Origin of the sequence: Sphingomonas sp. 67-41 (assembly GCF_001899725.1) — a bacterium.
Lineage (GTDB): Bacteria > Pseudomonadota > Alphaproteobacteria > Sphingomonadales > Sphingomonadaceae > Sphingomonas > Sphingomonas leidyi.
The window spans coordinates 1-55,221 of record NZ_MKWJ01000001.1; the positions used below are offsets into that span (position 1 = coordinate 1).

Here is a 55,221-nt window from a genome sequence, read left to right on the forward strand (position 1 = left end):
ACGCTGCACGTCACCCAGGCCGATGCCGCGGGCAATGTCTCGCCCGCCACTTCGGCGCTCGCGCCCGACTTCACGCCGCCCCTCGCGCCGCTTGCGACGGTGAGCGCCGACGGCGCGGCGGTGACCGGCACCGGCGAGCCCGGCGCGACCGTGCACGTGTTCAACGCCGCCGGCACCGAGATCGGCACTGCCACGGTCGCCGGCAATGGCAGCTACACCGCGCCCCTCACGACGCCCCAGGCCAATGGCGAGACGGTGACCGTCACCCAGAGCGATCCGGCAGGCAACCTCTCCCCCGCCACGACGGTGACCGCACCCGACATCACCCCACCCGCGCCGCCCGCCGGCGTGGCGATCAACGGCGAAGGCACCGTCGTCACCGGCACCGGCGAGGCAGGTGCCGCCGTCGAAGTGCGCAGCGCGGGCGGCACGCTGCTCGGCACCGGCACGGTCGCGGCGAACGGCAGCTTCTCCGTCTCGCTGAACGATCCCCAGACCCCGGGTGAAACGCTCAGCGTCGCGTTGCGCGATCCCGCCGGCAACCTCTCCGATGCGGTCCCGCTCATCGCGCCCTTCGACATCGAGGCGTTCAACAACACGGCCGACGCTTCGATCGATCTTGTGCCGGTCACCACCAACGAGAATCTGGGCAGCGCCAGCTATCTCGCCCTGGTCTCGCTGGGGCTGCTCAATCTCGATGCGCAGGTGCTGGCGACACCCAATGTCCAGTTCACCGTCGCAGCCGGCAATTCCCTTGCCGCGTCCTTCACCTATGACGCGACGCTCGCGATCGGCGTGCTGAGCGGCTACAGCGTGGTGGTCCAGCGCTTCGACGGCACCAACTGGGTCGCGGTGAGCGGCCCCGGCAACAGCTCGCTGCTCCAGCTCTCCCTGCTCAACGGCAATCTCGTCGCGACCGACACGCTCGGCCCGGGCGAGTATCGCGCCTTCGTCACCTTCGACGGCGCCGCCGGCGTGGGCCTGCTCGGGGGTCTCGCGGTCACGGGCGTCAACAGCGACTATACCCATGTCGGCGCCGTGCAACCGAGCGCGGCCGCGGGCAATGTGATCACCGATCCGGGCCCGGGCGGGGCGGTCGACGTCGTCAGCCCGCAAACGGTCGTCCAGAGCGTCACCGTCAACGGCGTGACCACCAATGTGACTGCAGGCGGCACCTCGATCCATGGCGACTGGGGAACGCTCGTCATCAACCCCAATGGCAGCTATACCTACACGCCCGATGCCAATGCCGCGGCGATCGGCCATGCCGACACGTTCACCTACACGCTGGTCAACCCGACCAGCGGCGAACTGGAGAGCGCGACGCTGACGGTCACGATCGGCAGCCCGGACATCACCGGTACGCCCCTGGCGGTCGACGACGCGGCGATCGCCACGGCGACCTTCGAGCACGTCGTCACCACCATTCCGGCGGCGATCGACTCGAGCTTCGCCACGCCCACCGCGCTGATCATCACCGGCGCGCAGACCGGCTCGGTCCATGACAGCTTCACCGTCGGCGCGAACAGCACCGCCGATGTCACGCTCTCCGCGATCCAGTCGAGCGGGCTCAGCGTGCTGCCCACCTATACGATCACCGTCACCAACGCGCAGGGCACGGTCGTCGGCACGGTCACCCAGACCTCGGTCGCCAATCTCGGGCTCGGCACCGGCGTCGCGCTGGTGCTCCACGACCTGCCCTCCGGCACCTACAACTACACCGTGTCGAGCACCAACCTGCTGGGCACCGGCTATGGCACCAACGTCTATGTCGGCGAGACGGTGACGCATCTCGACCAGTACAGCCTCACCGGCAGTACCGCCGTGTCGGGCGAACTGCTCGCCAACGATACGTTGGGCACCGACTTCCCGGTGGTGCGGGTCCAGATGGGCGGCAATTTCGTCCAGGTGGGCGATACGCCGCTGACCATCACCGGCGCCTATGGCACGCTGACCGTCACCGAGACCGGCCATTATACCTACCAGCCGAGCGCCTCGCTGACCTATTCGGGCACCGATCCGGTCGACAGCTTCACCTATCAGCTGGTCCAGCCCAACGGCACGGTCGCGACGGCGCATCTCGACGTGACGGTCGACATCAACAACGGCGTCGCGCCCACGGCGATGATCTTCGAGGCGCCTTCGCTGGCGGATACCGTGCCGCTCGCGATGTTCTCGGCCGAATCCGCGACGGCGCCGACGGCGGCGACAACGACCGATCACGCGCCGGTCGCATACAGCCTGAGCGACAACCAGGGCAGCGTCGAGGATCTGCTCGGCCAGTTCCTCCACGATCGCCAGGCCGCCTCCGACGCGTCCGCTCCGCCTGTCGCCGCGAGCGCCGCTCCCGCCGCGCCGGACATCGCCGCGGCGCCCATAGCCGACGATCCGCTACATTATCTCGTAACCGCGAACGACCTCGAACAGGATCGCCACCAGTTGAATCATGTGGTGTGAGATATCACTCCGAACTCGGAGTCGATTCTCGAAAATCATCCATGATTCCAAAAGGGTGATTAACTTACATCGTAAGACGACACGCAATGCGGACAGGGAGGCTGTCGCTTGGGAGAAAGGTTGCGACGAGGCCCGCTCGGCGGTGCGATCGGCATCATGGCGATCGGAACGCTGGCAGCCTCCCTGGCCGGCACGGTGTACGCGCAGGAAAGTGCCGGGCTCTCGCTCGAGGCGGCGGTCCGCCAGGCCGTGGCGTGGCATCCGAACATCGTCTCCGCAGCGGCCACGCTGGATGCGCGCGGCGCGGATGTGGACGTCGCGCGGGCCGGCTACCTGCCCCAGATAAGTGCGGGCGTCGGCACCGGCTACGACAATCGCCTCGGCTCGAGCTGGCGGCCGCGCCCCCAAGTCTCCGCCTCGCAGATGCTCTATGATTTCGGCAAGGTCCGCAGCGCGGTGGACTATGCGCAGGCGGGCACGCGCGTCGGCCGCGCCGATCTGCTCCTCGCGATCGACGGGCTCATCCACGATACCGGCTATGCGATCGTGGAACTGCAGCGCAACGCGGCGCTCCACGACATCGCCGAGGAACAGCTGGCGCGGATCCGCGAGATCAGCGGGCTGGTCGCCGATCGGGTCGCCAAGGGTGCGTCCACGCGGTCGGACGGGCTTCAGGCGGAATCGCGGGTTGCCGCCGCCAAGGCGACGCTGGCGCAGATCGATGCCGAGCAACGACGCTGGGGCAGCAATCTCGCCTTTCTTCTCGGCGACGAAAAGGCCCGGGCGCCGGTGAGCGCCGACATGCCCGACTGGCTGATGCGCAGTTGCGCCGCCGGGCTGGCCGATTGGAGCACGGTGCCGGCAGTGATGCGCGCCGACGCCCAGCGCGAACAGGCCGCCGCGCAGCTTCACCGCAGCCGCGCCGATCGCCTGCCCACCGTATCGCTCGCCGGGGACGCGGCCGCGGACATCGGGTCGCCCTTCTCCGATCGCAGCGCCTACAGCTTCGGGCTCAGCGTCTCGAGCAACATATTCGGCGGCAACGCCACCCGCGCCCGCGTCCGCAGCGCGGATTATTCGCTCGCCGCCGCCGACGCCGCCTCGCGCCAGGCGCGCAACGAAGCGAGCCAGCGGCTCGCCGAGGCCCGGCAGCAGATCGGCAGCCTTACCCGGCTGCTCGACACGCTCAACCTGCGCGAGGCAGACATGGCGGAAACCGGACAACTCTACCGCGCGCAATATCTCGAAATGGGCACGCGGACGCTGGTCGACCTGCTCAATGCGGAACAGGAACTGCACCAGGCGCGGTTCGACGCAGTCAATACCGAGCATGACCTGCGCCGGCTGCAGCTCGACTGCCTCTATTACTCCGGCCGCTCGCGCGATGCCTTCGGCCTGACGGGCACGCGCCTGCGGGGCGTGACGCTGTGAGCGGCGCGTCGGCCGAGACCTGGCTCGACATCCTTTGCCAGGCGGCGCGGCACTATCGCCTGCCCGTTTCCGAGCAGCGCGCCCGCCTGGCGGGGCTTTGGGACATCGCTTCCCCCGAGGAAAGTCGCGTGCGTGCCCTCGCCCGGCCCCTGGGCCTGGCTCTCCGCTTCGCCGATCCCGGTTCCGTGCGGCTGACGAGCTGGCGCCTGCCGGTGATCGCCTGCCTCGCCGATGGCGAGCTCGCCCTGATCACCGCCCTTGCCGGCGACGGAGAGGCGGTGTTCACCGTCGCCGGCGAGGCCGGCATGGCCGCGCGCCGCCCGCTCGCCGAGCTGCTCGCCGCCGCGACCCTGATCGTCGTGCCCCGCCCCGCCCGCTCCGCCGCCGACGCGCGGGTCGATACCTATATCCGGCCCTATGAGGAGCATTGGCTCCGCCGGATCCTGCTCCAGGACGCGCGCGCCTATGGCCATGTCGCGGTCGCCTCGGTGGTGACCAACCTGCTGGGGCTCGCGGGCATCCTGTTCTCGATGCAGGTCTATGACCGCGTCATTCCGGCCCAGTCGATGCCGACGCTCGTCATCCTCTTCCTGGGCGTGCTGCTGGCGATCGCCTTCGACTTCCTGCTGCGCAAGCTGCGCGTGGCCATCACCGACGTGCTGGGGAAGCGGGCCGACCTGCGGCTCTCCGATCTCGTCTTCGGCCATGCGCTGCGCGTCCGCAACCGGGAGCGGCCGACTTCGACCGGCACCTTCATCTCCCAGCTGCGCGATCTCGACCAGGTCCGCGACATGCTGACCTCCACCACCGTCTCCGCGGTGGCGGACCTGCCCTTCTTCCTGCTCTTCCTCGCGATCCTCGCCTTTATCGGCGGGACGCTCGCGCTCGTGCCCCTCGTCGCAGTGGCATTGCTGCTGGTGCCCAGCCTGCTCGCGCAGCGGCGCCTGCGCGTCCTTGCCACCGAATCGATGCGGGAAAGTTCGCTGCGCAACGCGCTGCTGGTCGAGGCAGTCCAAGGCATAGAGGACATCAAGGCGCTGCAGGCGGAGGAGCGCTTCCAGCGCCAGTGGAATCACTACAACAGCGTCGCGGGCGAGGCCCAGCTTCGCCTGCGCGGGCTGACCGCCAGCCTCTCGACCTGGTCGCAAAGCGTGCAGAACGGCGTCTACGCGGCAGTGATCTTCGTCGGCGCGCCCATGGTGATCGCCGGCGACATCACCACCGGCACGCTCGTCGCCACTTCGATGCTCGCCTCACGCATGATCGCGCCGATGGCCCAGATATCCGGCCTGCTCGGCCGCTGGCAGCATGCGAAGCTGGCAACCCAGAGCCTCAACCAGATAATGGGGTTGCCGACGGACAGCCCCGACGCCGAGCACCGCATTCCCCTCGCCGCGGTCACCGGCAGCTTCGCGCTGCGCTCGGCGGTATTCTCCTATGCCGATCCCAATGCCCCGCCCGCCCTGACCGTGCCCGGCCTCGACATCATGGCTGGCGAGAAGGTGGCGCTGCTGGGCCGCAACGGTGCCGGCAAGTCGACTCTGCTCCAGGGCCTGTCGGGCATGCTCCAGCCGGTCTCCGGCGAAGTCCTGCTCGACGATCTCGCGCTGCACCAGATCGATCCCGCCGATGTGCGCCGGGACGTCTGCCTGCTCACCCAGAACAGCCGGCTCTTCCACGGCACGCTGCGCGAGAACCTGACGATGGGAGCTCCACACGCAAGCAACGTGGAGATAATGGCGGCCCTCGAGATGGTCTGCGCACAGGATTTCGTGCGGCGGCTGCGCGACGGGCTCGAACATGTCGTGCTGGAAGGTGGGCTGGGCCTGTCCGGCGGGCAGGTCCAGTCGCTGCTTCTCGCCCGCCTGCTGCTCAGGCGCCCGGTGGTGGCGCTGCTCGACGAGCCCACCGCGGCGATGGACGAACTCGCCGAGCGTCACTTCATCGCGAGCTTCCGCGAATGGAGCCGGGATCGCACGATCGTCGTGGCGACGCACCGCATGCGGGTGCTCGAGCTCGTGGACCGGGTGATCGTCATCGACCATGGCAGAGTGGTGCTCGACCAGCCCAGGGAAGCCGCGCTCGACGCGATGCGCGGCGCCAGGACGCAGGCAGCATGAGCGCGGCATTCAGCGCCGACGACCGGCTGTTCGACGAGGAAGGGCGCGGCCGGCTGCGCGATGCGACGCGCATGTCGTGGGTATTGGCGGCGATGGTAGCCGCCTTTCTCGCCTGGGCCTGGTTCGCGAAGCTCGATGAAGTGGCGACCGGTACCGGCAAGGTGGTGCCGACCAGCCATGAACAGATACTCCAGTCGCTGGAAGGCGGCATCCTCGCCAAGCTGCACGTGCGCCAGGACGATATCGTCAAGCCCGGCCAGGTCCTCGCTCAGCTCGATCCCACCCAGGCCGGCTCGACTGTCGAGGAAAGCGCCGCGAAATATCGCGCCGCGCTTGCAGCCCAGGCACGGCTCCAGGCCGAAGTGGATGAGACTCCTCTCCGCTTCTCCAGGGAGCTGGACGGCTATCCCGCGCTCAAGGCCGAACAGCAGCGCCTCTACGAAACGCGCCGCCGCAGCCTGGCCGGCTCGACCGGCCTGATCGACGAATCGCTGGCGCTGATCAATCGCGAAGTCGGGATCGGGGAGTCGCTGATCGCCACCGGAGCGGCGAGCAATGTCGAGGTGCTGCGGCTCAAACGCCAGCGCGCCGACCTCGATCTCAAAAAGGCCGATCTGCGTTCGCAATATCTGGTCGAGGCACGGCAGGATCTCGCAAAGGTGAGCGAGGAAGTCGAAGCGCTCGCCCCCGTGGTGCGAGGCCGGTCGGACACGCTGCAACGGCTCACCCTGCGTTCGCCCGTGCGCGGCGTGGTCAAGAATATCGAAGTGTCGACGATCGGCGGCGTCGTACCGCCCAATGGCAAGGTGATGGAAATCGTCCCGCTCGACGACCGGCTGCTCATCGAGACGCGCATCTCGCCGCGCGATATCGCGTTCATTCGTCCGGGCCAGCGCGCCAGCGTTAAGATCACCGCCTATGACTATTCGATCTTCGGCGGACTCGAAGGCGAGGTCAGCAGCATCTCGCCGGACACGATCCGCGACGAAGTGAATCCCGACATCTATTATTATCGCGTATTCGTCCGCACCCGCTCGGACGCCCTGGTCAACAAGGCCGGTCGCCGTTTCCCGATCGTGCCCGGCATGATCGCCACCGCGGACATCCACACCGGAAGCAAGACAATACTTCAATACCTGCTGAAGCCGCTCAATCGCGCCCAGGAGGCGCTCAGAGAACGTTAAATCATATAATATGTGAATTACGATGTTGATTTGATTTACGATATTTTGACGATCTAATTTACTATGATGTATTTAGAATATGATGCTATACATTGCAGATACGATATCATTCCTTCTTGTATTTGGATGATAGTGTGACGAATAGCGTAAGCATTGGGGACGGATCCCTGCTCGACCTCGCGCGCCAGCTGCAACGCATGCGCGCCAAGGCAGCGAAACTCTTTCCGCGCGACGTCTTTCGCGATTCCGCATGGGACATGGTGTTGGAACTGTTCATCGCCGGACAGCAGCAGCGTGTCGTCTGCGTGAAGGAGCTCATTTTCGTCTCCGGCGAGACATCGACCAGTGCCCTGCGCCGGATCGATCGCCTAGAGGCGGCTGAATTGCTCCACCGGTCGCACGATCCCGACGACCATCGGCGCATGGCCGTGACACTGACGGACAAGGGCGATGCGGCGATGCGCGCCATGCTGCACAGCCTCTTCCCGGGCGATTCCTCCTCCATCACCGAGAAACGCGCGCACGGTGCCGACAGGCCGGCGCACGAGTTGCATTCCTCATCGGCCAGCCTCTTTTGACCGCGCCGGACCGAAGAAGATCGAGGTCCGTGCCGTCGCCGCCCCGGAGCGGGGACTCGCCGATCACCAGCCGGACCAGGTCCGGCACGGGCGAGCGCTAGGACGGATCGTCGAGGCTGAAGCGGTCCGCCGCTTCGTCATAGGCGAAGGCTTCGGCATAGCGCCCCCACTGGATCACCGACTTCAGCGTCTGCTCGGCATATTCCTCGGACATGAAATCCTCGATCTCGTCGCGGAAGCGGCTCGCCGGCGCCTCGTGGCTGGCCCGGTCGTCGAGGATGCGGCGGATATGTCCGGCAAGCGGCACATGGCGCAACAGATGCTGGGCGAAGAGCTGCTTGCGCGCATCCACCTCCGCATCGACATAGCGCCGCGCCGCCGGCAGCAGCCTCAGGTCGCCGCCGCCCAGCTCCGCAAAGCGCAGCAACTGCAGCACCTCCGCGATCGGGAACAGCTCATCCGCTTCATATTGCAGCTCGCCGGCGAGATCCGACAGCGGCGCGCTGCCGGAATAGGGCTCGGCCGCCACTGCCTCCATCAGGCCGGCGAGCGTGTTGGTGGAGACGCGCGGCAGCGCCATGCCGATGCCGGTGCCCGGGAACAGCCCCTCGCGCGGATGCCCCACCTCCGTCCGCGCGGTCATCCGGGCATAGATATCGTCGACCAGCGCCTGAAATGCCGGATCCTGCCGGTTCCGCGGCTGCGGCAACGTCACGCCGATCTCGGCGACCACCCGCCCCGGGTTCGACGAGAAGACGAGGATGCGGTCGCACATCAGCACGGCCTCCTCGATATTGTGCGTGACGATCAGGATCGACTTGATCGGCATCCGCCCTTCCGACCAGAGGTCGAGCAGGTCGGTGCGCAGCGTCTCGGCGGTAAGCACGTCGAGCGCCGAGAAGGGTTCGTCCATCAGCAGGATGTCCGGGTCGACCACCAGCGCGCGCGCCAGGCCGACGCGCTGGCGCATGCCGCCCGACAACTCCTTCGGATAGGCACTCTCGAAGCCGTCGAGGCCGATCAGATCGATCGCCTTGAGCGCGCGCCGGCGCCGCTCCTCGGCGGCGACGCCCTGGGCTTCGAGCCCCACCTCGACATTCTGGAGCACGGTGAGCCAGGGGAAGAGCGCGAAGGTCTGGAACACCATCGAGACGCGCGTATCGGCATGCGGGAAGCGGACCTCGCCCGATGTCGGCCGGATCAGCCCGGCGATCGACCGCAACAGCGTCGACTTGCCGGAGCCCGAGCGACCCAGCAGTCCGACGATCTCGCTGTCGCCGAGAGTCAGTTGGACATCGTCCAGCACGAGCAGGCCGGCTCCGCTCGACTTGCCATAGACATGGCGGACGTCGCGGACCTCGACCAGGGGCAGCGTTTCAGTGCGCGTGTTCATTGGGATACTCCCGATGCTCAATCGAGGCGGAGGCGGCGCTCGGCGTACCGGTACATCGGCCGCCACAGCATGCGATTGAAGGCGATGACGAAGATGCTCATCACCGCGATGCCCAGGGCGACGCGCGGATAATCGCCCGCTTGCGTGGCATTGGCGATGAACGACCCGAGCCCGGCGGCTTCGAGATGCTTGTCGCCCCAGCTCACGGACTCGGCGACGATGCTGGCGTTCCACGAGCCACCCGAGGCAGTGAGCGCGCCGGTCACGTAATAGGGGAAGATCGCCGGGATCGCGACACGCCGCCACCATTGCCAGCCGCGGATGCCGAACATCGCCGAGGCTTCCTTCATGTCCGTCGGGATCGCGCTCGCGCCCGCGATGACGTTGAACAGGATATACCATTGGGTGCCGAGCACCATCAGCGGCGACAGCCAGATATTCGGATCGAGGCGCAGGCCGAGAATGGCGATGACCGCGAAGGGGAACATCACGTTCGCCGGAAAGGCGGCCAGGAACTGCGCCACCGGTTGCAGCCGCTCGGCCCAGGCGGGCCGGAGGCCGATCCACACGCCGATCGGCACCCAGATCAGGCTGGCGATCGCGATCAGCAGCACCACGCGCAACAGCGTGAGCAGGCCCAGCCCGAAGACGGTCGCCCCATCCTCCCAGGTCAGGCTCTGGGCGATGTAGCGGGCAAGCGTCCAGAAGGCCGCCAGCACCACGATGGCGACCAGTGCCAGCCACAGGCCATCGAGCGCCCGGCGCGCCGCGGGTGCGATGCGCAGCGGCCGCATCGCCGGCGTGCGCGGCAAGGGGAAGCTGCACAGCCGGCGCAGCGGCGTGGCGATCGCCGCGCCGAGCCGGTTCAGCCAGCGGGTGCGGCGGACGAGGTCGTAGAGCCAGGAGCGCGGCTGCTGCTGCGAGGCGGTCTGTTCGAAGCGGAACTTGTCCGCCCAGGCGACGATGGGGCGGAAGACGAGCTGGTCGTAGAGCAGGATGACGACCGCCATTGCCCCCACCGCCATGCCGATCGCGCCGAAATCCTCGCGGTCGATCGCAAGGGCGAGCCAGGATCCGATGCCGGGCAGCGTGATGGTGGTGTTCCCCACGGTGATCGCCTCGGACGCGACCACGAAGAACCAGGCGCCCGACATCGACATCATCATGTTCCAGACGAGCGCCGGCAGCGCGAAGGGCAGCTCCAGCCGGACGAAACGCCGCCATGCCGAGAAGCCGAACTGCCGCGAGACCTCGTCCAGGTCCCCGGGCACGGTGCGCAGCGACTGATAGAAGCTGAACGCCATGTTCCAGGCCTGTGCCGTGAAAATCGCGAAGATCGCCGCGCATTCCGCACCCAGCTGGCTGCCGGGAAACAGCCCCAGGAAGAGCGTGACGGTAAAGGTGAGGAAGCCCAGCACCGGCACCGACTGCAGGATGTCGAGCGCAGGCACGATGACAAGCGCCGCCTTGCGGCTCTTGGCCGCAAGCGTGGCGACCGCGAAGGTGAACAACAAGGACGCGCCGAGCGCGGCGAACATGCGCAGCGTGGTGCGCAATGCATATTCGGGCAGCATCGCGGGATCGAGCACCACCGGCGTGCTGCGCAACTGCGCCAGCGGCGCACCCATCTCCCCGGCGCCGTGGAATACGAGCACCGCTCCCGCCGCAAGCAGGATGAAAACGATCAAATCCGCCCAGGATGGCGCTCCGCCCCCGCGCACCCAGCGCACCAGCGGGCGTCCACCTCTGGTATCCTCGAAAAAGAAGACCATGGCTCACCTTATGATCGGCCATCTCGGCCGCCACGGGCGAGCGCTAGAAACTAGGCCCGGCCGGGCGCCCTCGACGGCGCGTTAGATCGACTACTGTCGCTCGGCATTTGCTGGCGTTCCTCGAATGGCCTCGGCCCCGCGAAAGCGGGGTGAGGCGTGGCGGGCGGATACCAACGGGGGATCGGCCCCGCCAGTGGGGAATTCTGCGGCGCACCGAAGCAAATCGGATAGTCGGAATATACCATGGTATATCCAACCGCCCCACCCCTATTCCGAAGGCGGGAACAGGCGATCGTGGATGCGCACCAGATCGGGCAGCGATCGCGCGTTCATCTTGCGCATGACCTGGCCCCGGCGCACCTTGACGGTGACCTCGCTCACTTCGAGCCGCGCCGCGATCTGCTTGTTGAGCAATCCCTGCGCGACCAGTTCCATCACTTCCCGCTCTCCATTGGTGAGCATGTGGTGGAGCCCGCGCAGCTGCGCGAGGCCCGCCTCCTCGCGGCGCCGGGCCCGGTCCCTGGCGATTCCCGCGTTGATCGCGTCGAGCAGCGCCTGTTCGTCGAACGGCTTGGCCAGGAATTCGATCGCACCGGCCTTCATCGCGCGAGCGGCCATCGCGATGTCGCCATGGCCGGTAATGAAGATCACCGGCAACAGGATGCCGAGGCCCTTCATCTGGCGCTGGAAGTCGAGGCCGCTCTGCCCGGGCATGCGAACGTCGAGCACGAGGCAACCGGGCGCCTCGGGCAATGCGTGCGCGAGAAAGGCCTGCGTAGAGGCGAACGCCCGGCATCCGATGCCGACGGACGCCAGCAGATCCTCGAGACCCGCGCGGACCGAGGCATCGTCGTCGACGATATGGACGATCGGCGCCGGACCGTCCTCGGCAGGGGCAATTGCTTCGATCGTCATTGCCTCGCTCCCGAAATCGGCAGGCTCACGCGGAAAATGGCGCCGGAAGGGGCATTCGCGGCAGCCCAGATACGCCCGCCATGCGCTTCGACGATAGCCCGGCTGATCGTCAGGCCGATGCCCGTGCCGCCTTCCCTGGTCGTCCAGAACGCCTCGAACAGCTGTTCCCGGGCGCCGGCCGCGAAGCCCATGCCGGAGTCCGCGATCGTCATGACGACCGACGGATCCTCGGCCGTGGTGGCGATCGCGATCCGCCGCTCGGCCTCCGGCACGCGCGCCAGCGCCTCGATCGCGTTGAGCAGAAGATTGCCGACCACCTGGAGAAGCTGCACCCGGTCCGCCAGCACGACCGGCAATGTTTCCGCCAGCTCCAGCGTCAGGCTGATGCCGCCACGATCGAGCTCGCCCTGGGCGAACAGGATCGCTTCGCCGATCGTCTCGTTCAGATCGACGCGTTCGCGCTTGGGCGCTTCATGCCGGGCGAGGCTCCGCACGCGCTGGATCACCGCGGCCGCGCGGTTCGCGTCGCCCAGGATGCGTTCCGCCGAACCGCGCGCCCTTTCGACATTGGGCGGATCCTGGCCCAGCCATCGGAGGCAGGCGTTGCCGCTGCTGACGATGCCGGCCAATGGCTGGTTGACTTCGTGCGCGATCGAAGCGGTGAGTTCGCCGAGCCCGGTCACCCGCGCGATCCTGACGAGCTGTGCCCGCGCTTGGTGCGCCGCAGCCTCGGCCGCGACCACCCTGAGCGCAAGCCAGGTCGTGATGCCGATCGCGGACGTGCTGATCGCCATGTTGACGATCCCCGCCTCGCGAGAGCCGCCGGCGGTCAGCGTGGAACTCACCAGCGTGAGCAGAATGCACAGCCCGGCGAGCGCGATGACGTTGCGGCGGGGAAATCGCCCGATCGCCAGCAGGATGATGGCAATGTAGAATATGGCTGCGGCGATCTCGAGGTCGGTGACCGTGTCGGCGATGAAGATGCCGGCCATGAGCGCCGCGATCGCCACCGCCTGCAGCCATGATTTCCATTGCATTGGGGAATCTGCCCGTTTCGAATATGCCTGCATATATGCCCGATATGCCCGGGTATCGACATCGATGCCGCAAAACGCAGCCGAAGATCGCGGCAATGCTTTGACAAGCAATGGCCGATACTATCCGGGCCCGAGAGGTTTCGCATGCATTGGCCCGCGATCCGGAGTTTCGTCATTCGCCACCGTTTCGCCATTCGCGACCTGGGGCTGGTCCTGGCAGCGGTGGCGGCACTCGCCTATTGCGCATTCGCCTTCGACCTGTTCGAGAATGAAGGCGGCCTCACCGTTCACAAGGCCGAGATCGAGCTCGACGAGGCGCTGCTGCTGGGCGCGGTGCTGGCGCTGGGCCTGCTGCTTTTCGGCGCCCGCCAGTATCTGCGCCAGAAGCGCGAGATGGCCCGCCGGCTGTCGGCGGAAGGCGAAGTCCGCAGGCTCGCCTATCAGGACGTATTGACCGGCCTGCCCAACCGCCGGAAGTTCGACGATGCGCTTGCTGCGGCGGTGGGAGCGCCTCCGCGGGCAGGCGCTTCGCATGCCGTGCTCCTGCTCGACCTCAACGGCTTCAAATCCGTCAACGACGTGCACGGGCACGCGGCCGGCGACGAGCTTCTGATCGTCATTGCCCAGCGCCTGCTCGGCGCAATCCGCGATGGCGACATGGTCGCGCGCTTTGGCGGCGACGAATTCGCGATCCTGGCCACCCATCTCGCCGATCCCGAAGCCGCGACCAACATCGCGCTTCGCGTGATCGACGCGCTCGACACGCCCGTCCATGCGGCGGGCGCCACGCACCGCGTCGGCGCCGGCATCGGGATCGCGCTGGTTCCGGTCGACGCCACGAACGTCGAGGAAGCGATGCGCAAGGCGGACGTCGCGCTCTATCGCGCCAAGGCCGAACGACGCTCGGCGCTTCGCTTCTTCGAGCCCCAGATGGACGTGCGGATCCGCGAGCGCGCCGCAATGGAGGCGGCGTTGCGCCGGGCGCTCGACGAAGAGCGAATCGATATCGTCTATCGCCCTGCCTTCGATCTTCGCACGCACGCGGTGGTCGGCTTCGAAGCGGCGCCGCGCTGGATCGACCCCGAGCATGGCGAAATCCCGATCGAGCGGTTCCTGGCCATCGCCGACGAAGTCGGCCTGATCCACGCGCTGGGCGAGCGCGTGCTGCGCCTGGGCTGCGCCGCGGCGGGTTCCTGGCCCGCGAGCATCACCCTGTCGATCGACATTCATGCAAGCCAGCTCAGGGACAATCTCCTCGCCGCCCGGATCCTGCGCATCCTGGGCGAGGCAGGCATCGCGCCCGCCCGGCTTGAGGTCGACGTGACCGAAAGCGCGTTCGTCGCCGATCTGGACAATGCACGCGCCGTGCTAGGCAACCTCAGGGCCGCGGGGGTTCGCATCGCGCTCGACAATTTCGGCACCGGCTATTCGAGCCTCTATCATCTGCGCAGCTTCCGCCTCGACAAGGTGAAGATCGACCGCAGCTTCGTGCAGGCAATGACGCGCGAGCGCGAAAGCGCCGGGATCGTGCAGGCGCTGGTCGGCCTTGGCCATGGCCTCGGGCTCACCATCGCCGCGGAGGGCATCGAAGCCAGCGACCAGGAAGGCGCCCTGCTGGGCACCGGTTGCGAACAGGGCCAGGGAGACCTGCTCGGCGCGCCCCTGGACGCAGCGGCCGCTGCCGCATTGTTCGAGCACAGGATATCGGGAAGCACGACACAGGCGTGACGCATCGATCCGCAGGTCCACGCATCCGCGCCGGGGGATCGGGAAGGCCCCGGAATCAGGGCCGATTGGGATTTGCCACAGAGCGCAGCGGAGACGGTTCGCCCCCGTCAGGGCTCGCAAGCGCGAACCCGGGCTTGTGCAAGGCCCTGGAACAGGAACTGGCGGAGAGGGTGGGATTCGAACCCACGTTACGGTTACCCGTAAACCGCATTTCGAGTGCGGCGCATTCGACCACTCTGCCACCTCTCCGCGAGGCGATTGTGCGCGGAAGGGTTCCGCGTCGGTCGCTGTGAGCGGGGGCCCCTAGCGCAGCGTTTCGGATACTGCAAGCGCATCCTTGTACCTGCGCGAAGAGATATTAGATTGAAGGCATGACTCAGCTCCCCGGCGCCCCGATTCCCTATGAACCCGGACTTCCGATGCCGCCGGTCGCCACCGCCCGCTTCGCCATCGGCGAAGTGGTGCGCCACCGGCAGTTCGAGTTCCGCGGCGTGATCTTCGACGTCGATCCCGTCTTCGCCAACAGCGACGAATGGTACGAGGCGATTCCGGAGGACGTGCGCCCGCGCAAGGACCAGCCCTTCTACCACCTGCTCGCCGAGAACGACGAATCGAGCTACGTCGCCTATGTCAGCCAGCAGAACCTGGTGGCCGACGATAGCGAGGAACCGGTCGACCATCCGGCGATCAACGGGCTTTTCGAAGGCTATGCGGCCGGGCGCTACACGCTGAAGCGGACCCACCGTCACTAAACTGCCCAATATGGGTAGTTACCGGTTGACTTCTGATCCCGCCTCCCTTAGCTGCGCCCTTCCTCCTGCCGGGGTGCAACCTTGGCGGGCACAAGCATTTGAACCAGAGAAGAGACCGATGTTCGCTATCGTGCGCACGGGCGGCAAGCAGTATCGCGTTGCCGCGGGAGACAAGATCGTGGTCGAGAAGCTCGACGGCGAGGCCGGTTCGACGGTCACGCTGGGCGACGTGCTGCTCGCCGGCGAAGGTGGCGAGCTGAAGTCCACCGAGGGCCTCACCGTCTCGGCCGAGATCGTCGCGCAGGCGAAGGGCGAGAAGGTCATCGTCTTCAAGAAGCGCCGCCGGCACAACTATCGCCGCAAGAACGGCCACCGCCAGAACCACACCATCCTGAAGATCACCGCCATCGGTGCGCAGGAAGAGAAGAAGAAGGCCGCGCCGAAGGCGAAGAAGGCCGCCGCTGCCGAGGGCGAGACCCCGGCTGCGGAAGCGTAAGCCAGAGATACGAGGAGTATAGAGCATGGCACATAAGAAGGCAGGCGGCTCTTCGCGTAACGGTCGTGATTCGGCCGGCCGTCGTCTCGGCGTGAAGAAGTTCGGTGGCGAGCTCGCGGTTGCGGGCAACATCCTCGTGCGCCAGCGCGGCACCAAATTCTATCCGGGCGTGAACGTGGGCATGGGCAAGGACCATACTCTTTTCGCGCTCGTGGACGGCCGCGTGTCGTTCAAGGAAGGCAAGCTTGGCCGCAAGTTCTGTTCGGTAGACATGATTGCGGAGGCTGCCGAGTAACATCGGGCAACCGACCGGGTTGTCCACCAGGACGACCCGGGTTCGACGAACGAACCAGCTGAAAAGGGAGACGGGTCGCCCCGGCTCCCTTTTTTATTTCCTCCCTGACACCACGGCGCAACAACCTCGTCACAGTAGCGTGGCGTGGGGCGTCGCAGGACCAAGGAGATGGTCATGTTCGTGCGAACGCAAAGACTGACATTACGGCCCGGCTGGCCCGAGGATGCCAATGCCCTGGCGCAGGCGATCGGACATGAGAGCGTGGTGCGCAACCTCGCCATGCCGCCCTGGCCCTATCCGCTCGAAGCGGCCGAAACGTTTCTCGCCGGTTTCGGCAACCCGGTCGAACCCAAGTTCCTGGTGTTCGAGCATCGCTCTGGCGCGGTCCGCCTGATCGGCGGCATGGCGGTGGGCACGTGGAAGGATGAACCCAACGAGCTCGGCTATTGGCTGACCCCGGATGCCTGGGGCCATGGTTTCGCGACCGAGGCCGGGCGGGCCGTGCTGCGGGCCGCGCGGGCGCGGGGCGTTCGCCGCATCACCGCCGGCCATTTCATCGACAATCCCGCCTCGGGCCGGGTGCTGCGCAAGCTGGGTTTCCGCCCGACCGGCCAACTCGTCACCATGTATTCGCGCGGCCGCGGCTGCGATGTGGCGAGCGCGCGCTACGAAATCGACCTCTCGGAGGGCGATTGCGGCGGCGGCGATGCGGATGACCGAATGGCGGCATGATCGTCCTCCCCGGGCCCGCCCCGGGGAGGATCGCTTGATGTCTGTGCTTTCCCCCTTGGAAATCATGCCCTAAGCCGGGGGTTTCCGGGGACGACACAGCAGAAGATGACCGCCGCACCACGCAAACGCCTTTCTCCCGAAGAATCCCGCGACGCCGCGCTCGAAGCCGCGCGCGCGCTGCTGCTCGAGGCGGGACCGCAGGCCGTGACGCTGAAGGCGGTCGCCGCGCGGATCGGGCGAACCCATGCCAATCTGCTCCACCATTTCGGCTCGGCCGCGGGGCTGCAGAAAGCACTCGCCGCCAATATCGCCTGCGGCGTGACCAGCAAGATCAGCGCCGCGGTGATGCGCGCGCGCGCCGGCGACCATGACGACCACGAAGTGGTGAACCTCACCTTCGACGCGTTCGACAAGGGCGGCGCCGGCGCGCTCGCCAGCTGGATGATCCTGACCGGCAATCAGGATGCGCTGGACCCCATATTGGAAGCGATCCACGGACTGATGGACGAACTGGCCGAGGGCCATGACGACAAGACCCATTCGCTGCACGAGGAGACGCTCCAGCTCGTCCTCATGGCGGTGGGCGATGCGCTGCTCGGCGCCCCGATGGCCCGGGCGCTCGGCCTGCCGCGCGACAAGGCACGCCAGATGGCCGTCGCGCAGCTCTCGCGGACGATGGCCGAACATCATGGCGACATGGAGAAGCCGCAATGATCCTGTTCTCGCTGGCGCTGACCCTATCCGCCGTGCCGGACAAGACCTGCAACCTTTCGGCGCAATGGGGCACGAAGCTGCCCAGGAAGAGCGCCGATGCCTATGCGGTTCGCGACAATGGCGGTCAGGCGCTTTGGGGCTTCATCCGCGCCAGCGACACCGCGCTGGAGGATTTCGCCAGCGGCGCCGGCCGCGAGACTCCGCACCGGCCGATCATCCTCTATGCCGCGGACACCGATTGCGCGGTGGTCGAACGCTATGCCGCGATCATCGAAGCCGCCGCCAATTGCGCGCCGGACTGGTGCGTAGTGAGCTACAAGCCGGCCCCATCCACGCGGCAGAAATCCGACAGCTAGCGCGCCGGGCGGATCACTCCGCTGCCGCCCGCCCGCTCCTGCGCGCTTCCTGCGCCATCGCCTCGGCCACCGCAGCAGCAAGGCCGGCAATGGTGAAGGGCTTGCGGAGCACGGTGCGCCCCTTGAAGATCGCCGCATCCGCTTCGCCGGCAAAGCCGGTTACGAACAGCACCGCCACCCCCTCGATCTGCTCGCCCAGCGCGGCGATCATCTCGGGGCCGGTCCGGCCAGGCATCAGCACGTCGGACACGATCAGGTCGAGCGACGGCAAGGTCGCGATCGCCCCCGGCGCGGCCAGCGGATCGTCGCAACCGACGGCACGATGGCCAAGCTCGCCAAGCGCGCCCAGCGTCGCGGCGAGCACGCGCGGATCGTCTTCCACCACCAGGACATCGAGCGGCCGCGCGCCCTTCTCGGAGGCGTCTTCGGCGGCGGGAGCCGCCTCGGGAACCGCGCCCTCGCCGACATGGCGCGGCAGGTACAGCACCACCTGCGTGCCCTTGCCCGGCGCCGTATCGATGCCGATCTCCCCTCCCGACTGACGGACGAAGCCGAAGATCTGGCTGAGCCCCAAACCCGTGCCCTTGCCCACCGGCTTGGTGGTGAAGAAGGGCTCGAACACGCGTTCCAGCACCTCGGGCGTCATTCCCATGCCCGTATCGCCCACTTCGATCGTGACATAGTCGCCCGCCACACATTCGCCGACCTCGTTCTCGGCCAGGGTGATCCCCCCGGTGACGAAGCTGAGCGTCCCCTGCCCCTCCATCGCATCACGCGCATTGACGGCGAGATTGAGCAGCGCGTTCTCGAGCTGATGGCGGTCGACCCAGATCCGCCAGCCCTTGCCCGCATCCTCCGTCTCGACCGCGATGCCGTCGCCCAGGGTGCGGTCGAGCAGTTCGGTCATGCCGTCGATCAGCGCACCCGCCTCCACCGCTTCCGGCAACAGCGGCTCGGCCCGCGAGAAGGCCAGCAGGCGGCGGGTGAGCGCGGCGGCGCGGTTCGCGCCTTCCATCGCATTCTCGATATGCTTCTGTGCATCGGGCCCGCCCGTGTGCAGGTGGCGCTTGGCAAGCTCCAATCCGCCGAGAACCACGGCGAGCATATTGTTGAAATCATGCGCGATGCCGCCAGTAAGCTGGCCGACCGCCTCCATCTTCTGCGCCTGGCGAAGCTGTTCCTGCGCCGCCTCGCGTTCGCCCGCCTCGGCGCGCAGCTGCTCGGTCGCCTCGGCCACCGCCTCCTGCAGTTCGGCGGCTCGCTCGCGCTCGGCGTCGGCCATGGCATCGGCGACCGCGCGCTCGCCCTGGGCCTCGATCGCCATCCAGCCGAGCAGCACCGCGCCGAGCACGATCAGGATGCCGAAGCCGGTGAGGAGGCGCGAAGCAAAGCCCGAATTGGCAAGCAGGTCCGCGGCCGCCTTGCTGCGGCCGTGGAGCGTGACCCGCTCGGAATCGACCACTTCGTTGAGCACTTGCTCCAGCTCGCTGCGCGCCGGGCTGGAACGGACCTGGTAATAGCTGCCCCAGGCATCGCTGTGCCGCTTATAGGCCGAATAGAGTGCGGTGTTGGCCAGTTCCTTTCCGCGCGCGTCGAACGCCCGCTTCAGGCGGATCATCCGCGCGCGCTGATCGCCATTGTCGGCGGTGAGCTGCCGGAGCCGGGTGAGCTGCTCCGTCGCCCGTTCCCATTGCGCGCCATATTGCTGGCCGAGCTTGCGATCGGCGCTGACGACATAGCGGCCCAGCGCCGCCTCCGCCCCCGCAATCGCGCCGGAGAGCTGGTTGGCGCGCATGATGACGTCGAACGTGTGCTGCTGCCGCGCGATCGCCTGATCCCGCTCCGCATCGGTCCGCTGCTGGATCACCGCCACTGCCGCAAGCACAGCGATCCCGAGCAGCGCGAGCGCGCCGAGCAGCATGAACCGCCAATTCGTCGCCCGGACAGCACGCTCCAGGGCGTTGTTGACCTCACTCATTACGCGCTCGATTTTAGTCGAGCCTGCGGGCGCTGAAAAGCGCCCTCAGCCAATAACGCCCACCGCCTGGCCCGCAGCCCGGAACAAGCCCAGTACGCGTTCGATCTGCTCGGTCGAATGTTCGGCGCAAAGCGAGCAGCGCAGCAGATAGGTCCCCGCCGGCGTCGCAGGCGGACGAGCCATGTTGACGTAGACGCCGCCGTCCAGCAGCGCCTGCCACATCATCACCGCCTGTTCCTGGTCCTCCAGGATCACGGCGATGATCGCGCTGTCCGGCGCCTCGGTGCCGAGCCTGAAGCCCATCGCCTTGAGGCCGCCGTGCAGCGTGCGGGCATTTTCCCACAGATGCGCGCGCTTGTTGTGGGCGTGCATCAGCTTGCGGATCGAAGTCGCCGCGGTCGCCACTACCGAGGGGGGCAGCGAAGCGGTGAAGATATAGGGGCGGCAGGCCAGGCGGATCGCCTCGAACTTGGGATGGTCCGAGATGCAGAAGCCGCCGACGGTACCGACCGACTTGGAGAAGGTGCCGACGACGAAATCGACCTGGCCCTCGAGCCCCTGATCCTCATAGACGCCGCGGCCATTGGGGCCGAAAAAGCCCATCGAATGCGCCTCGTCCGACAGGACCATGCAGCCATGCTTCTTGGCGACGGCGACCATTTCCTTCAGCGGCGCGATGTCGCCGAGCATCGAATAGACGCCCTCCAGCACCACCAGCTTGCCGGCCTCCTTGGGCAGGCGGCCCAGGCGCTTGTCCAGATCCTCCACGTCATTGTGACGGAAGCGGACGATCTCGGCATTGCCCTGCTTGCAGCCGTCATAGATCGACGCGTGGCTGTCCGCGTCGAGGATGACATATTCGCCCTTCCCCACCAGGGTGGAGATCATGCCGAGATTGGCCATATAGCCGGTCGAGAAGACGATCGCGCCCGAGACGCCATAGAATTCGCGCAGCGCCTGCTCGACTTCCATGTGATCCCGGAAGGTGCCGTTGAGCATGCGGCTGCCATTGGTGCCGGAGCCGAACGTGTCGAGCGCGTCCTTGCCGGCCTGGATCACGTCCGGATCGAAGGTCATGCCCATATAGTTGTAGGTGCCGAGCAGGATCGTGTCCTTGCCCTTGATCACCGCCTCGGTGGGCGACTTCACCTGCTCCATCACGATCGCGAAGGGATCGGTGACGCCGCTGTCGAGCAGCGCCTGGCGCTCGGCGATCAGGCCGTCGAACTTCGACATCAGGTCGCGCTCGGGCGCGACCTCGGCCGGGTTGGCGGGAAGCGCGTCGGCGGTGTTCAGGCTGTCGGTCACGTGGATCAGCCCTTGAGCTTCTGGACCGCGTCGACCAGCTGGCCGACATTCTCGATCTCGGCCTGCATGTTCATCGTGATGATGATGTCGAACTCGTCCTCGATCGCCGCGACGAAATCCATCACGGTGAGGCTGTCCCACTCCAGGTCCCCGGCGAAGGTGGTGCTATCGGTCAGCGCGACGCCCTTCTTGTTGAAGGGCTCGATCTGGGCGGTGACGGTCTCGAAGACGGTGGCGCGGTCGGTCATGGGGTCCCTCTAGTGATATCGCCCCGCAGTGCCAAGCGATTGCGGCGGAAACGCGCCGGAGCCGGGGCAAGGCGCTCGAGGCGACCCATTTCGACGAGGCCGGCGGCGGTCGTGATTTCCCGCCCGGTGCGCGCGAGCGGGCCCATGCGTGGCTTAAGACGCGGCCCTGCCCCACCGGCGACGGTGGAGCGCCCGGTTCAGGCGGTGATCCGGACGATCCGACAGGCCCGACGCGTATCGGCGACGGCGAGATCGCAAGCCAGCTCGACCTTGCGGGGATAGGACGAACCGGTCCAGCTAACGCCGCCGAGGATGGGATTGCCGTTGGTCTGGAAACGGCGGACCTGGATGCTCTGGCTGCGCGGGCCTTCGCTGCGGAACTCGTAGCGCGCATGCCGCATCGCGCATTGGAGATTGTCGGTGGAGCAGGCGCCGTAGCGCGCGCCCGAATGCCTCACCAGGGGGTCGCCGCCCTGCTCGTTATAGGTCAAGATCAGGCTAGGCGCCTTTCCCTTGTCCGGCTTCAGCGTGACGACGATGTCCGGCATCACCGGCTTCCAGGTGGCATAGGCTCCCGCCGCGCCGCCCAGGCAAAGCAGAAGCGCCGCGCCGATCGTTATGCCGAGTCCCTTGCACATCGCAGTCCGATTTCCCCTTTGCACACTCCCGCTAGCCCAGGTTGATGACAGGCGCATGCCGGATCGCACCGAATTTGAGGCAAATCGCTTTACCCGCTAGAGGCCCGGAATGCTTCGCCTCTCCGGACTCCACCTGCCGCTCGACCACACCCCCGAAGCCCTGCCCGAGGCGATCGCGAAACGGCTGGGCATCGCACCCGCCGAACTGAAGAGCCATTCGGTCTATCGCCGCGGCAACGACGCGCGCCGGCGCAACGCGATCCAGCTGGTCTATACCGTCGATGTCGCGCTGGCCGACGAGGCGGCGGTGCTGGCGCGCTTCCCGGGCGACAAGGACCTGCGTCCCACGCCGGACATGGCGTACCATTTCCCGGTGACGGCGCCCGCCGGCTGGAACGGCCTGCGCCCGGTGGTGATCGGCGCAGGGCCGTGCGGCCTGTTCGCCGGACTGATCCTGGCCCAGATGGGCTTCCGGCCGATCATCCTCGACCGGGGCAAGGTGGTGCGCCAGCGCACCAAGGATACCTGGGGCCTGTGGCGCCGCGCCGAGCTGAACCCCGACAGCAACGTGCAGTTCGGCGAAGGCGGCGCCGGAACCTTCTCCGACGGCAAGCTCTATTGCCGCGTGAAGGACCCGCGCTTCCTGGGCCGCAAGGTGCTGGAGGAGTTCGTGAAAGCCGGCGCACCCGACGACATCCTGTGGGAAGCGCACCCGCATATCGGCACCTTCCGCCTCGTCACCATGGTGGAGAGCATGCGGGCGACGATCGAGGCGCTCGGCGGCGAATATCGCTGGGAGACCCGAGTCGACGATATCGAACTGGAGCGCACTTCCGACGGCAACCAGCGGGTGCGCGGGCTGCACCTGGGGGACGGCAGCTTTCTCGAAGCCGACCATGTCGTGCTCGCGGTGGGGCACAGCGCCAGGCCGACCTTCGAGATGCTCCACCGGCGCGGCGTGCATATCGAGGCCAAGCCCTTTGCGATCGGCGTGCGGATCGAGCATCCGCAGAGCTGGATAGACCGCGCGCGCTTCGGCAGATGCGCCGGGCATCCGGACCTGGGCGCCGCGGCGTACAGCCTGGTCCACCATTGTTCGAACGGACGCAGCGTCTACAGCTTCTGCATGTGCCCGGGCGGTCGGGTGGTGGCGGCGACCAGCGAGGAAGGTCGGGTCGTCACCAACGGGATGAGCCAATATTCGCGGGCGGAGTTCAATGCGAACTCGGGCCTCGTCGTGGCGATCGATCCCGCGCGCGACTATCCGGGCGGGCCGCTGGCCGGGATCGCGCTGCAGCGGCACTGGGAGGACCTGGCCTATGTCGCCGGGGGCTCCAACTATCACGCGCCGGGGCAGCGGGTGGGCGACCTGCTCGCCGGCCGGGCTTCCACGGCGCTGGGCGAAGTCATCCCCTCGTACAAGCCCGGGGTGAGAATGACCGACCTGTCCGAATGCCTTCCCGGCTTCGTGATCGAGGCGTTCCGCGAGGCGCTGCCGGTGTTCGGCCGCCAGATCGCCAATTACGACCATCCCGACGCCGTGATGACGGGCGTGGAGACGCGCACCTCCTCGCCGGTGCGGATCACCCGCGGCAAGGATCATCAGAGCCTGAACGTGGCGCGCCTGTTTCCGGCGGGCGAAGGGGCCGGCTATGCGGGCGGCATTCTCTCGGCGGCGATCGACGGGATCAAGAGCGCCGAGGCGGTGGCGCGGAGCATGATGGGGACGGCCTAGGGCCGGAGCCCGGTCGAGGCCTTGATTTCCTTCGCCATCCCCGGCCGCCGATGCGCCGCCACACAGCTCACCACGCTCGCCACCACCAGTACGAAGGCCAGTGCCTCCGCCACGGTGGGGCCGCGATGCTCCCAGGCAAAGGCGTAGAGCAGGGCGAACAGCGTCTCGAAGGTGATCATCTGTCCGGCAAGGGTGAGCGGCAGCAGCCGGCTCATCTTGTTCCACAGCGCATTGCCGACGATCGAGGCGAAGATCGCCACCCCGGCCGACACGGCGACAAACAGCACCCACTCCCCTGCTCCATGGCCCCGCGTGCCGAGCAGCAGCGCCAGCGGGATCAGCAACAGGCTCTGGGCGCCGGTGGCGATGCCGATGAGCAGGCTCCAGTCGTGCGACGAGACGGTCCTCACCCGCGCGAGCATATGGTTGTTGCCCACCGCAAAGGCACCCCAGGAGGCAAGCGCGCCGAGCGCGCAGAGCAGGCCGGCGAGCTGCGCGGCGACCGGGCGGGCGGAAGGCAGGAACAGCGCCTGCCATCCGATGCAGGCCGTACCCGCCCCGCAAAGCAGCAACGACGGAGCCAGGCGGGCGAGCGGCACGGCCCCTTCGGCGCGGCTGCCGACGATGGTCACCACGACGGGGAGGAAGCCGATCACGAGTGCGGTGATCGCGGCGCCGCCGAGCTGCACGGCACTGGCGAGGAGGATATAGTAGAGCGTGTTGCCGGCGAGCCCGAGCCAGAACAGTGCCCGCCATTCCGCTCCCCCAATGCTTGCAGAGACCGTGCGCCAGCGCGGGACGATCAGGGCGGCGGAGATCAGGCCATAGGCAAGGTAGCGGCCGATGGTCAGCTCGAGCGGACCGAAGGCGCGGGCCAGTTCGGGCGCGAGGAACACCAGGCCCCAAAGCGCGCCGGCAGCCGCTCCGCACAATACGCCCAGCATCGTCGATCCGCGTTCGCCCGGCATGGAAATTCCCTTCGCAGCGGGAAATATCATCACCGGAATGGGCTGTGCGCTCTTGATTGACCGGCCGAATGCAACAAAAACTCGCCGGATGGCCAATGGACAGGGCAAATCCGCACGGATTCTCGACAGCTTCGACCGGGCGATCCTGCGAATCGTGCAGGCGGACAACAAGCTGCCGCAGCGGCAGATCGCCGAGGCGGTGAACCTCTCGGCGGCGGCGGTACAGCGGCGGATCGCGGCGATGGAGGCGGCGGGCGTGATCGCGCGCAACGTGGCGATCGTCGATCCCGATGCGGTGCCGCTTACCATCACTTCCATCGTCGAAGTGCAGCTGGTCGACGAGCGCATGCCGACGGTGGAACGGGCGCGCCGCCTGTTCCTCGACACGCCCGAGGTGCAGCAATGCTATTACGTCACCGGCGGCGTGAGCTTCACGCTGGTGATCGTCACGTCGGACATGCGCGCCTATTCGGCGTTGACCCGGCGGCTGTTCGCCGAGAACGAATGCATCGCCAGCTATCGCTCGCTGATCGCGCTCGACCGCGTGAAGGCAGACACCGCGATCGTCATCCCGCCCCTGCCCTGATCGGCGGAAACGCTCAGACTTCCAGCCGGACCGTCACCTCGTCGCCCGCCGAAAGCCCGGCGCGGCGGCGGATGTCGGCCTTTACCGGGAGGAGATAGCCCCCCGATTCCCTGTCGGGAAATAGCGACGTCTTCCAGTGCGTGCCGCCGATGCTGGCGTTGACGCGGATCGATCCGAAGCGGCTGGCGCGGCCGAGCGCGGCGAACCGGATCTCGGCGGCGACCGGGCCCTTCACCGGGAGGAAATGCCAGCCCGCGGCCGAGGGGTCGGCCGGGCGCCAGGCGAACAGCCGGTCGGTGGTCTCGAACGTCTCGCCGTCCATCGGCACATATCCCCTTCAGACCGGTATCGCTGTTTCGTCATCCCCGCGCAGGCGGGGACCCAGGGTTTCTCTAGCGCATCGCCCGTGACTCTGGATCCCCGCCTGCGCGGGGATGACGGTCATTGGGTCATCCTTGCCGGAAGGGGATAGGTGCCCCGTCCATCCGGCGCGCCCTAGGGCGGATCGACATTTGGGCGCGACGAGAGCCGGACCGCCCTTCTCGCTCCCCGGCGAAGGCCGGGGCCCAGTTGCGACATCGTTCGTGGGGTTCGCATATCTCGATAGCACCCCGACGCTGGGCCCCGGCCTTCGCCGGGGAGCGCCGGTCTCGTAAATGTCGATCGGCCCTAGAGCAGACCCTGCTGGCGATACCAGGCTGCCGTGGCCGCGAGGCCTGCCGGTGTTTCCACCTGCGGCGTCCAGAGGTTCGCCGGCGGGCGCCGGGCGGCATCCACCACCCAGTCCTCATGACAGAAATAGGCCACGCGATCGGGCGTGAGCTTCGCCTTGCCACCCCGCACCAGCCGATCGAGATGCGCCCCCGCCATCAGCAGCGTGCGCGGCAGGGCGAAGGACGCGACCCGCTTGCCGAGCGCGGTGCCGATCGCGGCGGCGAATTGCTGGTGGCTCCAGCCGGTCTCGGTGCCGTCATCGGCGTCGAGGATCTGGTTGCACCCGTCGGTGGTGGCGAGCGCCAGCAGGAGCCGGCCGAGGTCGCCGACCTCGATCAGCGAGATGCGGCCGCCGCGCGGCATCAGCGCAAGGCCCTTCTTCGCCAGCCGGAACAGCTCGAGCATCTCGAGGTCGCCCGGACCATAGATGGCCGGGGGGCGGACGATGCTCCAGTCGAGGCCCGAAGCCATGACGAGCGCATCCCCCTCCGCCTTGGACCAGCCATAGGCCGAGAGCCCGGGCTCGCGCGCGGCAAGCGAGGAAACATGGACGAAACGGTGGACGCCCTGCGCCCGCGCCGCTTCCAGCATGCCCCGCGTGCCGTCGATATTGCCCGCCGCGAAGCCGGCGCGGTCGGGCGCGTTGACGACGCCCGCGACATGGATGACGGCGCCCGCCCCCTCGCACAGCTCGGCGAGCGCGGCGGTATCCGACAAGTCGCCCCGCACCCAGGCGATATGTTCCCGTTCGGCCTGGGGACGGCGCGTGAGGGCGCGGACCTGGTGGCCGGCTTCGAGCGCGAGGGCGATCAGGCGGGTGCCGACGAAGCCGGTGCCGCCGGTAAGGGCGATGGTGGTCACAGCAGCGCCATATGGCTCCGGTGCACCAGTGTCGAGCGCGGGGCATAGCCGAGCAGCTCGGCCTGCGCCTCGTTGCGGTGGCCGAGGATGCGGGCGGCGTCCTCGCTGGGATATTCGGCCAGGCCGCGGGCGAGCGCCTTGCCGTCCGGCCCGGCGATCACGACCAGGTCGCCCCGGGCGAAATCGCCCTCGATCCGGGTGGCGCCGGCGGCAAGCAGGCTGCGGCCCTGCCCCAATGCCCTGGCCGCACCGGCATCGACATGGATGGTGCCGGACGCGGTGATGCCGCCGGCCAGCCACGCCTTGCGCGCGGGGGCCGTCCTCTCCGCCACGAACAGCGTGTGCCTCGCCTCTGCGCCGAGCGGATGCTCGATCCGGCCGGATGCTATCGCCAGATGCGCGCCGGCGGCATTGGCGATGCGCGCCGCCGCGATCTTCGAGATCATGCCGCCCGATCCCATGCCGGAGGCGGACCCCCGGTCGGCCATGCCCTCCACCGTGCCGTCGATCCGCTCGACGCGGGGAATGTGCACCGCGCCGGGCAGCACGGGGTTGCGGTCGTAGAGCCCGTCGACATCGGAGAGCAGCACCACGCCGCCCGCCCCCGCGGCTTGCGCCACGCGGGCGGCGAGCCTGTCATTGTCGCCGAACCGGATCTCCTCGGTGGCGACGCTGTCATTCTCGTTCAGCACGGGAACGACACCGAACCCGAGCAGGCGATCGAGCGTGGCGGCGGCGTTGAGATAGCGGCGGCGGTCCTCGAGGTCGCCCAGCGTGACCAGCATCTGCGCCGCGACGAGGCCATTGGCGGCAAGCACATCGGCCCAGACGCGGCTCAGCTCGATCTGGCCGGTGGCTGCCGCGGCCTGGGCATCCTCCAGGCTGGCGCGACCGCCCTTGGCAAGCCTGAGGCGCCGCGCGCCGAGCGCGATCGCACCGGAAGAGACCACCGCGACCTGTTGCCCGGCGCGGGCCCGCGCGGCGATGTTGCCGGCGATGCCCTCCAGCCAGGCACGGCGCACGCCGCCGTCGGGATCAACCAGCAGGGCCGAGCCGATCTTGACGACGATGCGCGGGAAGGAGGCGGGCGGGAAGAGCGACATGGGCGCCGCTATATGGCCCCCCGCCCCGCCTAGCCAGACAGGAACGCTTGGGCGCTCCGTTGCGCGCCTATTCCTCGGTCCTGAGCAGCACCGCCTCGCCGATCATCAGGAACAGCAGGAACGGCGCCCAGGCGGCGAGGAACGGCGGATAGGCGCCGAGATTGCCCATCGCGAGCGCGAAATTGTCGGCGACGAAATAGAGGAAACCGAGCGCCATGCCGATCACCGCGCGGACGAACAGCTTGCCCGAACGCGCAATGCCGAAAGCCGAGACCGCACCCAGCAACGGCATCAGGATCGCCGAAAGCGGCCCTGCCAGCTTGTGCCACAGCGCGCCTTCGAGCGCCTCGGTCTGGCGGCCCGCCACCTTCAAGTCGCCGATCGCCTGGTAGAGCGCGCCGAACGCCATGGAATCGGCATCGACATGGGCGAGCGTGAACTGGTCCGGCCGGACATTGCGGCCGATCACGATGCTGCCGACCTTGGCCTTCTGGCCGGTAGCGACGATGAAGCGCTCGGCATTGTCGACGCGCCAGCCATCGCCGGCGCGCACCGCGTGCGGCGCGGTGAGGATGCTGACCAGCGAACGGTTCTGCCGCTCATAGACGGTGACGCCATAAAGCTGCGCCGCATCGCCGCGCCCGCGGACCTGCTGCACCTGGATCAGGTTGTTGTCGCCCTTCACCCACACATTGGCGCGATCGCCGCGATCGATGGGCAGCGGAGCATAGGACACTTTCTTCCACTGCTCGAGCGTCGCGGTGGCTCGCGACACGATGCGATCGTTGAAGGTGAAGGAGATGGCCGCCACCGCGATCCCGGTGAGCAGCAGCGGCGCGAGCACCTGATGCGCCGACAGGCCGGAGGCCTTCATCGCGATCACTTCGCTGTTCTGGTTGAGCTGGGACAATGTCAGGATCGAACCGAGCAGCACCGAATAGGGCAGGAAGGTCGAGGCGATCTGCGGCACGCGCAGGCTGACATAGCGCCAGATCTCGGCATCGCCGTTGCCGGCATATGCCAGGATCGCGCCGCTTTCCGTCAGCAGGTCGAGCGACTGGAGGATGAGCACCAGCGCACCGAGAATGGCGAAGGTGCGCGTCAGGAACATGCGCGCCATGTAGAGCGACATGGTCCGCGACGGGAAGAAATTGGCCCAGGTCATGCCGCAGCTTCTTCCTCTCGGCGGAGCCGGCGGCGACGGCCCGGCAGGCGGCGCGTGATCGCCTTGATCATCTTGGAGAAGGCCTTTTCGAGCCCGCCGATCGGCTGCCCCCCGGGCACATAGGCGATCTGATAGTACATCCAGATCACCAGCCCCGCGAACAGCATGAACGGCCCCCAGAGCGCGATCAGCGGATCGACCCGGCCGAGCTCGCCGATCGACTGCCCATATTCGTTGACCTTGTGATAGGTCACGATCATCACGATCGACAGGAACACGCCCAGCGCCGAGGTGGATCGCTTGGGCGGCACGCCCAGCGCCACGGCGAGGAACGGCAGCAGGAACATCGACGCGACTTCCGCCAGGCGGAAGTGGAAGGCCGAACGGCTGCCCTCGCGATCCTCGTCGCTCGCCTGCGGATTGCGGCCGATCACGGCGAGCTCCGGCAGGGTCCGTTCGATATTCTTGCCGCCGCGGTTCCGGAACTGCTCATATTTGGGCAGCGGGATCGGCAGGTTGTGGGTGGTGAAGGTCAGCACTCGCGGCTCGGGCGAGTTCCTGTCGTGGTGGACGAGCGTGCCGTTCTGCAGGCGGAAGATGATCACGTCCGGATCGTCCGAGCGCAGGAACTGGCCGCTCTGCGCCGTGACCGCCACCGGGGTGCCGTCCTTGGTCATCATCTGGACGAAGATGCCCGAAAGCCTGCGGCCCTCGTCCTTGCTCTCCTCGATGCGCATCGTCATCTTCGCGCCGAAGCTGGTGAACTCGCCCACCTTGATCGAAGCGCCCAGCGCGCCCGAGCGCAGCTCGAAGCGCAACTGCTCGTAATTGTAGCGCGACCAGGGCTGGATGAAGCCGACGATGGCGAGGTTCAGCGCCGCCAGCGCGATCGCGAACATGAAGGGCACCTTGAGCAGGCGCGTGTAGCTCATCCCCACCGCGCGCAGCACGTCGAGCTCGGACGAAGTGGCGAGGCGGCGAAAGGCCAGCAGGCAGCCCAGCATCAGCCCGATCGGGATGCCGAGCCCCAGATATTCGGGAAGCAGATTGGCGAGCATGCGCCAGACGACGCTGACCGGCCCGCCCTCGGTCGCGACGAACTCGAACAGGCGCAGCATGCGGTCGAGCACCAGCAGCATCGCCGATATGAGCAATGTCGAGATCAGGGGCACCGCGATCAGCCGCGCCATGTACCGATCGATCGAGTTCATCTGCGCGCGACGGTTGCCTTGGTTTCTTCTCGCCGGCGCATCCCGGCGCCGCCTCAATGAACCAAGAGCCTATACTCCCGGTTCCGGGCAGCGCCAGCAGGAAAGTTGCGCGCCGGGAAAGTTGCGCGTCAGTAATGCGAGCCGGGATTCCGCGGGGTCACCTCGGCGCCCCTGGGATCGAGCCGGCCCTTGTCCGGATCGACCATCGGCTTCGCCGCGGCCGCCTGTGCCTCGTGCTGGCGCATCTGCTCGCCCTCGCGCTGCGCTTCCGCATAGCCCGGGCGGGCGCGCATCTGGCGGTCGAGGTCGAGGAACCGCTCCGCCGCGCTGGCCACCTTGCCGGTCTCGACCTGGACGATGAGCTCGTCGAGGATGCGCGCCATCGCCTCGCGCATCTTCGGGTTATAGTCGGCGATCGCGGCCCTGCCCTTGAAATCGGCATTGAACGACAGCCTGGTCTTGCGGCCGTCGTCGAGCGGCGCGAACTGCAGCTTCATGTGCAGGAACTCCGTCCCGCCATGGCTCACGCGATAATCGATCTCCTTCGAATCGACGCTGGTGACCTTGGGCCAGCTCAACCCCTCGCCGGGGCTCACGTCCGGCCCGTCGCCTTGCGGGCCATGACCGGTCCAGCCGTGCTTCGCCCCGTTGAGCGCCAGGTCGAAGCCACGCCAGGTATCGTGCGGAGTCGCGTTCACCGTCCGCACGATGTCCGCGTTCCGATAGGTCGACATCGCATAATAGCCGCCGCCCAGCAGCGCGCACCCGATCAACGCCTCGCGAATCATTGCTTGTGCCCCTTGTTCCCCCCGGGGCGATTTTCCCGCCTTGCCGTAAATAGTCCGTCACCATGGGGTGACGGATTTGCGACACTCGCCTATGGGGCGGCGATGCATTTCCTCGACCAGGCAAAGATTTTCGTCCGTTCCGGTTCGGGCGGCCCGGGTGCCGTGAGCTTCCGGCGCGAGAAGTTCATCGAATATGGCGGCCCCGATGGTGGCAATGGCGGCAAGGGCGGCGACATCATCTTCGAAGCCGTTGCCGGTCTGAACACGCTCATCGACTTCCGCTACACCCAGCATTTCCGGGCGCCGCGCGGCCAGGGGGGCTCCGGCTCGAACCGCACCGGCGCAGGCGGCGAGGATCTGGTGATCAAGGTGCCGATCGGCACCCAGATACTCGCCGACGACGAGGAGCGCACGTTGCTGCTCGACCTGACCGAAAAGGGCCAGCGCGTCGTCTTCCTGCGCGGTGGCGACGGCGGGCGCGGCAATGCCAGCTACAAGACCTCGACCAACCGCGCGCCGCGCCAGCACGGCACCGGCTGGCCGAACGAGGAGGCCTGGGTGTGGCTGCGCCTGAAGCTCCTTGCCGATGCGGGCCTGGTCGGGCTGCCCAATGCCGGCAAGTCGACCTTCATCAACCAGGTGACCAATGCCCAGGCCAAGGTGGGCGCCTATGCCTTCACCACCACGCGCCCGCAGCTGGGCGTGGTGCGGCACAAGGAGCGCGAGTTCGTCGTCGCCGACATACCCGGCCTGATCGAAGGTGCGGCGGAAGGCGCCGGCATCGGCGACCGCTTCCTGGGCCATATCGAGCGCTGCCGCGTGCTGCTGCACCTGATCGACGCCAATGATCCCGACGTGGCGGAGAGCTATCGCGTGGTCCGCGGCGAGCTGGAGGCCTATGGCGCCGGACTCGTCGAAAAGCCCGTGGTGGTCGCGCTCAACAAGATCGATACGCTGGACGACGAGCTGATCGCCGCGCTCTCCGCCGAACTGGAAGAGGCGAGCGGCGGGCCGGTGATCCCGATCTCGGGCGCGAGCGGCGTCGGCGTCGACTGGGTGCTCGACAAGCTGCTCGAGGAAATCGGCACCGACCATGGCAAGGTGGCGGACGACGACGAAGGTGAGGAAGCCATCGAATGGTCGCCGATCTGAGGGACTAGTCGGGAGAGCTTCGGGTTCGGGAGGCGGACAAACGAAAAGGCCGGGCATCGCTGCCCGGCCTTTCTCGTCTTCAGCCCGTCCGCCGGTTCAGCGGGCGCCCATGGTGCTGGCGGCAAGGCGGTGCATCAGCCCGCGCAGCGTGGGGTAATTGGCCTTGTGATAGGCCGAGGCTTCCTCGAGCGCGTCCGACAGGCGGCGATGCGCCTCGTTCAAAGCATGATAGGGCAGGCTCGGCAGCAAGTGATGCAGCGCGTGGTAGCGCAGGCCGATCGGCGCCCAGAGATAGGCGAAGAAGCCCGGCGTCGGCACGTTGACGCTGTCCAGATACTGGGCCGTCACGGTGAGCGGCTCGCCGTCATTCTCCCACAGGTGCGCCACCAGCGTGCGGACCTGGTTGATCACCGCCACGCCCGCGATCACCGCGAGATAGATGCCGAAGTCGCGCAGCGGGATCACGCCGGTCGCGACCAGGGCGAGCAGCGCGATCGAGAAGACGCTGGCGCCCAGCTCCTGCCAGAACCACTGGCTCCGGAGCTCGCCCTCGGGCGCGCGGCGCTCGAAGGCCGGGTTGATCTTGAGGCCCGAATATTTGGCGACGACGACCCGGCGCAGCTTCGGAAGCACCGCCGAGAGCGGCGCGAGCACGGCGAAGCGGACCAGCATCGCGACCGGCATCAGCACCGCGGCGAGCAGGAACACCGGCAGCGTCCACGGCTTCATCAGTGCGAGCGGCAGATATTCGGGATCCTCGACCGTGCCGTAGCGGGTGCGGGCATGGTGAAGGTTGTGCACGCCTTCATAGGTGAAGCTGGGCACCAGGATCGGAATGCCGACCAGCAGGTTCCAGCCGAGCCGGAAATTGGGGAGCAGCGCGTGCTTCACATGCGTCAGCTCGTGGATGAACAGGCTGGCGCGATAGAGCGCGAGCACCGCCACCGCGCCGGCAAGCACCGCCAGCAGCGCCGACGGGGCAAGAATGGTCGCGGCAAGCGCGGCATAGCCGATGCCCGCGGAGAGCAGCATGTCGGTCCAGTAGATGCGCGGATTGGGCGCATGCAGGTCGCGCGTGAGCTCGGCCGCGGCGCGCAGCATCGCGCGATCGTCGGGCACGCCGGAAAGCTTGATACGCGCACTGGCCGGCGTCGCCGCCGGCGCATCATCGTGAACCTTGAGGGCAAGCGATTTCGTCATGATGTCCGCCATTGGCCTCAGATAGTGGCTTTATGGTGGCATTCCAGCGGTTAGGTGCCGCCCTGCCCGCCGCAATTGCCGCGCTTGACACTGGCTCCGCGGCGAAGGACTGCATTGCGCTGGATCAAACCAACAGAAGGGCTTTTCCCTTGCCCAGCGGCCCCCTCAGCATCCGTCCCGTTTCGTCCAAGCGCGACATCAAGCAGTTCATCGAGATCGCCTATCGCCTGAACGGCGACGACCCGAACTGGGTGGCGCCGCTGCGTGACGAAGTGGCCGGGACGATCAACCCGAAGAAGAATGGCTGGTTCAGCCATGCCGAAGCACAGCTGTTCCTTGCCGAGCGCGACGGCGAGCCGGTGGGCCGCATCTCCGCGCATATCGACTTCCTGGCCCTCGATATGCCGCCCGAAAAGGGATTCGGCCCCGGTACCGGCTTCTGGGGCATGTTCGAGGCCGAGGACCAGAATGCCGCCAAGGCGCTGATCAACGCGGCCGAGGACTGGTTGCGCGGCAAGGGCATGACGCGTGCGTTCGGCCCGGTCAGCCTGTCGATCTGGGAGGAGCCGGGCCTGCTGGTGAAGGGCCACGACCATTCCCCCACGGTGCTGATGGGCCATCACCCGGCGAAATATCAGGGCTGGATCGAGGCGGCCGGCTACAAGGAAGCCAAGAAGCTGCTCACCTACGAACTCGACGTGAGCAAGCAGTTCCCGCCGCTGATCAACCGCATCGTCGAGAATGGCGAGAAGAACCCCAAGATCCGCATCCGCAAGGTCGACAAGTCAAAGTTCGACCGGGAGGCCGCAATCATCATGGCGATCCTCAACGATGCATGGTCGGACAATTGGGGCTTCATTCCGCTCACCCAGCCCGAGATCGACGATGTCGGCAAGAAGCTGAAGCCGCTGGTATTCGAGGACCTGATCCTGATCGCGGAGCTCGAGGGCGAGCCGGTAGCATTCATGGTCACCCTGCCCGATCTCAACGAGCAGTTGAAGCCGCTCAAGGGCTCGCTCCTCCCCTTCGGCTGGGCCAAGCTGCTGCTGTGGCTGCGCAAGCCCAAGGCGCGGACGATGCGCGTGCCGCTGATGGGCGTGGTGAAGCGGCTCCAGGCGTCGCGCATGGCGAGCCAGCTGGCCTTCATGATGATCGAATATATCCGCCGCGCGGCGGTGGCCAATTATGGCGCGACCCGCGGCGAGATCGGCTGGGTGCTCGATGACAACCAGGGCATGAACGCGATCGCCGACGCGATCGATTCCTGGGTGAACCGCGAATACGCGATCTACCAGAAGCCGCTCTGAACACAGCCGCGGACGGCAAGCCGGCCCGCCCCCGAGGGATCGCGGAGCGAGCCGGCGCCGGCCGGAACCGGCTGGAGGAAGTCGCGCCGCGGCGGCACGTTGCACTGGATCCGCCGCGGGCGCCCTCCGGGGGCCTCAACGTCGCTTCATCGCCTCGATCGGATCGACGCCGAGGTCGAGCCACTCGCTGCGCGTGCGGCAATCGCGCCTCAGGATCCGCGAGCTGGTCGTTTCGGTGTTCATGCAATATTTGCGGGTGTCGGCCTTGGCGGCCTGTGCCGGCGATTGCTCCTGTTCCTGCTTCGCCTTGGCGGGATCGTTTCCGGCAGCGGCAGCAGGGGAGACGGCGCCAGCCGCGAAGGTGGCGCCCGCCAGCAAGACAGCGGCGGCGGAAAGGATGGACTTGCGGGTCATGGCTGGATTCCTCGATGATTGGGGGCTCGCCGGCGAAGGGCGCTGCGCGGTCGACGCGCCGGCCCGTTCGCCGCGAAGGGCGCGGAACGATCCGCTCAGTTCTTCTGGACTTCCTTGACCGGATCGACGCCGGTGCGGGCGATCCACTCGGCACGCGTATGGCATTCGCGCTTGGGCATCAGCGTGCCGGTCGACGTCCCCTGGACGCAGTAGCGCTTCTGCGCCGCCTTGTCCGACTGGTCGTCGGTCTTCTTGGCCTCCTTGGCCGGATCATTGGCGCGGGCGAGCGCCGGCGATACGGCGCCGGCAACCAGCGTGACGGTGGCGGCAATCGCCAGGAAGGCGGACTGGATGGGCTTGCTGTTCATATCCTCAACTCCTTTACCTGCAGACATGACAGGCGCTCCTTCCCGCCTGTGCCCCATGCTTCGCAATCGGCGTGCCAAGTTTCAGAGTTAAGCAATTTCAATGGCTTAGCCGTTCATGACAGCGTGATGACGTGCCATAACACAGCAATACACACCAGATTTTGGGATTTGTCCGGGATGCGCGTCCGGAAGCGGACACCGCCCTTGTCCGGAAACGGTCAGTCTAGCGGAGGCTGACCCAGGTGGGCGCGTGATCGCTGGCCTTCTCGCGGCCGCGATATTCCTTGTCGACGCCGGCGCCCAGGAACCGATCGGCGGCAATCGGGCTTAGCAGCAGATGGTCGATGCGGAAGCCCGCGTCGCGCTGCCAGGCCCCCGCCTGATAGTCCCAGAAGGTCCAGATGCCGCCGCCGGGAAAGCGGGTACGCAGCGAATCGGTCCAGCCCTGTGCCAGCAGCGTGCGATAGCGCTCGCGGCTTTCGGGCTGCATGAGCGCGTCGGTCGCCATGGCGCGAACCGAGAAGGTGTCGTCGTCATTGGGGATGACGTTGTAGTCGCCGGCCAGCACCACCGCCCGCTCCTCCGCGAGCAATGCCTGCGCACGATCGGCGAGGCGCTCCATCCATTTCAGCTTATAGTCGAATTTGGGGCCAGGCTGCGGATTGCCGTTGGGCAGGTAGATGGACACGACGACCAGGTCGTCGCCGATTTCGGCCTCGATATAGCGGCTATGCGCATCCTCCGGATCGCCCGCCAGTCCACGCTGGCGCTCGACGGGCTGCCGGCCCCTGGCCAGTATCGCGACGCCGTTGAATCCCTTCTGACCGTGCCAGACGGCGCCATAGCCCGCCGCTTCGATCTCCCTGACCGGCAACGTCTCGTCGGCGCCCTTCAGCTCCTGGAGGCAGACGACATCCGGCTGCTGCTCGGCAAGATATTCGAGCAGGCGCTCCATGCGCGCCTTGATGCCATTGACATTGTAGGTGACGATCTTGGGCAAAGGGGGCCTTCCGCTCAGACCGAGAAGCTGGTGCCGCAGCCGCAGCCTGAAGCCGCGTTGGGATTCTGCACGGTGAAGTGTGCGCCGCCGAGATTGTCGACGAAATCGACATTCGCGCCCCGCACCAGATCGAGGCTGATCGAATCGACGACCAGCCGGACGCCGTCCAGCTCGGCGACTTCGTCGCCGTCCTCCACCCTATCCGCGAAACCGAATTTATACTGGAAGCCAGAACAGCCCCCGCCCTCCACCGACAGGCGCAGGATCGCAGGCTTGCCCTGCTTGGCCGCGATCGCAGCGACGCGCGCAGCGGCGGAAGGAGTCAGGCCGATCTCGGGCTGAAGGAGCGCTACCATGGCACCGAGATAGGGAGGCGGCGCACGCGAGGCAATGCGTCAGCGCGCCCCGCTTCCCGCTGCGCGTTCTTCCCAGGCAAAGTCGTAGAATATCCGGAGGCGGTTTCCATCCGGATCGCGCGCGAAGAATTCATAGAGCTTGTAGGGCTTCGCCGCGGGGGGCGCGTCGATGGCAGCACCCGCCGCTGCCCATTCGGCATGGAGCGCGTCGATCTCGGCACGGTTTGCGAGATTGAGCCAAAGCACGACCGGCGGCCGATTGCCGAGAGGATCGCGATAGGCGGCGCTGCTCAGGAACGCCCGAGTCGCGCCGCGCGAGACGCCGGCAAGGCCGAGCTCCCTATCCGACCAGTCGACCGCGAGGCCCAGCCGATCGCGGTAATAGGCGAGCGCGGCGGGCAGATCGGAGACGGGAATCTCGGGGCAGAATGCGGGAAGGTCCATTTTCGTTTCGCCTTCGTCTCGGTTGCCGCGGCATGCACGACGAATGTGCCGGCCAGCCCGCGCGCAAGGGCGTAGATCGAACTGGCTGCATTCTGCAGCATGACCCCGTTCGCCAGAGGAGCAATATATGATCGTTCGCGCGTTCGACTTCTATACCGGTGCACAACAGGCGGCATGCCTTGCCGGTACCGGCACCGGCCCCGCCGATGATGTTTCCGTCCCGCTGCAGGCAGCCATCGATCATGCCAAGACCCTGACCACGCCCCATTTCATCCTCGATCCCGGCAGGCATTTCACGGGCGACAACACGATCGTGTTCGACCTGCCCGACGGCGCGACCCTGACTTGGCTGGGAAGAATCGCCTCCACCGCCACCGCCAAGCCGGCGGTCGTCATCGGCAGCGAGGCCGGGAACCGGTCCAACCTGTCCGTAAGCGGTGTAAAGATCTATCGCGACACCCCCTCGCCCGATACCTCGGGAGCGCCGGGATCGGGCGGCGGGAGCACCGGGGTGCGGCTGGTGAATCTGGTGCATTCCAACCTTCAGGTCACCAGCGTCCTCGGCTTCAGCATCGGCCTGCACTGCATCGGCATGGGGCACGGATTCGCCTATAACGTCGTGACGTTCGAATCCCTCGCGGACAACCGGACCAACCACCGCCTCAGCCAATCCGCCGGCGGCTATTGCAATGAAAACAACTTCATCTGCGGCGCCTATAATCACAATTCCCAATATCCGGCGGTCTCGACGACCAACCTGCTTGTCGACAACGGCGAAACCGAAGCCTTTGCCTTGAACAACAACGTCTTCCTCAAGCCTTCCTTCGAGGACAATGCGAGCCCGGCCGGCGGAGTCGTCGCCGCAACGATCAACGGCGAAAGCAACATGCTGATCCAGCCGCGCGTGGAGAATCCCGGAGGACAGGCGACCTATCAGATCCAGTTCACGGCGAATTCGCGGGACTGCTGGATCCTCGGCGCGGGCTTCGGCCTGGGCCAGGCCAATATCTCCGACCTGGGCGGGCGCAATTGCTACACCACCGCCGAAGGCCAGGTGCTGACGCGCTCGACGGCGCCGGACCCGAGCAAGTCGGTACTCACGCTGCGCAGCACCAATTCGAGCGCCGCGCGCGCGCTGAAGATCGTCGACGCGACCGGCGGCGAGGCCGGCTATATCGATTGTTCGGGCCATATCCACATGGCCGTCTATTTCGATGCTTCGGGGAACCAGCTCCTCTCGACGCGTCGGCACGGTTGGGGCGCGCCCTCCGGCCCCTTCCAGCGCGGGGCATTCGCGCCCTATGTCAGTTCCGGCAACCCAACGCTGGCCGAAGTCGTCACCCAGCTGGAGAAGACCTCCCAGGCCCTGGCCGCCCTGATCCAGGACGGTGTGGCGCAGGGATGGATCGGCGCCTGACGCCCAGGCAGGAAAGGGGCCAAAAAAGAAAGGGGCCGCCTTCGCGGGCGGCCCTCTCCTCTCCTGACTCTGGAACGCGCTGTTACTTGTTCGTCGCCGGGCCGCCGACGCCGCCGGCCACGCGGTCCTGCACCGAAGCGAGATACTCGCCGGTCTGCAGGAACGGGATCGGGTTCACGGCCTTGCCATCGACGCGCACCTCATAATGGAGGTGGCTGCCGGTCGAGCGGCCGGTCGAGCCCATCAGGCCGATCAGCTGGCCGCGCTTCACGCGGGTATTGTCGGCGACGAGGATCTTCGAGAGATGGCCGTAGCGGGTCTCGATGCCGCGGCCATGGTTGATCTGGACGAGATTGCCATAGCCGCCCTGCCGGCCGGCATGGCTGATGACGCCGTCGGCCGTCGCATAGATCGGCGTGCCGAGCGCGCCGGGAATGTCGACGCCGGCATGCATCGCGGCGGTGCCGCGGAACGGATCCGAACGGACCCCGAAATTCGAAGTGAAGGTGAGCTTGTCGACCGGCTGCATCGACGGGATCGAGATCACCGTCTGCTCGAGCATGTCGAGCTTCTTCCAGGTGACGAACAGCGCGCGGAACTGGGCATCGGCGGCTTCGGCCGAAGCGTCGCTGCCGCTCGCATTGTCGTTGTCGACCGGCTCATAGGGGCCGCCCATCGCCGGCACCTTCACATAGCGCTCGGGCGAAAGGCCGAGGCGGCGAAGCTCGCTCGCGGTCTGCTGGTAACGGGCTTCACCGGCGGCGCGCGCCTTGCCGGCCAGCGCGATCTGGCGCGCTTCCACGCGCTTGAGCGGCGCGAGGACTTCATTGGCGACGGCGCTGGTGCGCTGCGAAGCGCCCGGCAGCGGCTGCTCGATCACCTTGCGATCGCCCTTGCCGGTGAGCGTCGCGCTGATCAGCGCCTGATGCTGCTCGACGCGCGCGGCCTGGAGGCGCGCGGCCTCCTTGGCGGCGGTGACGTCGGCCTGCATCTTCTCGACCTGCTCGCGCATCCGCGCGACCTGCGCTTCCGGCGAAGCGGGCGTACCGGTCACGCCGCTGATCGCGATCGCGCCCACGGCGGCCTGGGCCACGCCATAGGCGGAGAACAGCACGGTGACAGTGGCGACGCCGGCGAGCAGCGCCTGGGTGCGGCCCGCGATGCTGAAACGCTTCAGGTCGCGGCCGTCATGGAAAATAAAATCGCGGGTAGTGAAAAAAGCACGGAACCGCTGAGCCGCGGTAGTGGTTTTGATGTTCGACGCCTTGGCCATGATTCCCCGGCAAGTTTCATGGAAGCAAGCACCGAAACGCGACCCGGTTGCCGTACTTCAATTGTCACCACGTCGCAGGAAGCAGCCCCTCCGCCTCTGGACGGTGGCTTGTGGCCCGAGGAATCAGTCTACGGCAAGAGGTTGGTAATAATCGCGGGACAAACCGGCTGAGTCGCGCGCCGAGTCGTTGAACGGAGGCTTAAGCAAGCCGCCGAAATGGCGCGTCACCAACGCCTGCCAGGTTGTTTCGGGCACGAAACCCTTTTCGCGGCACGCTGATTCGAACCACCGGGTCCCAGCGCGAACGTGCCGCACCTCGTCGTTCAGAATACGTGTGAGGATGCGCGCCGTAACTGCATCATCTGCCGCCAGAAATCGCTCGATCGTTGCCGGCGTCACGTCGAGCCCGCGCGCCTCCAGCACCATCGGCACCACTGCCAGCCGGGCGAGCGGATCATGCGCGGTCTCGGCCGCCGCGTCCCACAATCCGTCATGCGCGGGCATCGCGCCATAATGGCTGCCGAGGTTTCGCAGCCGCCGGTCGAGCAGGGCAAAATGCATCGCTTCGTCGGCGCCGACCTGCATCCAGTCATCCGTGAAACCGCGCGGAAACCGCTCGCCGAAGCGCCCCGCGGCGTCGAAGGCCAGATCGATCGCGGCGAATTCGATATGGGCAAGCGCATGGATCAGCGCGATGCGCCCGCGTTCGGAGCCGCCCTTGCCACGCTTGGGCATGCGGTTGGGCGGGAGCAGCTCCGGCTTGTCGGGGCGTGCGGGGCGATCGGGCATCGCCACGTCGAATGCGAAGGCCAGCCGTCCCAGCCGCCAGTCCCGCGCGGCGGCGCGGGCGGCCTTTACCTTGTCGGCCGGCGCCGCGGCGGCAAGCACCGCACGACAGGCCTGGGCGATGGTGCGCCGGGTCATGTCAGATACGGCCGGCACCGGGTGCGCAACTCTGAGGGATCTGGGGCGCCGGGACATCACCGAACTGCACCGGCATCGGGAACCAACGGTTGCGTACGCCTTCCTCTCCCGGTTGCGCGGCGGGCCATCTGAGTTCGCGTACCCAGGCGAGAACCGCCCTGTCACGCGCCGCATCGCCCTTCGAATCGAGCAAGAAGGCGTCCACCCTGCCCTCGGCATCGACCTTCACGCAGACCAATGCGGCCGTGTTCAACAGTACGCGCGGTATTGGCGGCAACTCCTGCGCCTGCACGGCCGCAGGCGCCAACGCCGCGATCGAGGCGAGCAGCCGACGCATCACCGCGCCTGCATTTCCTTGATCGATTCGAGCACGTCCACCGCATGGCCGGGCACGCGCACCCGGCGCCAGGCGCGGAACAGCTTGCCCTGGTCGTCGAACAGGAAGGTCGAGCGATCGATGCCCATGTAGCGCTTGCCGTAGAGCTGCTTCTCCACCCATACGCCGAACGCTTCCATCGCCTTGCCCTCGGTATCGGTCGCGAGCGGCACGGTGAGGTCGTATTTGTTGATGAACTTCTGGTGCTTGATCGGCGGATCCTTGGAAACGCCCAGCACCTCGGCGCCCAGTGCCGCGAACTCGGGCAGCAGCGCCGAGAAGTCCTGCGCCTCGCGCGTACAGCCCGAAGTATCGTCCTTCGGATAGAAATAGAGGACGAAGGGCTTCCCCACCTTGTCCGCGAGCGCGATCGCCTCGCCCTCGGTCCCGTCGAGATCGACCGCGGGGATCTTGTCGCCTTCCTCGATAGCCATCTTCCTCTCCTCAGGCCGGGCCGCGCACCGACGCCCAGCAATCGCGGACCTCCTGCCGGGTCCGGTCGAGCTGCGCAACCACCTCGTCCCAGCCCTCGAGCCCGAGTGCGCGGGCGATCAGCGCCTGGGTGGCGCAACCCGGCGGCTGCGCATCGGGCGCGACGAGCCGCATGGTGACCAGCAGCCGCGTGAGGAAATCATGCGCGGGACGCATGCCAGGGGGCAACAGCCCCTGCCCCGCCAGCGCGTCGATCGCCAGCCCCAGCCGCGGCTCGAAGCCGGCATGGCGGACGAGCTGCGTCACATGCACCGCGAACTCCAGGTCGACCAGCCCGCCATCGAGCAGCTTGGCGTCGAGCGGCCCCTTTGGCGGCTTGTGCGCCGCCATGTCGGCACGCATCCTGACAGCCTCGGCCCGAATGTCGCGATCCGGCCGCTCCCCCCGGAGCACCGCATCGATGATCGCCTGGACCCGGGCCCGCGCGGAGGGCGAGCCGAAGACCGGGCGGGCGCGGGTGAGCGCCATGTGCTCCCAGGTCCAGGCATCCTGACGCTGATATTTCTCGAAACCGTCGAGCGACACGACCAGCGGGCCCTGCGCGCCCGAGGGGCGCAGCCGGGTGTCGACTTCGTAGAGCGGCCCGGCGGGCGTCGGCACCGAGAGCGCCGCGGTGACGCGCTGGCCGAGCCGGTTGTAATAGGTCACCGCGCCGAGCGGCTTGGCGCCGTCGCTTTCCGCCGCATAATCGCCCGTGAAGAGATAGACCAGGTCGAGGTCCGAGGCTTGGGTGAGCGCCTGCCCGCCCATCCGGCCGAGTGCGAGGATCACCAGTTCGCTGTCGGGCACCGCGCCATGGTTGCGCGAGAATTCGGCCACCGTCGCGGTGGCCAATGTCTCGATCGCCGCCTCGGCGACGCGGGCATAGCCCGTGGAGACCTCCAGCGGATCGCCTGCCCCCGCGACGATCTGCGCGCCCAGCGCGAAACGCTTCTCGTTGACGAAGCGCCGGACGAACTCGAGCTGGAACTGATAGTCGGAGCCCGGCTCCCAGCGGCGCATGCCGGCGGCGAGCGTTTCGATATCGGGAACCGGAGCCAGCGCAGTCGCGTCGATGAGCCCGTCGAGCAGTTCGGCGCGCCGCCCCAGCTGCTCGGCAAGGGTGGGCGCCAGCGCCAGGATCGCGCCGAGCAGCTGGGCAAGGCCCGGCTGGGCTTCGAGCAGGCGGAAGAAGTTGATCGCGCTGGGCAGGCGCGAGAGCATCGCATCGAAGCGGGTGATCGCATGCACCGTGTCGGGCGCGCGGGAAAAAGCGTCGATCAGGCCGGGCAGCACCGATTCCAGCGCTTCCCGGGCAGCGGGGGTGCGCAGCGCCGGATAGGTGCCGGCACGCCAGCCCTGGACGATCCGCGCCGCGCCGTCCGGCCGCTCGAACCCGGCCGCGCCGAGCTTCGCCTCGAGCGGCGCGCTCTCGCTCGGCAGCCGCTGCTCCTCCTCGCCCGCCAGGCTGTCATAGACCGCACCGACACGGATGACGTGCGGCCTGAGCAGATCGGTCAGCGCGGCGCCGTCCGCCAGCCCGTGAAGCCGGGCGACATTGTCGAGCGAGTCCGGGTTCTCGGGCAGCTGGTGGGTCTGGCGATCGTCGACCATCTGCAGCCGGTGCTCGATCGTGCGCAGCGCGACATAGGCCCGCGTGAGGTCCTGGGCCTCGTCGAGCCCGATCCGCCCCGCCTCGGCCAGCGCGGCAAGCGCGTCGCGGGTGGCGGGCGCGCGCAGCGACGGTTCGCGGCCGCCATGGATGAGCTGGTGGATCTGGGCGAAGAACTCGACCTCGCGGATGCCGCCCCGGCCCCGCTTCAGGTCGTAGCCCGGACCGAACGCCTGGGCCTGCGAATAATGATCGCGGATACGGCGGCTGATGTCGCGGATCTCGCGGATCGTGCCATAGTCGAGCGCGCGACGCCAAACGAAGGGACGGATCGCGTCGAGGAAATAGGCGCCAAGCGCACGATCGCCGGCACAGGCCCGCGCGCGGATGAAGGCGGCGCGCTCCCAGGGCAGTGCCTGGCTCTCGTAATAGGAGATCGCCGCCTCGACCGGCAATGCGATCGGCGTCACTTCGGGCGAGGGGCGCAGGCGCAGGTCGACGCGCAACACATAGCCGTCGCCGTCGCGGGCCTGGAGAAGCTCGACCACGCGGCGGCCGATCCGCACCGCCGCTTCCTGCACGTCCTCGCGCGGGCGACAGGGCAATGTCTCCGGATCGAAGAGCAGGATGGGATCGATATCCGACGAATAGTTCAACTCGCGGCTGCCCTGCTTGCCGAGCGCGATCGCGGCGAATCCGCGCGGATCGGCATCCGGGGTCCGTTCGAGGATCGCCGTGCGGATGGCACGATCCAGCGCCTCGTCGGCGAAATCGGTGAGCAGATGCGTGACGCGGGTGAGGTCGAACCGGCCCGATAGATCGCCCAGGGCCACGAGGAGCGCGAGCCGGCGGCGCTCGATGCGCAGCCGCGCCCCTTCGCTCATTTCGCCCGCGACCGCCCGCGCCGCCGCATGGGGATCCGCAAGGGCGGCTTCGAGATCCGCGACCAGGGCCGCTTCGCGCGTGAGCAGGTTGTCGAGGAAGGGCGCGTGCGCATGCGCCCGCGCGACGGCGTCGGCAAGATCGGCGGGAAGAGGCGTTTCAGTCACGGAATCAGCCACCTGCGAAACGGTGCATTGCAAAAAGTCAAGCAACAAAACGAGAATTGAATTGTTCTAGCAACATGAACCAGACGACTTCAGCCTCGGCCAACGAAGCCCGGCAGCCCGCATATCGGGTCGAGGCGCCGCGCGCCAGCGACGCGATCGGCCTGGCGCTGCGCGACGCCTATGCCCGCGACGCGGGGCTGCCGGACGACATGGCGGCGATGCTCCGCCAGCTCAACCGGCCGCGCTGAACCTTGCATATCGAATATTGAGAAGGCCGCGCTCCCCCGGGGGAACGCGGCCTGAATTTTGCGCGGTGTCCGGCTTACTTGGCCGAGAGGTCGCCGCGATCGCGGCTGAGGTCGTCCACTTCGCCCATGATCGTGTCGAGCGCCGTCTTGCCCTCGGCAGTGCCCGGCTCGAGGCGCCGCGAAGGCAGCTGGCCTTCGCTGAGCAGATGTTCGAGCGCAACGCGCCCGCGCGCGACGCGGCTCTTGATGGTACCGACGGCAACCTGGCAGATCTCGGCCGCCTCTTCATAGGCGAAGCCGCCGGCCCCGACGAGGATCAACGCCTCGCGCTGCGGCTGGGGAAGATGGAGCAGCGCGCGCTGCATGTCCGAAAGCTCGACATGCCGGTCCTGGCTCGCCGGCGCGGCGAGCAGCCGGTCGGCGACCAGATCGTCCCACTCGCCCTTGAAGCGCGCGCGGCGCATCTGGCTGAGATAGAGATTGCGCAGGATGATGAAGGTCCAGGCGCGCATGTTGGTGCCCGCCTGGAAGCGCTTGCGCGCGGCCCAGGCCTTGAGCAGCGTCTCCTGCACCAGATCGTCGGCGAGATCACGGCTGCCGGAAAGCGAGCGGCCAAAGGCACGCAGATGCGGGATGACCATCGCGAGCTGTTTCTTGAACTCGGGGTCGGAAAGCGAGACATGCTCCTGCGGCGCCTCGGTTCCCTTGTCCTCGGGCTGTTCGGACTGACTCATTCGATCCCGCTTTTTTGCGTGGGCCGCGTGGAAGCGGCCTGTTCCAGAGATAGGCTTGGTCGCCGCGATTGCCAGCATATTCATGCCGTGCGCGGTCAGAAGAGAAGGATCACGGCGAACGCGACGATAACCAGCACCAGGCCATAGCCCAGTACGTAGCGCGTCATGTGCGGCGTAGCGCCGGCGCGGGCCTGCTCGGTGTCGAGATGGATGGATTCATCATTCTCAGCCATGCCATCTACAACCCGCGAAAACCGTTTTGGGTCCGTATCATGTGGAACCCGCGCCGGATTTTTCGCGAGGATCAGGCGGGCACGGTCGCCTGATCGAAGAACAGCGCCTGGCTGATCGTCGTCTTCACGGTTTCCCGCTGGAACGGCTTGGTGATCAGGAAGGTCGGCTCGGGCCGCTCGCCGGTGAGCAGCCGCTCGGGGAAGGCAGTGATGAAGATCACCGGCACCGAGAATTCGGCGAGGATGTCCTTCACCGCATCGATGCCCGAGCTGTCGTCGGCAAGCTGGATGTCGGCGAGGACCAGCCCGGGCCGGTCCTCCATCGCCAGCGCCACCGCTTCGTCGCGCGTGACGGCAACGCCAGTCACCTCATGGCCAAGATCGCGGACGATCTGCTCCAGGTCCATCGCGATCAGCGGTTCGTCCTCGATGATCATCACCCGGGTGCGCGTCTGGCGCTCGATCTCGGCCACGGCCTCGCCCACCAGCTTCTGCACCTGTCCCGCATCCTCTTCGATCAGATACCCGGCATCCTCGATGCTGAAGCCCTCGACGGTGGTGAGCAGCAGCGCCTGGCGCGACAGCGGCGTGAGGCGCGCAAGCCGCTTCCGGGCGATCGCCTCATTCTCGTTGGCGGCATCCGCGACCGCATCCTCTTCCTCGAGATGCGTCGACTGCCAGATCGCCTGGAAGGTGCGGTACAGGCCGAGCCGCGGATCGACTTCGCGGGGAAACTGGTCCGGCGCCGCGACGATCGCCTCGAGCGCCGCGCGCACATAGCGATCGCCTTCGGCCTGGCTGCCGGTGAGCGCGCGCGCATAGCGGCGGAGCAACGGAAGATGCGGCGCGAGTTGCTGTCCAAGCGACATGGTCGAACTATTCTCCTACGAGTGCGGAACGGATTGTTTCATCCCCGTTCCGAGCTATTGCAATCCTCATTCGTGCCACCCGAAGGAAGCCCCTCCCCGGATATTGCATCGCCTGTGGAACAAACGAGGCGCTATTTGGTTTCATGGCAGATGCTGCGTAGTGTTGCCGCTCAGCCGCCGGCCCCATGCGACCGGTGGCTTTCGTTCAATTCCGGAAGTTGCATCCGGAACAGGTCGCTTTTAGTCCGGGCCGTGGGTAACGCTACGGCGCAGGGGGGAATTGGTGCGTTCCGCGGATGAGAAAATGAAAAAACCGCCCAAATCCGATGGCGGAAAGGAAACCGGTCGCCCCGGTCGCAATGTCGGCGTCGCGCTGCGTCAGGCCTATGACGAGGCCTTGGGCGAAGCCGTTCCCGACGATCTGCTCGACCTGCTGAAGAAGCTCGACTAGTCCGGAGTCCATGGACATCGCAGACGAAGAACCGCGCGCCAGGATTCGTCCGGCCGCGGCGCTGGTGCAATTGCCCACCGGCGCCAAGGTCTTCCTCTACCTGATCCTCTGCCTGTTGCCGCTGGCATTGATCGCATTGTTCACCACGCTGCAGAGCACCCGAAACGCGGATACCGAAGCGCGCGCGCGGCTGGGCGCCGCCGCCAGCGAAAGCTCGGGCGTGCTGCGCGACATCCTGGTCAACCATGTGAGCCAGCTCGCCGACGCGCTGGCCGCGCTGGAGGCCAACCCCCACGACGTCCCGGCCTGTACCCGCCTGGCGGGCACCTTCGCCACCACGGCGGGGGCGCGTTTCTCGATCGCCGACGGCGAGGGCCGCGTCATCTGCGGCCAGCGATTCCGTGCGGAGGACAGGGAGAGACTCCAGCACCGCCAGGTGCGGACCACGCTCGAGGCGGACGGCATGACGCTGCGTATCGGCGGCCGGACCGGCAGCACCGCGACGGCATTCTATTCCAAGGCCACGCTCGCCGCAGTGGCCCAGCCGAGCGGCTTCGTCCCCGAATATGGCGCGGCGCTGATACAGCGCGGCGATCGGCTGGTGCTGCGCAAGCTGGAGGGCGCGGGACCGCTCGATCGTCGCGAGACCATTCCCAGCAACCTGGGCATCGACGGACTCGAACTCGAAATGTCGATGCTGGGCACCCCGATCACCTCGCCGATGATCATCAACACCGTGGTGCTGGTGCTGATGTGGATCGCCGCGGCGGGCATCAGCTGGTTCGTCGTCGACATTCTGCTGATCCGGCCGCTCCGCCGCCTGCGTGCCAGCGTCGGCGCCTACAAGCCGGGCGAAGTCATCGACATCGAGCGCTTCGGCGACATGCCCGCCGCGGAGATTCGCGAGCTGGGCGATACCTTCCGCGATATCAGCCGCACCGTGAAGGAGCATGAGGCCGACCTGGCCGAGGGGCTGGTGCGCCAGACCAAGCTCACCCGCGAGGTCCATCACCGGGTGAAGAACAATCTTCAGGTGATCGCCAGCCTGATAAACTTCCACGCCCGCAGCGCCAGGAGCGAGGAAGCCAGCGAGGCCTATGCCTCGATCCAGCGCCGGGTGGACGCGCTCGCCGTGGTCCATCGCCATCACTATGCCGAGCTGGAAGAGAATCGCGGGCTCGACCTGCGCTCGGTCATCGGCGAGCTCGCCGCCAATATCCGGGCCACCGCGCCAGAGCGCGCCCAGGGCCTGGGCGTGACGCTCGACGTCTCGCCGGTGCTGGTGAACCAGGACGTGGCGATCGCCGTCGCGTTCCTGCTCACCGAGATCGTCGAACTGGCGATGAACTGCAATCCGTCCGCCCAGATACGCATCTCGATTAAGCCGATCGACGACGACGAGCGCAGGGCGCTCCTCCGCGTCTCGTCGCCCGCCCTGGTCGAGAGCCCCGTGATCGAGACGCTGGTGGAGAATCGCTATGGCCGCGTGATCGGCGGCCTCGCCCGGCAGCTGCGCACCAAGCTGCACCACGATCCGCTCAGCGGCGCCTATGAGGCCGCGATCGCGATCACCGGACGCCCCTAGGGACGACTGGCCCGAGCAATAACCTGGATAAAAAAGTTCGAAAAAAATCGAAGGGCGTGGAACCCGGGCCCGCATGGACCGTTCTGCACTTCGGATAGTGACCTTTTGCCCCCCCGCTCTCGCTATCCAAGACATGGGCCCGGAAGCGTCAACCCTCCCCCCCCCCGGTGACGCTTCCGGGCCTAAAAATTTCGGGCTACCTGGCACCTTTCCTAGCATTCACAGACACTTGCTGCGCGGACGGAACGTTTGCGGCGACCTGTGCATTGGTCCTGCGCCCCCAATGGGGGCCAGTATTCTGGAGAGTGAAGATGCGTAAGATCATCGCCTGCGCCGCGCTTGCCGGCGCGATGCTGGTTTCGGCCTGCAACACGATCGAAGGCATGGGCCGGGACGTTTCCTCGGCCGGCGACACGGTCGCCAAGGCCGCGGACAACGCCAAATAACCAGCATCCCAAGGCATGAAGAAGAACCCCTTCCTGACGGGAGGGGTCTTTCATGTCAGGCCTCGGCTGGCTCCACCTCGTCCTCGGCTTCGGGTTCGGCTGCCGGACGGCGGCGGCGTGTGAACCAGATCGCCGCCAGCGACAGGAAATAGAGGCCAACCAGCGGGATCGCGAGCAGCAGCTGCGAGCCGACATCCGGCGGCGTCAGCACCGCCGCGATCGCGAAGGCGGCGACCACGGCATAGCGCCAGGCGCCCTTGAGCTGTTCGTAGGTGACGATTCCCGCCCGCTCGAGCAGCATCAGCAGCACGGGCAACAGGAAAGTGATGCCGAACGCGAACAGGAACTGCATCACGAAATCGAGATATTTCTCGGCCTCGGGCAATGCCTCCTGCTTGACGCCGCTGTTGCCGAGATCCCCCTGATACCCGAGCAGGAAGTGCAGGGCAGTGGGGATCGCCACGAAATAGGCCAGCGCGGCCCCGCCGATGAACAGCACCGGCGTCGCCAGCAGGAAAGGCAGCAGCGCCTTTTTCTCCCGCCGGTAGAGCCCCGGCGCGACGAACTGCCACAGCTGGGTCGCGATCACCGGGAAGGACAGCATCATCGCCGCGAAGAACGCCACCTTGAGCTGGACGAAGAAAGCCCCGAAGACCTGCGTGTAGATGATCTTCTTCTGCCCGGCTTCCGCGAGCGGATGGACCAGGATGCTGAGCACTTCCCGCGAGAAATACATCGAGGCGGCGAACGTCACCAGCAGCGCGGCCACGCAGTAGAGCAGGCGGCGACGCAACTCGATCAGATGCTCGAGCAGCGGCTGCTGGGTATCGTCGATGTCCCTCATTCGGCGGCCTCGGCCGGCGGAACCGCGTCAGGCTTGCGGGTGCGCGGCTTGGCGGCAGGCTTGCCTGCCTCAACCGGAGCGGTTGCGCCGGCGGCGGAAGCCTTGCGCGCCCGGGGCTTCGGCGCGGGCTTGACGATCTTCTCGACGGCCGGGGCCTCGGCCGCCGCGGCGGGCGCCTTGCGGGTGCGCTTGGGCTTGGGCTTGGGCGCGGAGACGCCGGGCGTCTCGCCGGTAATCGCGGGCTGCTCCACCATTACGGGCGGCGCATCCTCGGCAACATGATGCACCTCCGCCGCAGGCGCGGGAAGCGCCGCCGGCGGATGCTCGGACATGATGCGGGCATTCTCCTCCGCCCATTGCTTCTCCAGCTCGGCCAGCTCCGCCTCCCGGACCATGGCATCGAACCCCGAGCGGAACTGGCGCGTCACCGCACGCGCCTTGCCGAACCATTTGCCCACGAAGCGCATCGCCTTGGGCAGATCCTTGGGCCCGATCACGAGCAGCGCCACAATGGCGACGACCACGAATTCGGGCGCGTTGAAATCAAGCATCGATCAAATCGCCAGAAGCGGCCCCCGGCGCCCTGAGCCGGGAGCGGCGCGGAAGTTCAGAGCTTCTCTTCACGCGCGGCCTCGGCCTCGCGCTGCACGGTAGGCTCGGGAGCCGCCTTGCCTTCGATGCGGGTTGCCGGCTTGTCCTCTTCGTCTTCGGACATGCCCTTCTTGAACTGCTTGATACCCTTGGCGACGTCGCCCATCATGTTCGAGAAGCGACCGCCGCCGAGCAGGAGGATCGCGATCAAGCCCAGCACGAGCCAGTGCCAGATGCTGCCCATACCCATAACAAATCTCCTTGATTCAAGCTCTATCTAGGCCCCGCGCGCAGCAGCGGCAATGGCCAACGCGGGAGCGCCCTATTCGTCGTCTGTGACAGTTTCGCTTTCGGGTGCCTCGGCGGCGTCGCTTTCGCCCAGCACCTCCATGGCGAGGTCGACCGGATCGAGCAGTCCGGCAGCCTTCAGATCGTCGATCCCCGGCAGGTCGCGGCGGCTGGAAAGGCCGAAATGCGTGAGGAAGCCGCCCGTGGTGGCATACATCAGCGGCCGTCCCGGCACTTCGCGGCGGCCGGCCGGGCGCACCCAGCCCGCCTCCATCAGCACGTCGATCGTACCCTTGGAAATCTGTACGCCGCGGATCGCCTCGATCTCGGCGCGAGTCACCGGTTCGTGATAGGCAATGATCGCCAACGTCTCGATGCCGGCACGGCTGAGCTTGCGGCTCTCCTCCCGGTTGCGGCGCAGCAGATGGGCAAGATCGGCCGCGGTCTGAAAGTGCCAGCGGTCGCCGCGGCGGACCAGCTCGATCCCGCGCCCGGCATACAGGGCCTCCAGCGCGGCGAGCGCGCCGCGCAGGTCGATCTCCGCGCCGACATGGGCGCGGATCTCGTCCACGGTCATCGGGTGCTCGGAAGCGAACAGCACGGCCTCCACCGCGCGCGAAGCTGCGTCCTCGGGAGTCATCCGGCGGCCTTGAGATAGAGGGGCGCAAAGGCCGATTTCTGCCGCAGCTCCACCCTGCCTTGCTTGGCCAGCTCGAGCGCGGCCACGAAGGACGAGGCGAGCGCCGACTTGGCATAGGGTCCGGTCGCGCCTTCGGGAAGGAAGGACTGGAGCGTGCTCCATTCGATCCGCGTGCCGATCAGTGCCGAGACCCGCTCGATCGCCGCCTCCAGCGTCATCACGTCGCGGTGCGCGACCACATGCATCACCGGCCGGGTGCGCGCGCTGATCCGGCCATAGGCGGCGATCAGGTCGTATATCTCGGCTTCCCAGCGCGCCTTGCGCAGCACCCGTAGTCCCTCCGGCGCACCGCGGAAGAAGTTATCGCGCCCGGTGCGGTCGCGCGCCATCAGCCGGGCACCGGCATCGCGCATGGCGTTCAGCCGCTCGAGACGCAGCTGCAGGCGCAGCGCCAGCTCCTCGGGGCTCGGCGTCTCCTCGGGGTTGCGCGGGAGCAGCAGCGCCGATTTCAGATAGGCCAGCCAGGCGGCCATCACGAGATAGTCGGCGGCCAGCTCGAGCCTGAGTTCGCGCGCCTGGTTCACGAAATCGAGATATTGCTCGACGAGCTGGAGGATCGAGATCTGCCGCAGGTCCACCTTCTGATTGCGTGCGAGCGCGAGCAACAGGTCGAGCGGCCCTTCCCAGCCGTCGATGTCGATCTTCAGGGTGTCGGGTGTCTCGACGTCCATGCCGGGAATTAAGCAGGTCGGAGCGGCGGTGTCATCTCCCTCCGAAGGGAGGGAGAAGTCACGCCAGCGCCAGCAGCGCGTCGCGCCTGGCGATCAGTTCCGCGAAGTCCGCCTCGGGTTCGTCCGCGCCGGTGGTCGCCATCGCCCGGTCGAGCCGCTCGATGCACATCGGCGTGGCGTCGGGCAGCAGGCCGGAGATCTCGACCATCTCCTCCATTCGCGCCCAGCAATCGAGCACCACGTCGCAGCCTGCCGCCAGCGCCTGCGCCGCCTTCTCGCCCGGCGTTCCGGAGAGGGCCTTCATATCGATATCGTCGGTCATCAGCAGGCCGTCAAAGCCGATGCGACCGCGAATGATCTCGCCGATGACCCTGGGCGAGAGCGTGGCGGGGCGCTCGGCATCCCATGCCTCGAACACCACATGGCAGGTCATGCCCATCGGCGCATGCCTGAGCGCGTGGAACGGCGCGATGTCGGCCTCCAGCGCCGCCGCATCGGCGCGCACGCGCGGCAGCTCGAGATGGCTGTCGACCAGCGCGCGGCCATGGCCCGGCATGTGCTTGACCACGCCGACCACGCCGCCCCGGCGCAACCCCTCGACACAGGCCTGCCCCAGCGCCGAGACCCGCATCGGCTCGCCGCCAAAGGCGCGGTCGCCGATCGCCTGGGTCACTTCGGGCGTGACGACGTCGAGCAGCGGCGCACAATCGACGGTCACGCCCACTTCGGCGAGCATCATGCCCAGCGCATGATAGTTCGCCCGCGCCGCCTCGATCGCCGAGACGGGTGCGACGTCATAGAGCCTGCCGAACCTCTCGCCCGCCGGGAAGGCCGGCCATTCGGGCGGCACCATCCGGCTGACCCGGCCGCCTTCCTGGTCGATCAGGATCGGCAAATCGGCCCGGCCGCTCAGCTCGCGCAGGCTCTCGGTAAGCGCGCGCATCTGGTCGCGGCTCTCGCAATTGCGCTTGAACAGGATGTAGCCGAGCGGATCGGCGTCACGGAAGAAATCGCGCTCTTCGGCCGTGAGCGACAGGCCGGATACGCCGAAGATTACGGGCTTCATGGAAGCGTCTTAGCGGAGCCGGGCGCGCCGGATAAGCCCCTCCCCCGACATCGGCCATGCCTGCACGGCATGACGTGCCGTCAGCAGGACCGCAGGACGCGGCGCCCGGCCGTCAATTCGCCACGTAGCAGCTCTCGCCCGCCACCTTGAGCTTGCCGCAGAGCTCCTTCGCCTGTCCGTTCGAGCCGGCATTCACGCGCAGGCGGAACACCGACTTGCCGTCCTTCTCGCCGCGCTCGACCGATTTGCCCAGCGGCGCGAGATAGGAGAAGCGCTTCGAAAGGCGCGCCCAGGCGGCATTGGCGCCGCCTTCATCCGGAAAGGCGCCGAGCTGGATCAGCGCGCCCGCGCCACCGGCCTGCGGAGCAATCGCCGGCACGCGCCTGGGCTGGGCCTCCGTCTTGGCAACGGCCGCGCTCGAGGGGATCGCGACCTTGGCATGCTTCTCCCCGGTCAGCGTCGGCGCCTTCTCCGTCACCTTCTTGCCGTCCACCGGCGCCTCGGGAAGCGCGCTGGTGTCGATGCTCGAATTGCCGCTGTCGCCCTGGCTGGTGGCAAAGACGGTGTCCCCCTCCCCATCCACCTTCATTCCGCCGGGTTCGTCGGGCTTGACCTTGTAGTCGCCTTCGGGCGCAGCGATCAGCTCGCCATTGCCGACCAGGCTCTTCTGCTTCTGGTACCAATAATAGCCGAACGCCCCCGCGCCGAGCACGGCGAGGAGCAGGACGACGAGCAGCAGGAGGCGACCGAAGGATGGCCCCTCGCGATAATCCTCCTCCACCGTCTCCAGCCAGGGAAGGCGATCGTCATCGCCGAATCCGGCCTCCCCCCCACGCATGTTCATTCCTTACATCTCCTGGACAGCCTCGACGCCCATGATGCGGAGGCCGTTACGCACAATCTGCCCAATCGAGCGCGCCAGATAAAGCCGCGCACATGTCAATGCCGGTTGATCCGGAATCAGGAAGCGGCGGCTCGCATCGTCCTTGCCGAGATTCCACAGGCTATGGAGCTCAGCCGCCAAATCATAGAGATAAAAGGCAATTCTATGTGGCTCGCGCGCCGATGCCGCTGCCTCGACGATCCGTGGGAACTGCGCGGCGGCCTTAACCAGCCGAAGCTCCTGTGTATCAAGCAGAGACAGATTCACATCGGCACAGGCGATCCCCGCCTCCGCGGTGCGCCGCTGGAGCGAAGCGACGCGGGCATGCGCATACTGGACGTAGAAGACCGGATTGTCCTTCGACGCCTCCACCACCTTGGCGAAGTCGAAGTCCATCTGGGCATCGGCCTTGCGAGTCAACATGGTGAAGCGGACCACATCCTTGCCGACTTCCTGGACGACATCGGCAAGCGTCACGAAATTGCCCGCGCGCTTGCCCATTTTGACCAGTTCGCCGTCGCGCATGAGCCGGACCATCTGGACCAGCTTGACGTCGAACTTGGTCTCGCCGCCGGTGAGCGCCTGTACCGCCGCAACGATGCGCTTGACGGTGCCCGCATGGTCCGCCCCCCAGATATCGATCAGTTGGTCGGCCGACTGGGCCTTCTGGAAGTGATAGGCGAGATCGGCACCGAAATAGGTCCAGGCGCCGTTCGACTTCTTGATCGGCCGATCCTGATCGTCGCCGAACTGCGTCGAGCGGAACAGCGGCAGTTCGACCGGTTCCCAGTCCTCGGGCGTCTCGCCCTTGGGCGCTTCGAGCACGCCGTCATAGACATAGCCGCGCGCGCGCAGCCACGCCTCGGCCTGTTCCGGCTTGCCCGCGGCCTGGAGCTCGGCCTCGGACGAGAACAGGTCGTGATGGATGCCGAGCAGCGCCAGGTCGGCGCGGATCATGTCCATCATCGCGGCGACGGCGATCTGAC

Annotated in this window: 58 protein-coding genes and 1 tRNA gene (1 of these 59 only partly in view); 21 read left to right on the forward strand and 38 right to left on the reverse strand. The window is 67.1% G+C overall.

Features of this window, described 5'->3' with window-relative positions; all coding sequences use genetic code 11:
• From BGP17_RS00005 to BGP17_RS00025, 5 genes are all read left to right on the forward strand, one after another.
• Positions 1-2,457: BapA/Bap/LapF family large adhesin (locus BGP17_RS00005; RefSeq protein WP_286710624.1), on the forward strand; the 2,457-nt coding region annotated here is incomplete at its 5' end.
• A 120-nt stretch (positions 2,458-2,577) separates the two neighbouring features.
• Entirely contained in the window at positions 2,578-3,888 is a 1,311-nt protein-coding gene (locus BGP17_RS00010) for a TolC family protein (RefSeq protein WP_243857478.1), read from the forward strand.
• Positions 3,885-6,008, forward strand: coding sequence for a type I secretion system permease/ATPase (locus tag BGP17_RS00015; RefSeq protein WP_167300617.1), 2,124 nt, complete (start codon positions 3,885-3,887; stop codon positions 6,006-6,008). The genes BGP17_RS00010 and BGP17_RS00015 overlap by 4 nt, the downstream gene beginning before the upstream one ends.
• Positions 6,005-7,192: a beta-barrel domain-containing protein gene (locus tag BGP17_RS00020; RefSeq protein WP_286710625.1), complete on the forward strand. Its 1,188-nt coding sequence runs from the start codon at positions 6,005-6,007 to the stop codon at positions 7,190-7,192. The genes BGP17_RS00015 and BGP17_RS00020 overlap by 4 nt, the downstream gene beginning before the upstream one ends.
• A 197-nt stretch (positions 7,193-7,389) precedes the next feature.
• A complete protein-coding gene (locus BGP17_RS00025; protein ID WP_167300905.1) occupies positions 7,390-7,770 on the forward strand; it encodes a helix-turn-helix domain-containing protein in 381 nt (126 codons plus the stop codon).
• 97 nt (positions 7,771-7,867) lie between these two features.
• On the opposite strand, the gene BGP17_RS00030 is transcribed toward BGP17_RS00025, so the two are convergent.
• The 4 genes from BGP17_RS00030 to BGP17_RS00045 form a co-directional block, all read right to left on the reverse strand.
• Positions 7,868-9,163, reverse strand: a complete 1,296-nt coding sequence (locus BGP17_RS00030) for an ABC transporter ATP-binding protein (protein WP_286710626.1) — start codon at positions 9,161-9,163, stop codon at positions 7,868-7,870.
• Between the two features lie 17 nt (positions 9,164-9,180).
• Entirely contained in the window at positions 9,181-10,935 is a 1,755-nt protein-coding gene (locus BGP17_RS00035) for an ABC transporter permease (protein WP_167300620.1), read from the reverse strand.
• Between the two features lie 267 nt (positions 10,936-11,202).
• Positions 11,203-11,850, reverse strand: a complete 648-nt coding sequence (locus tag BGP17_RS00040) for a response regulator transcription factor (RefSeq protein ID WP_167300621.1) — start codon at positions 11,848-11,850, stop codon at positions 11,203-11,205.
• Entirely contained in the window at positions 11,847-12,887 is a 1,041-nt protein-coding gene (locus tag BGP17_RS00045) for a sensor histidine kinase (RefSeq protein WP_286710627.1), read from the reverse strand. Before BGP17_RS00045 ends, BGP17_RS00040 begins: the two co-directional genes overlap by 4 nt.
• A 144-nt stretch (positions 12,888-13,031) precedes the next feature.
• Here BGP17_RS00045 and BGP17_RS00050 point away from each other — a divergent pair, with 144 nt between their 5' ends.
• Positions 13,032-14,615 carry a putative bifunctional diguanylate cyclase/phosphodiesterase gene (locus BGP17_RS00050; protein WP_286710628.1) on the forward strand — a complete coding sequence of 528 codons (1,584 nt, stop codon included), beginning with the start codon at positions 13,032-13,034 and terminating at the stop codon, positions 14,613-14,615.
• 159 nt (positions 14,616-14,774) lie between these two features.
• Here the strand turns inward: BGP17_RS00050 and BGP17_RS00055 are convergent.
• Positions 14,775-14,864, reverse strand: a tRNA-Ser gene (locus BGP17_RS00055).
• A gap of 122 nt (positions 14,865-14,986) precedes the next feature.
• On the opposite strand from BGP17_RS00055, the gene hspQ reads away from it, so the two are divergent.
• From hspQ to BGP17_RS00085, 6 genes are all read left to right on the forward strand, one after another.
• A complete protein-coding gene (gene hspQ / locus BGP17_RS00060) occupies positions 14,987-15,367 on the forward strand; it encodes a heat shock protein HspQ (RefSeq protein WP_167300624.1) in 381 nt (126 codons plus the stop codon).
• Positions 15,368-15,485: 118 nt separating this feature from the next.
• On the forward strand, positions 15,486-15,863 hold the full coding sequence (gene rplU, locus BGP17_RS00065; RefSeq protein ID WP_086130413.1) for a 50S ribosomal protein L21: 378 nt from the start codon (positions 15,486-15,488) through the stop codon (positions 15,861-15,863).
• A 25-nt stretch (positions 15,864-15,888) separates the two neighbouring features.
• On the forward strand, positions 15,889-16,158 hold the full coding sequence (gene rpmA / locus BGP17_RS00070; RefSeq protein WP_086130412.1) for a 50S ribosomal protein L27: 270 nt from the start codon (positions 15,889-15,891) through the stop codon (positions 16,156-16,158).
• 174 nt (positions 16,159-16,332) lie between these two features.
• Positions 16,333-16,890 carry a GNAT family N-acetyltransferase gene (locus BGP17_RS00075; RefSeq protein ID WP_243857480.1) on the forward strand — a complete coding sequence of 186 codons (558 nt, stop codon included), beginning with the start codon at positions 16,333-16,335 and terminating at the stop codon, positions 16,888-16,890.
• A gap of 105 nt (positions 16,891-16,995) precedes the next feature.
• Positions 16,996-17,604, forward strand: coding sequence for a TetR family transcriptional regulator (locus BGP17_RS00080; RefSeq protein WP_167300625.1), 609 nt, complete (start codon positions 16,996-16,998; stop codon positions 17,602-17,604).
• Positions 17,601-17,960 carry a hypothetical protein gene (locus BGP17_RS00085; RefSeq protein ID WP_167300626.1) on the forward strand — a complete coding sequence of 120 codons (360 nt, stop codon included), beginning with the start codon at positions 17,601-17,603 and terminating at the stop codon, positions 17,958-17,960. Before BGP17_RS00080 ends, BGP17_RS00085 begins: the two co-directional genes overlap by 4 nt.
• Before the next feature lie 13 nt (positions 17,961-17,973).
• Here BGP17_RS00085 and BGP17_RS00090 read toward each other — a convergent pair whose 3' ends face one another.
• From BGP17_RS00090 to BGP17_RS00105, 4 genes are all read right to left on the reverse strand, one after another.
• Positions 17,974-19,938, reverse strand: coding sequence for an ATP-binding protein (locus BGP17_RS00090; RefSeq protein ID WP_286710629.1), 1,965 nt, complete (start codon positions 19,936-19,938; stop codon positions 17,974-17,976).
• A 45-nt stretch (positions 19,939-19,983) separates the two neighbouring features.
• A complete protein-coding gene (spt, locus tag BGP17_RS00095; RefSeq protein ID WP_243857537.1) occupies positions 19,984-21,174 on the reverse strand; it encodes a serine palmitoyltransferase in 1,191 nt (396 codons plus the stop codon).
• A gap of 77 nt (positions 21,175-21,251) precedes the next feature.
• Positions 21,252-21,494: an acyl carrier protein gene (locus BGP17_RS00100; RefSeq protein ID WP_167300629.1), complete on the reverse strand. Its 243-nt coding sequence runs from the start codon at positions 21,492-21,494 to the stop codon at positions 21,252-21,254.
• Between the two features lie 197 nt (positions 21,495-21,691).
• Positions 21,692-22,132, reverse strand: coding sequence for a hypothetical protein (locus BGP17_RS00105; protein ID WP_286710630.1), 441 nt, complete (start codon positions 22,130-22,132; stop codon positions 21,692-21,694).
• Between the two features lie 109 nt (positions 22,133-22,241).
• Here BGP17_RS00105 and BGP17_RS00110 point away from each other — a divergent pair, with 109 nt between their 5' ends.
• On the forward strand, positions 22,242-23,867 hold the full coding sequence (locus BGP17_RS00110) for an NAD(P)/FAD-dependent oxidoreductase (protein ID WP_286710631.1): 1,626 nt from the start codon (positions 22,242-22,244) through the stop codon (positions 23,865-23,867).
• On the opposite strand, the gene BGP17_RS00115 is transcribed toward BGP17_RS00110, so the two are convergent.
• Positions 23,864-24,835: a DMT family transporter gene (locus BGP17_RS00115; protein ID WP_286710632.1), complete on the reverse strand. Its 972-nt coding sequence runs from the start codon at positions 24,833-24,835 to the stop codon at positions 23,864-23,866. The two genes, BGP17_RS00110 and BGP17_RS00115, sit on opposite strands and share 4 nt — an antisense overlap.
• 88 nt (positions 24,836-24,923) lie before the next feature.
• On the opposite strand from BGP17_RS00115, the gene BGP17_RS00120 reads away from it, so the two are divergent.
• Positions 24,924-25,421, forward strand: a complete 498-nt coding sequence (locus BGP17_RS00120; protein WP_286710633.1) for an Lrp/AsnC family transcriptional regulator — start codon at positions 24,924-24,926, stop codon at positions 25,419-25,421.
• Between the two features lie 13 nt (positions 25,422-25,434).
• Here BGP17_RS00120 and BGP17_RS00125 read toward each other — a convergent pair whose 3' ends face one another.
• From BGP17_RS00125 to BGP17_RS00150, 6 genes are all read right to left on the reverse strand, one after another.
• Positions 25,435-25,743 carry a DUF1905 domain-containing protein gene (locus BGP17_RS00125; protein ID WP_286710634.1) on the reverse strand — a complete coding sequence of 103 codons (309 nt, stop codon included), beginning with the start codon at positions 25,741-25,743 and terminating at the stop codon, positions 25,435-25,437.
• Positions 25,744-26,090: 347 nt separating this feature from the next.
• Positions 26,091-26,996: an NAD-dependent epimerase/dehydratase family protein gene (locus tag BGP17_RS00130; protein WP_286710635.1), complete on the reverse strand. Its 906-nt coding sequence runs from the start codon at positions 26,994-26,996 to the stop codon at positions 26,091-26,093.
• Positions 26,993-28,099, reverse strand: a complete 1,107-nt coding sequence (gene proB / locus BGP17_RS00135; RefSeq protein WP_286710636.1) for a glutamate 5-kinase — start codon at positions 28,097-28,099, stop codon at positions 26,993-26,995. The genes BGP17_RS00130 and proB overlap by 4 nt, the downstream gene beginning before the upstream one ends.
• Before the next feature lie 67 nt (positions 28,100-28,166).
• Positions 28,167-29,264: an LPS export ABC transporter permease LptG gene (gene lptG, locus BGP17_RS00140; protein ID WP_167300637.1), complete on the reverse strand. Its 1,098-nt coding sequence runs from the start codon at positions 29,262-29,264 to the stop codon at positions 28,167-28,169.
• Positions 29,261-30,475 carry an LPS export ABC transporter permease LptF gene (gene lptF / locus BGP17_RS00145; RefSeq protein ID WP_208413686.1) on the reverse strand — a complete coding sequence of 405 codons (1,215 nt, stop codon included), beginning with the start codon at positions 30,473-30,475 and terminating at the stop codon, positions 29,261-29,263. Before lptF ends, lptG begins: the two co-directional genes overlap by 4 nt.
• A gap of 128 nt (positions 30,476-30,603) precedes the next feature.
• On the reverse strand, positions 30,604-31,263 hold the full coding sequence (locus BGP17_RS00150) for a hypothetical protein (RefSeq protein ID WP_286710637.1): 660 nt from the start codon (positions 31,261-31,263) through the stop codon (positions 30,604-30,606).
• Positions 31,264-31,365: 102 nt separating this feature from the next.
• On the opposite strand from BGP17_RS00150, the gene obgE reads away from it, so the two are divergent.
• Positions 31,366-32,415, forward strand: coding sequence for a GTPase ObgE (gene obgE / locus BGP17_RS00155; RefSeq protein ID WP_286710638.1), 1,050 nt, complete (start codon positions 31,366-31,368; stop codon positions 32,413-32,415).
• Positions 32,416-32,511: 96 nt separating this feature from the next.
• On the opposite strand, the gene BGP17_RS00160 is transcribed toward obgE, so the two are convergent.
• Entirely contained in the window at positions 32,512-33,615 is a 1,104-nt protein-coding gene (locus BGP17_RS00160; RefSeq protein ID WP_167300640.1) for a fatty acid desaturase family protein, read from the reverse strand.
• A 149-nt stretch (positions 33,616-33,764) separates the two neighbouring features.
• Here BGP17_RS00160 and BGP17_RS00165 point away from each other — a divergent pair, with 149 nt between their 5' ends.
• Positions 33,765-34,922, forward strand: coding sequence for a GNAT family N-acetyltransferase (locus tag BGP17_RS00165; RefSeq protein ID WP_167300641.1), 1,158 nt, complete (start codon positions 33,765-33,767; stop codon positions 34,920-34,922).
• A 135-nt stretch (positions 34,923-35,057) separates the two neighbouring features.
• Here the strand turns inward: BGP17_RS00165 and BGP17_RS00170 are convergent, their stop codons facing one another.
• The 5 genes from BGP17_RS00170 to BGP17_RS00190 all read right to left on the reverse strand — a co-directional run bounded on the left by BGP17_RS00170 (position 35,058) and on the right by BGP17_RS00190 (position 37,504).
• Positions 35,058-35,336 carry a hypothetical protein gene (locus BGP17_RS00170; protein WP_167300642.1) on the reverse strand — a complete coding sequence of 93 codons (279 nt, stop codon included), beginning with the start codon at positions 35,334-35,336 and terminating at the stop codon, positions 35,058-35,060.
• Between the two features lie 95 nt (positions 35,337-35,431).
• Positions 35,432-35,704 carry a hypothetical protein gene (locus tag BGP17_RS00175; RefSeq protein ID WP_167300643.1) on the reverse strand — a complete coding sequence of 91 codons (273 nt, stop codon included), beginning with the start codon at positions 35,702-35,704 and terminating at the stop codon, positions 35,432-35,434.
• Positions 35,705-35,927: 223 nt separating this feature from the next.
• Entirely contained in the window at positions 35,928-36,704 is a 777-nt protein-coding gene (xth, locus tag BGP17_RS00180) for an exodeoxyribonuclease III (RefSeq protein WP_286710639.1), read from the reverse strand.
• 14 nt (positions 36,705-36,718) lie between these two features.
• Positions 36,719-37,060 carry an iron-sulfur cluster insertion protein ErpA gene (gene erpA, locus BGP17_RS00185; protein WP_167300644.1) on the reverse strand — a complete coding sequence of 114 codons (342 nt, stop codon included), beginning with the start codon at positions 37,058-37,060 and terminating at the stop codon, positions 36,719-36,721.
• Positions 37,061-37,099: 39 nt separating this feature from the next.
• Positions 37,100-37,504: a VOC family protein gene (locus BGP17_RS00190; protein ID WP_167300645.1), complete on the reverse strand. Its 405-nt coding sequence runs from the start codon at positions 37,502-37,504 to the stop codon at positions 37,100-37,102.
• 127 nt (positions 37,505-37,631) lie between these two features.
• On the opposite strand from BGP17_RS00190, the gene BGP17_RS00195 reads away from it, so the two are divergent.
• The gene (locus BGP17_RS00195) at positions 37,632-38,921 is read left to right on the forward strand and encodes a hypothetical protein (RefSeq protein ID WP_286710640.1); all 1,290 of its coding nucleotides are present in this window, start codon (positions 37,632-37,634) and stop codon (positions 38,919-38,921) included.
• Positions 38,922-39,003: 82 nt separating this feature from the next.
• Here BGP17_RS00195 and BGP17_RS00200 read toward each other — a convergent pair whose 3' ends face one another.
• The 5 genes from BGP17_RS00200 to BGP17_RS00220 all read right to left on the reverse strand — a co-directional run bounded on the left by BGP17_RS00200 (position 39,004) and on the right by BGP17_RS00220 (position 44,626).
• Positions 39,004-40,194: a M23 family metallopeptidase gene (locus tag BGP17_RS00200; RefSeq protein WP_167300647.1), complete on the reverse strand. Its 1,191-nt coding sequence runs from the start codon at positions 40,192-40,194 to the stop codon at positions 39,004-39,006.
• 123 nt (positions 40,195-40,317) lie between these two features.
• Positions 40,318-41,118 (reverse strand): ferritin-like domain-containing protein, encoded by an 801-nt coding sequence (locus BGP17_RS00205; RefSeq protein WP_286710641.1) that lies wholly within the window; start codon positions 41,116-41,118, stop codon positions 40,318-40,320.
• Position 41,119: 1 nt separating this feature from the next.
• The gene (locus BGP17_RS00210; protein ID WP_167300649.1) at positions 41,120-41,455 is read right to left on the reverse strand and encodes an energy transducer TonB family protein; all 336 of its coding nucleotides are present in this window, start codon (positions 41,453-41,455) and stop codon (positions 41,120-41,122) included.
• Positions 41,455-41,928: a peroxiredoxin gene (locus BGP17_RS00215; protein ID WP_167300650.1), complete on the reverse strand. Its 474-nt coding sequence runs from the start codon at positions 41,926-41,928 to the stop codon at positions 41,455-41,457. Before BGP17_RS00215 ends, BGP17_RS00210 begins: the two co-directional genes overlap by 1 nt.
• A gap of 10 nt (positions 41,929-41,938) precedes the next feature.
• On the reverse strand, positions 41,939-44,626 hold the full coding sequence (locus BGP17_RS00220; protein ID WP_286710642.1) for a bifunctional [glutamine synthetase] adenylyltransferase/[glutamine synthetase]-adenylyl-L-tyrosine phosphorylase: 2,688 nt from the start codon (positions 44,624-44,626) through the stop codon (positions 41,939-41,941).
• A gap of 74 nt (positions 44,627-44,700) precedes the next feature.
• On the opposite strand from BGP17_RS00220, the gene BGP17_RS00225 reads away from it, so the two are divergent.
• Positions 44,701-44,874, forward strand: a complete 174-nt coding sequence (locus BGP17_RS00225; RefSeq protein ID WP_167300652.1) for a hypothetical protein — start codon at positions 44,701-44,703, stop codon at positions 44,872-44,874.
• 74 nt (positions 44,875-44,948) lie between these two features.
• Here BGP17_RS00225 and BGP17_RS00230 read toward each other — a convergent pair whose 3' ends face one another.
• The 3 genes from BGP17_RS00230 to BGP17_RS00240 form a co-directional block, all read right to left on the reverse strand.
• Positions 44,949-45,608, reverse strand: coding sequence for a sigma-70 family RNA polymerase sigma factor (locus BGP17_RS00230; protein ID WP_086130388.1), 660 nt, complete (start codon positions 45,606-45,608; stop codon positions 44,949-44,951).
• Between the two features lie 95 nt (positions 45,609-45,703).
• Positions 45,704-45,841: a hypothetical protein gene (locus BGP17_RS00235; protein ID WP_167300653.1), complete on the reverse strand. Its 138-nt coding sequence runs from the start codon at positions 45,839-45,841 to the stop codon at positions 45,704-45,706.
• Between the two features lie 71 nt (positions 45,842-45,912).
• Positions 45,913-46,710: a response regulator gene (locus BGP17_RS00240; protein ID WP_167300654.1), complete on the reverse strand. Its 798-nt coding sequence runs from the start codon at positions 46,708-46,710 to the stop codon at positions 45,913-45,915.
• Positions 46,711-46,993: 283 nt separating this feature from the next.
• On the opposite strand from BGP17_RS00240, the gene BGP17_RS00245 reads away from it, so the two are divergent.
• The 3 genes from BGP17_RS00245 (at position 46,994) to BGP17_RS00255 (ending at position 49,192) form a co-directional block, all read left to right on the forward strand.
• Positions 46,994-47,161, forward strand: a complete 168-nt coding sequence (locus BGP17_RS00245) for a NepR family anti-sigma factor (protein ID WP_275915807.1) — start codon at positions 46,994-46,996, stop codon at positions 47,159-47,161.
• A 10-nt stretch (positions 47,162-47,171) separates the two neighbouring features.
• A complete protein-coding gene (locus BGP17_RS00250; RefSeq protein WP_167300655.1) occupies positions 47,172-48,746 on the forward strand; it encodes a sensor histidine kinase in 1,575 nt (524 codons plus the stop codon).
• A gap of 311 nt (positions 48,747-49,057) precedes the next feature.
• Positions 49,058-49,192: an entericidin A/B family lipoprotein gene (locus BGP17_RS00255; protein ID WP_167300656.1), complete on the forward strand. Its 135-nt coding sequence runs from the start codon at positions 49,058-49,060 to the stop codon at positions 49,190-49,192.
• Positions 49,193-49,247: 55 nt separating this feature from the next.
• Here BGP17_RS00255 and tatC read toward each other — a convergent pair whose 3' ends face one another.
• From tatC to argS, 8 genes are all read right to left on the reverse strand, one after another.
• On the reverse strand, positions 49,248-50,036 hold the full coding sequence (tatC, locus tag BGP17_RS00260) for a twin-arginine translocase subunit TatC (RefSeq protein WP_167300657.1): 789 nt from the start codon (positions 50,034-50,036) through the stop codon (positions 49,248-49,250).
• Positions 50,033-50,587 (reverse strand): Sec-independent protein translocase protein TatB, encoded by a 555-nt coding sequence (gene tatB, locus BGP17_RS00265; RefSeq protein ID WP_286710643.1) that lies wholly within the window; start codon positions 50,585-50,587, stop codon positions 50,033-50,035. The genes tatC and tatB overlap by 4 nt, the downstream gene beginning before the upstream one ends.
• A gap of 56 nt (positions 50,588-50,643) precedes the next feature.
• Positions 50,644-50,877: a twin-arginine translocase TatA/TatE family subunit gene (locus tag BGP17_RS00270; RefSeq protein ID WP_086130383.1), complete on the reverse strand. Its 234-nt coding sequence runs from the start codon at positions 50,875-50,877 to the stop codon at positions 50,644-50,646.
• A gap of 72 nt (positions 50,878-50,949) precedes the next feature.
• Entirely contained in the window at positions 50,950-51,555 is a 606-nt protein-coding gene (gene scpB / locus BGP17_RS00275; protein ID WP_286710644.1) for an SMC-Scp complex subunit ScpB, read from the reverse strand.
• The gene (locus BGP17_RS00280) at positions 51,552-52,286 is read right to left on the reverse strand and encodes a segregation and condensation protein A (protein ID WP_086130381.1); all 735 of its coding nucleotides are present in this window, start codon (positions 52,284-52,286) and stop codon (positions 51,552-51,554) included. Before BGP17_RS00280 ends, scpB begins: the two co-directional genes overlap by 4 nt.
• Positions 52,287-52,344: 58 nt before the next feature.
• Positions 52,345-53,352, reverse strand: coding sequence for a beta-N-acetylhexosaminidase (gene nagZ / locus BGP17_RS00285; protein ID WP_167300660.1), 1,008 nt, complete (start codon positions 53,350-53,352; stop codon positions 52,345-52,347).
• A gap of 112 nt (positions 53,353-53,464) precedes the next feature.
• Positions 53,465-54,190, reverse strand: a complete 726-nt coding sequence (locus BGP17_RS00290) for an SPOR domain-containing protein (RefSeq protein WP_167300910.1) — start codon at positions 54,188-54,190, stop codon at positions 53,465-53,467.
• 9 nt (positions 54,191-54,199) lie between these two features.
• On the reverse strand, positions 54,200-55,221 hold the 3' portion of the coding sequence (argS, locus tag BGP17_RS00295) for an arginine--tRNA ligase (protein ID WP_286710645.1). The gene runs 700 nt beyond the window's last position; the window shows 1,022 of its 1,722 coding nt (coding positions 701-1,722); the start codon falls outside the window, past its right edge; it ends in the stop codon at positions 54,200-54,202.

Coding starts and splice junctions, on each gene's coding strand:
- BGP17_RS00255 (WP_167300656.1), top strand. CDS start 49,058: ATGCGTAAGATCATCGCCTGCGCCGCGCTTGCCGGCGCGATGCTGGTT.
- BGP17_RS00075 (WP_243857480.1), top strand. CDS start 16,333: ATGTTCGTGCGAACGCAAAGACTGACATTACGGCCCGGCTGGCCCGAG.
- lptG (WP_167300637.1), bottom strand. CDS start 29,264: ATGACCTGGGCCAATTTCTTCCCGTCGCGGACCATGTCGCTCTACATG.
- nagZ (WP_167300660.1), bottom strand. CDS start 53,352: ATGAAGCCCGTAATCTTCGGCGTATCCGGCCTGTCGCTCACGGCCGAA.
- BGP17_RS00200 (WP_167300647.1), bottom strand. CDS start 40,194: ATGGCCAAGGCGTCGAACATCAAAACCACTACCGCGGCTCAGCGGTTC.
- BGP17_RS00190 (WP_167300645.1), bottom strand. CDS start 37,504: ATGGACCTTCCCGCATTCTGCCCCGAGATTCCCGTCTCCGATCTGCCC.
- proB (WP_286710636.1), bottom strand. CDS start 28,099: ATGTCGCTCTTCCCGCCCGCCTCCTTCCCGCGCATCGTCGTCAAGATC.
- hspQ (WP_167300624.1), top strand. CDS start 14,987: ATGACTCAGCTCCCCGGCGCCCCGATTCCCTATGAACCCGGACTTCCG.
- BGP17_RS00235 (WP_167300653.1), bottom strand. CDS start 45,841: ATGGCTGAGAATGATGAATCCATCCATCTCGACACCGAGCAGGCCCGC.
- BGP17_RS00195 (WP_286710640.1), top strand. CDS start 37,632: ATGATCGTTCGCGCGTTCGACTTCTATACCGGTGCACAACAGGCGGCA.
- BGP17_RS00170 (WP_167300642.1), bottom strand. CDS start 35,336: ATGACCCGCAAGTCCATCCTTTCCGCCGCCGCTGTCTTGCTGGCGGGC.
- BGP17_RS00225 (WP_167300652.1), top strand. CDS start 44,701: ATGAACCAGACGACTTCAGCCTCGGCCAACGAAGCCCGGCAGCCCGCA.
- BGP17_RS00115 (WP_286710632.1), bottom strand. CDS start 24,835: ATGCCGGGCGAACGCGGATCGACGATGCTGGGCGTATTGTGCGGAGCG.
- BGP17_RS00280 (WP_086130381.1), bottom strand. CDS start 52,286: ATGGACGTCGAGACACCCGACACCCTGAAGATCGACATCGACGGCTGG.
- BGP17_RS00250 (WP_167300655.1), top strand. CDS start 47,172: ATGGACATCGCAGACGAAGAACCGCGCGCCAGGATTCGTCCGGCCGCG.
- BGP17_RS00090 (WP_286710629.1), bottom strand. CDS start 19,938: ATGAGTGAGGTCAACAACGCCCTGGAGCGTGCTGTCCGGGCGACGAAT.
- BGP17_RS00080 (WP_167300625.1), top strand. CDS start 16,996: ATGACCGCCGCACCACGCAAACGCCTTTCTCCCGAAGAATCCCGCGAC.
- BGP17_RS00050 (WP_286710628.1), top strand. CDS start 13,032: ATGCATTGGCCCGCGATCCGGAGTTTCGTCATTCGCCACCGTTTCGCC.
- BGP17_RS00205 (WP_286710641.1), bottom strand. CDS start 41,118: ATGACCCGGCGCACCATCGCCCAGGCCTGTCGTGCGGTGCTTGCCGCC.
- BGP17_RS00085 (WP_167300626.1), top strand. CDS start 17,601: ATGATCCTGTTCTCGCTGGCGCTGACCCTATCCGCCGTGCCGGACAAG.
- BGP17_RS00025 (WP_167300905.1), top strand. CDS start 7,390: ATGCGCGCCAAGGCAGCGAAACTCTTTCCGCGCGACGTCTTTCGCGAT.
- BGP17_RS00210 (WP_167300649.1), bottom strand. CDS start 41,455: ATGCGTCGGCTGCTCGCCTCGATCGCGGCGTTGGCGCCTGCGGCCGTG.
- BGP17_RS00160 (WP_167300640.1), bottom strand. CDS start 33,615: ATGACGAAATCGCTTGCCCTCAAGGTTCACGATGATGCGCCGGCGGCG.
- BGP17_RS00240 (WP_167300654.1), bottom strand. CDS start 46,710: ATGTCGCTTGGACAGCAACTCGCGCCGCATCTTCCGTTGCTCCGCCGC.
- BGP17_RS00110 (WP_286710631.1), top strand. CDS start 22,242: ATGCTTCGCCTCTCCGGACTCCACCTGCCGCTCGACCACACCCCCGAA.
- obgE (WP_286710638.1), top strand. CDS start 31,366: ATGCATTTCCTCGACCAGGCAAAGATTTTCGTCCGTTCCGGTTCGGGC.
- BGP17_RS00290 (WP_167300910.1), bottom strand. CDS start 54,190: ATGCGTGGGGGGGAGGCCGGATTCGGCGATGACGATCGCCTTCCCTGG.
- tatC (WP_167300657.1), bottom strand. CDS start 50,036: ATGAGGGACATCGACGATACCCAGCAGCCGCTGCTCGAGCATCTGATC.
- BGP17_RS00150 (WP_286710637.1), bottom strand. CDS start 31,263: ATGATTCGCGAGGCGTTGATCGGGTGCGCGCTGCTGGGCGGCGGCTAT.
- BGP17_RS00035 (WP_167300620.1), bottom strand. CDS start 10,935: ATGGTCTTCTTTTTCGAGGATACCAGAGGTGGACGCCCGCTGGTGCGC.
- lptF (WP_208413686.1), bottom strand. CDS start 30,475: ATGAACTCGATCGATCGGTACATGGCGCGGCTGATCGCGGTGCCCCTG.
- BGP17_RS00175 (WP_167300643.1), bottom strand. CDS start 35,704: ATGAACAGCAAGCCCATCCAGTCCGCCTTCCTGGCGATTGCCGCCACC.
- BGP17_RS00215 (WP_167300650.1), bottom strand. CDS start 41,928: ATGGCTATCGAGGAAGGCGACAAGATCCCCGCGGTCGATCTCGACGGG.
- rplU (WP_086130413.1), top strand. CDS start 15,486: ATGTTCGCTATCGTGCGCACGGGCGGCAAGCAGTATCGCGTTGCCGCG.
- spt (WP_243857537.1), bottom strand. CDS start 21,174: ATGTCGAAGTTCGACGGCCTGATCGCCGAGCGCCAGGCGCTGCTCGAC.
- BGP17_RS00270 (WP_086130383.1), bottom strand. CDS start 50,877: ATGGGTATGGGCAGCATCTGGCACTGGCTCGTGCTGGGCTTGATCGCG.
- tatB (WP_286710643.1), bottom strand. CDS start 50,587: ATGCTTGATTTCAACGCGCCCGAATTCGTGGTCGTCGCCATTGTGGCG.
- BGP17_RS00030 (WP_286710626.1), bottom strand. CDS start 9,163: ATGAACACGCGCACTGAAACGCTGCCCCTGGTCGAGGTCCGCGACGTC.
- erpA (WP_167300644.1), bottom strand. CDS start 37,060: ATGGTAGCGCTCCTTCAGCCCGAGATCGGCCTGACTCCTTCCGCCGCT.
- BGP17_RS00120 (WP_286710633.1), top strand. CDS start 24,924: ATGGCCAATGGACAGGGCAAATCCGCACGGATTCTCGACAGCTTCGAC.
- scpB (WP_286710644.1), bottom strand. CDS start 51,555: ATGACTCCCGAGGACGCAGCTTCGCGCGCGGTGGAGGCCGTGCTGTTC.
- BGP17_RS00100 (WP_167300629.1), bottom strand. CDS start 21,494: ATGACCGACCGCGCCACCGTCTTCGAGACCGTCACCGCCCAGATCGAG.
- BGP17_RS00045 (WP_286710627.1), bottom strand. CDS start 12,887: ATGCAATGGAAATCATGGCTGCAGGCGGTGGCGATCGCGGCGCTCATG.
- BGP17_RS00230 (WP_086130388.1), bottom strand. CDS start 45,608: ATGAGTCAGTCCGAACAGCCCGAGGACAAGGGAACCGAGGCGCCGCAG.
- BGP17_RS00125 (WP_286710634.1), bottom strand. CDS start 25,743: ATGGACGGCGAGACGTTCGAGACCACCGACCGGCTGTTCGCCTGGCGC.
- BGP17_RS00040 (WP_167300621.1), bottom strand. CDS start 11,850: ATGACGATCGAAGCAATTGCCCCTGCCGAGGACGGTCCGGCGCCGATC.
- BGP17_RS00105 (WP_286710630.1), bottom strand. CDS start 22,132: ATGTGCAAGGGACTCGGCATAACGATCGGCGCGGCGCTTCTGCTTTGC.
- rpmA (WP_086130412.1), top strand. CDS start 15,889: ATGGCACATAAGAAGGCAGGCGGCTCTTCGCGTAACGGTCGTGATTCG.
- BGP17_RS00020 (WP_286710625.1), top strand. CDS start 6,005: ATGAGCGCGGCATTCAGCGCCGACGACCGGCTGTTCGACGAGGAAGGG.